The sequence below is a fragment of the Brasilonema angustatum genome, assembly GCF_059505445.1.
This window is the reverse complement of the sequence record NZ_JCACKO010000005.1, coordinates 1-57,671: the sequence shown is the minus strand read 5'-3', so window position 1 is coordinate 57,671 and position 57,671 is coordinate 1. Positions and strand designations below refer to the sequence as shown.

Here is a 57,671-nt window from a genome sequence, read left to right as displayed (position 1 = left end):
GCGATAAAAAAAATGGGGGTTTGATATTATGGCTATCTCCGAAATACTTGCTAAAGTCACCCAATATATTTCTGAAGCTGCAATGCGTATTTTTGCACCATCAGACGATGCATATCCCAATACTGGCGTACAACCATTTACAGGAGATCCTTATAACAAAAAGACAGCAGACATTTGGTGAATAAATGTGTGACATACTTCTATACTCACACTCCTTCTAAGGCATGAGGCATATTGCGGAAGGCACCAAGGCAAAAAAAAAGTTTTGAAAAAAAAAAGATCCCCGACTTCTGACTCGAAGTCGGGGATCTTTTTTCACGAATCATTTAGGAGTGCTATGGTTTCACCCAACCTCAACGTCCAAGCATCATCAAGAAGACGAGGCAAGGGATAAATTTCAACAACACCAATCTTACTCCTTTCGGTGCCCGTACTCCGTAGGAGAACTCGTAGGGTAGATTACCGTAAGGTTTGCACTGAGTTAGAAATAAAATAAGTAATATTACATGTAAAAAGAGGAGTAGCATCAGCCACAATATTTTTAAGTTTGGCAGCAAATGATCACTGAAGATTACCAGGGATTTTTCTATAACTGGAATTTAGACTAACTCATGACGAAATGACTCAGAGATACTGAGTCATTTAAGACCTTAAAAATGCCAAAATCCCCCACAACCACATCGGGTTAGGGGGCATAGTAGCTTTTAAGTTTGAATAGGTTTAAGCGTGTCTTTTACGGTTAATGCAGAAAGTAAGATACCTTTCTGCCGACGGGCAGTCGTAGCCGGCAATTGAATTAAGCATGTTAATCACATTTAAACTTAAACTAGCGTCTATAGCTATTTTGAACAAACGTTTAAGCTGCTCAGGTGTGGCTCTTGGCGTTTCGCGCCTTTCCTTAGCGTACACATTTTTGCTCCTAAAGTTTAATTATATCTGTTATCTCAAGTTTCTTGTGTCGCTTGTTGCTTTGACCCAATTGTCTGAGTTATCAAGAGTTGCGAATGATTACACCCTTATACACAAACGCTACACTCCGATGGAGTTGCAGGGGATGGTAGAGAACTAGTTTGCCGATCAGGAGAAAGAGGGGTGACGCAACGCTGACGCACCGCGTCAATATATTTCTGTAATCCTCACAACACGCATTGAAGCTTAACTATGTAATCAAAAACCAAACGGATAAATCGCAATGACTACTGCAATTCAGTGCCCAACATTCAAGCCAACCCTGAAAATTGGTAATAAAGGTCAAGATGTAAAAGAGATGCAACAACGTCTTAACCAACGGCTAGCATCCATTTATACACCAGCTTTAGAAATTACAGTTGACGGTGACTTTGGCTCAGGAACCGAAAATGCGATTAAATTCCTTCAATGCCTTGGTTATTTAAACGTGAATGGAGTTGTGGATGCATCTACCTGGAATTTTATCTGTGATGGAGCTGCCAGCTTGCCTACTTTGCGGATAAATAGCACTGGAAATATAGTTAAATCCGTTCAGCTTTCACTGAAGAATTGCGGTTTCTACACCGGTGCAATTGATGGTATCTTCAGCGATCGCACACAGAAAGCAGTCAAAGATTTTCAAGCACATTATTCTTTGGTTGCTGATGGTGTCATTGCAGCCAAGACTTGGGCTGTATTAATCAAGCTTGATAGTCACGTCAAAAATTGCCACTGCTAAAACTACGGTGGGTGCTAAAAACCACTTTTCTTCAATTGCTTGGATAAGTAGTTATTTCGCCTCTTATTCGGCAATAGGAGTGAATTTATGTCTGACTTTTAGTTTCTGCAAAGCCACTACGCGTATGCCTGCAGCCCGCTTTGCGCTTACGCGCAGGCACTTTCACACAAATAAAATATAATTGCGATAAATCTTAATAAACAATAAAAATTTATCCAAAAATCAAGATAGCGCTCACCAAGAACTCCCTTCATCCTGGGCGGATGGTATTGCATTTATAGAGGCTTTGTTATCCTTCAGCAGAATCAGCCTTAATTTTTCGTTTCACTGCGTAAATCCTTTTTTCAACCAAAGTCTCACAGTAGACATTCCCTAGTTTTGCTAGGGAACGAGAAATAAGGAATGTGAAACAATGTTTTGGAAATTCGTAATTAGTGCTTTACTATTACCCAGTTGTCTTGGATTAGAGGTAGCCACAGCATCTGTCCAAAAAGAAATTCAAACACAGCCAAACTATGAAAAATTAGGAACGCAAGTTGCTCAACAGGAAGATTGGGAGACTGATGCTGAACAACTAAAAAATCATAAACACCATCATTACAAGACTCGTCGATATTACCGTTATCATAGACCTTGCCCACAAAGCTACAGATCTTACTACCGTCGCGGACACCATCCCGAGTATATTGATTACCGCAGACGAGATGATTATTACAATAGGGATTACCAACACAGGCGCTACCATCCCCAGTACATTGAGTACCGTGGGCGAGATGATTATTACAACAGGTATCACCAACACAGGCGCTACCATCCCCAGCATATTTATGACCGCTCTATCTATCACAACCCGTACAGATATTACCGTCACGGGCGCTACGATTACTGATGATGTGTTGAGACTTCCCAGCTTTTAACAGTGAACAGTGAGTCCAGCGCTGCGGGAGGGTTTCCAACGCCAGATACCTACGGAGGGAAACCCTCCTTCAGTACTGGCTCCTCCGCAGGCGACTGGCGTTAGCGCAGCGGAACCGAAGGTTCTCCCCGATAGCCGTAAGGCGTGGCGTTAGCTATAGGGTGAACAGTTATCAGTTATCAGTTTGAAGAAGAATTCAGCAATTCTTGATTCAGAAGGAAGAAAAAAGAATTGCGACTTCTGGCTCCTCCTGACTCGTGACTCCCTGACTGTTAACTGTTCACTGTTAACTGTTCACTGGTTTAATTACCCATTTGCCATCAACTGGCTTAGAACATAAGCCAGTGCAGCACTACCTATAGGAACTGTCAAATTATCAATACCAAGAAACGAAACAACTTCTAAGCCAGTAGCGACTACAGCAACCGTTAAAGATATCAGCCAAGTTTGCCAAAGGTTCCCTTGTACACTCACTAAAATCAAACTACTGATGATAAAACTAACGACAGTCATTGTCAGGGAACCTTCCCAACTTTTTTGTCTGCCAAAGATATTGTATTTATTTTTACCAATTTTCTGTCCAACCAAAGCTGCCAGTCCATCTCCCCATGTCATCACTAAAATTCCGAGTACAGCATACTGAGGTTGTTTCAGTGTCCAGAACCAGGCGATGAGAACACCAATACTAACGGCATAGAAAAACGTCCCGAAACTTTTGCGTCCAATGCTATTAATTCCAGGGAGAATAGGAAATCGGTAGGACAATAAGGTAACTGCACTCGCTACAATCGAAGCCGTAATACCTACAATTGGGGGAATATCTAACCACCAAGCCAAGAGAATCACATTACCTGTGCCAATGTGAACTATTTTCCGTATAACTTCTGGATCTTTACCGGCGACGCGATTGACAATCCATGCCACAAAAAGCGTGAGTGACACCCAAATTGTCACGGCAGCAATTTGCAGCCACAGAGGAGGAATAGACTCTAAATCAAAAAATGAATTCAGCAACGATACAACAAAATGGATAACTATAACTGTTGTTACTACTTTATTAGATCTAGGTGACAGCAATGAAATTATTATTGATTTTGCTGATTCGCTTCTACCGAATGTTTATCTCGCCGCTGTTTCTTCCGACTTGTCGTTTTCAACCAACTTGTTCAATGTATGCTATCGAAGCAATTGAACGTTTTGGAGTCTGGCGCGGTAGTTGGTTGGCAATTCGGCGTATCTTGCGGTGTCATCCGTTTCATCCGGGTGGCTACGATCCAGTACCGGAAGCGTTAGGAACAGCAACAAAACAGTCGTCTTGCTGTCAACATCACGAATGAGACCTTATCATAAAATACCAATCATCGAGTGTGGTGAACTGTTAGTGGAGATTCCTTTGGAACTGTTCGCGGTGGAATCTCCACATCCTTATAAAAAATTGGGTGCGCCTTATGGTGAACACTCTCCTTATTTTCTCCGCCAAAGCGTTGTTGAAAGCCTAATAACTGCCCAAAATTACCTTCAACTGCTGCGTCCCCAATGGCGTCTGCAAATTTTTGATGGTTATCGTCCTGTGGCTGTGCAAAAGTTTATGGTGAGTTACGCTTTTGGCGAAGCTTTGGAAATGGCGGGACTTACTCTGGCTGAGTTATCACCAGACAAAAGCCAAGTTATCTGGGAGGAGGTTTATAAAATTTGGGCTGAACCCAGTTTGGATGAAAAAACTCCGCCTCCTCATAGTACGGGCGCTGCTGTGGATGTGACACTGGTAGATGATATGGGGGAAATTGTAGAGATGGGTTCGCCGATAGATGAAATGTCAGAGCGATCGCATCCAGACTACTTTGCCAATTCTTCTCATCCACTCGCACAGCAATATCATGACAATCGCCAGCTATTATGCCTAGTTATGGAAAAAGCCGGATTTCAACGCAATCCTAGAGAATGGTGGCATTTTTCCCTAGGAGATCAGATGTGGGCTTGGCTGAATAATGAAACCAACCCAAGTCATTCCGTGGTTGCGCGCTACGGACGCATTATATAAGTAACACACCTACGCATCTTTAGGATTAAGCTGGATTAATTCCTCGGTTGTGTAGGTTCCCACTGGACTCCAAGCCAAGTATGGCAGAAGTAGCAGCGCTGCAAATTTAGAAATCGGCAAAATAGAGAGTGTCAGCAGCACACCTAATATCACACCAACTGATCCAAGAATTTCCCCAACTTTGAGACTCCGCCATCTAAGCATTGCTGGAATGTATGAGACGGTAATGATTTCGAGTAGAACAAATGAACCCATCAGGAGCCAACTGATCAAGCTTCCGGGATTTTTTTGCCAAACAATATTGGCAGAAGCTGCACCGCAAACAAATACAACAGTCCAGATCAACGGAATCAGCGGCTCAAAAACCAACCACTTAGGGCGAGTTAACTGTGCAAACCACTTAACATCACCAGGCGTGATGAAAAAGGTACCAACTGCGATCGCAAAAGTCACAGCCCCAATTACCATCCAAGATTGAATCATAGTTAATGCACTTTTTGATATTTTTGTCAATCTATTTAAGGCAATTGTGACAATTTGGCATCTGGGTTTAATCAACCGTAGGTTGGAATGTTTAAATTAAGTAGTATCATCCTCGTGACCTTCTCCACTCACTTTAGACATCTTGAGGATTAAGTTGCATCATTGCCCAAGTGGTATATGTCCCTATTGGACTCCAAAGCAAGTAAGGAACCAGGAGTAGTGCTGCCCAACCAGAAATAGGTAAAACTGCAAGTGTTAATATAATGCCTACAATAAAACCCGCGCCGCCGAGAATCGTACCAGCTTTAAGACTGCGAAGCCTGAACATGACAGGGGTATACGCAATAGTCAGAATTTCCAGAAGTAGATACAATCCCATGCGCACCCAAGTTGGGGTGGTTCCTGGGTTCTGTTCCCAAACAATATAAGCAGACCAAGCACCGCAAATAAATATAATAGTCCAAATAACTGGAATCGCTGCTTCAAAAGTGAGCCATCTCGGTCGTTGCAGACGTTTGAACCATTTGCGATCGCCTGGAGTAATAATGTTAGCACCCAACGCTACTACAAAAGCGACTCCCCCAATCACCATCCACGATTTAATCATGACTGTTCATCCTTTGCATGGCTTTATTATCACGCCATATACTGCGATTCTGTCAGCTTAGAGGTAGATTGCCCATCATACCTGAGTGGGAACTAGTTCATAGTCATTACTCCTTTCTCGCCGGAAGATTACCGATTAAAAAAACCGCAGAGGCGCAGAGTACGCAGAGAGTATAGATAATTTAAGAGCGCCGAAGGGAGGTTCACTTTTTTCCATTTTACCAACTTTTGATGATTGGGCATTCAACAAGAAGGTATCCAGCGTAGACATGCGGCGAAACTCGACAGAATAAGGGTAGGTATTCCCGCTAGGGCAGCCAGAATGCAGTTTTACCAACAATCGGTTAAAAGTTGGGATTTACAAAATATTTTTAAGGGCGTTTATTTTAATTGCCATCATGATCATCATGATAGCGGGTTATTTTCGACAAGCGAGGTGCGCGAGCCGTCGAAAATAACCTGTTCAAGGGGTGTGTTCCACGAAATAGCCCTTTTGGATAACGATAGTTATATAAATTTATCCCACTAATAGAATTTGTGCTAAAAAGCTTAAGCATATTGAGAACTAAAAACCAGAAATTAAGCTTTTCAGATGCATTTTACTTAAACAAGTAGGTATTTTTAGAATAGTGGGATAGGTTCATGTAACGTGAATTTGCTGAATCCAAGTTAAATGACTGCGGTTATGAGTAGCTAAGTAATGTTTACCCTCATTTGTTCGCTCTCGCTGAAAGTCTATTGTCTTTCTAAACTCCACTGGGGATTAAAGTCAATCCACACCCTTACCATATGTCTTCGAGGCTGATCGACTTTTTCTTCATAGGCGGTGCGGTTATGCAAGCAGATATGATTATTGGTGTAAATAATTTCTCCAGGGCATAATTTTCTTTCAACTCGATAAATTGTTGGGTCGTTATCTATCACTTGATCGAGAGTATTAATGGCAATTTTCAACAGTGGTGATAGAGGAACATTTGCCTTCTTGTGACCACTTTCAATCCAGTAACGCATATAGCGACAGGTAAACTCATTAGTATAGGGATCGCGGCTGAAGATAGGAAAGCGATTATTCATCACGCGATAGTTTTGCACGCCCAGTGAAGAACTACGTCGCAGTTGCTCCCAAGTATCTCCAGAATCTTTACCTAAGCCTTTTTCAATTAGGTCGCGAATAATCGGTTGTTCCAATTCTTCAAAAATCGACTGGGGCAGAATCTGCTTGAGGCGGTAGTAAACATTGAGGGCGTTGACGTTTTGTAACACTCCTCCTTCTTTACCATCTTGTAAGCAGAGCAAGCCAACAATATCTGGGTTAAAGTTTTTATCGGTGCTGTCAGTATGCCAACCAGAGGCTTCTTTGGTGACGGAAAACAGTACATTATCATCGGCAACATTTAAACCGCGATCGCGCACATCAAAAAGACGACTCCTTCGTTCCGAAACAAGACCAATTTCGACGCTCATCATATAGTAGAGCAGTTTGGCTGTTGCTTCTCGCTCTTCGTAGCTATTGCCAAATTCCTCTAGGGGTAATCCTTGAATCAGAACAAAGCCAGTCGTGTCATAACAGCAGTCGCGCATTTTATGGGCAAAAGCTTGTAAGTGGGGTAATTCTCCTGCATCACCTATGTGATAATTTTCCCATGTAATATTATTTGCTTGGAGTTGTATGCGTGCTTGATAAAATTCTTCCAAAGCTTTTGAAGGAAATTGAAAGCAGTAATCCTCTTCACTGAAAATTCCCGACCAAAGAATATCTGGAATAATTGCTTTGTTGGATTGAGTTAACCGTTTTGGTGTTGGGAATTCAGGCTTTTCAATGCTAAATGCCATGTGGAGTGGCACATCTTCTAGGCTGCCAAAAAAGGAAGGATCTAGCTGAAGATGTGAGTCTGTCACCTTTAGCTCTTGTACTTGAGGCAAAGTTACAAAACCACTCTCGCGTAGGGCATCAAAGTAATCCTGCATGGTTTTGTGTCGGACTTGCACGGGTAGTTTCGTACCATCTCGACGGGATATTGTTCCTGGTAAGAGGCGATCGCGAGCTGAGAAGTAACCCAAGGACTTATTCTCACTTCCATTGAAAGCTGCGACATCGAAGTGGAAGGTGGCTTCAGGTTTACTCCAAAAAGCAAAGCTAGGATGGGGAATAGAAAAAATAAATCGCCCACCTGGTTTGAGCAACTGCTCAACTTGCGTCATACACTGCACCATTTCATGGAAGGTGAGGTAGTTAAACAAAAATACAGCCACAATCAGATCGAACCCTTCTGACTCCTCCACAACGCGGTGGTTTTTCAGTAATTGCCTTACATTGGTTGAATTCCCTGTAAGGTAGGTAATACCATTCGGTTCGCGCTGTTCTTCAGCTTGGGCTGCAGCGATTGAACTAACCGAGATATCCACTCCAATAACTTTACTTGCACCTCGGCGCATTAATTCCCGCGCACAGTATCCCTCACCGCAACCGAGATCGAGGATGACGGCATCTTTAACTGGTTCACATAACTCAAAAATTGCTGGACGAGCTGTAAAATCGGATAAACAAGAGGGTTCTTTTCGCACCCATTTTTGACTGTTGGTTTCGTACAATTGGTCTGGAGAGACAAATTTATTCTTGCTCTCTGGCATTTTCAAAGCCCGTTCTAGCAAAGCATCCCAAAATGAATTACGGGCTTCTAGCGCCATTGTCATTGCTTGAGAAAGTTGTTTTCGACTTTCTTCTGTATTTGCTAAATCTGCCGCGATCGCTTTTAAAGCTTGAGTATGTTCGTCATCCATTTGAGTATGGAGAGTAAAAAAGACATACTCACGCGGAGCAAGGGGCGTGTAGCGTTTTATCGCCTGAAGAATATAGGTATAGATTTGGCTGACTCCCAATTCTCCTGCTAATCCAATCGCACCAATCGCCGAGGCAACATTTTGCGAGCAAATCTCCTGGATCCGATTTCGGAATTGTAGGGCTTCGGGGCAAACTTGATCGAAATCTGCTTTAGTTACTCCCAAAGCCTTCTGAAACCTCTTGAACAACAGGGTATGAGGAATCTTGTCTACCCACTCTAAATCAATGCCTAAATCTGTTAACTGTTTTGGAGACCACTCGTCTAAATCACCGTTCTCTTCTTGAGAATTCTCCAGAATTAATTCTTGATGTTCTGGATTAGTGAGTTGAGAAATCGTTAAATCGAGATAAGTTTTGAAATTGTTACTGTATTGAGCGTACTGTACTGCAAAATCCTGTAATGCTCCCATGACATCAGGTAAATGACCTTCTGCCAATCGTTGAAGATAGGGATGATTAAAAGCTGTATGAGAATTTGCTTGTTGTTGAAGCTGCTCGACAATTTTCCAAGCTTGTTCTGGAATGTCGCGAACAAATTGGAAACCAATTAACTTAGGCGAAATCTCAAGGGTGTCAGAAGATACCACCTCCGCACTCTTGGCCATGATGACTTTAACAAACTCATCGTAATCTAATTGACCATTGCCATCATTATCGGCAATCCGAAACATTTCAATAATTTCTGATTCTGATAAATTTTTGTTCAGGATTGACATCGCTTCGCTACTGATTTCCTGAACATCGATATAGCCATCACCATTTTTGTCAAACTTTTGAAACACTTGCATCAAATCTTGCTCTTGACTTTGGGTGTCTCTAGAAATAATACTGAGCGAGGAAAATTCTTCAAAACTAATTTCACCATCACTATTTGTATCAATTTCGGCTATAATTTCCTGTAGTTGGATTTCTGTAATACTTTGTCCGAGTGCTTGTAGAACCTGCTTCAGTTCTTTGATACTTATCGCTCCACTGCCATCTCTATCAAACATTTCAAAGGTTCTTTTTAGCTTTATAATACTTGTATCCATATAGTTTTTCAATTTTTATATAAAAATAAGTTTGTCATAAGTATTGTAACTCCCGGTTCGCCCATTTTTTTCGGGAGGCGCGAAAAAAGTTTACTCAAGGATAAAAGATCGACCACCAAGTTGAGTGTAAATAGTAGTTGGAAAGCCAAGTAAAACAAGAATACGCCCTCTGTAACAGTAAAAGAGGAGTTAAATGGGCATAAACTTCGTTTTTCACCTCAATCAATACGCGATGTGATTTCCTTGAACGCAGCAAGAAGAAGTTCCGTAGTAGGACGTACAGTTTCTCGTTGCGGATTGCCAACAGAAATACCAGCAAGCTTTTCCTTGTTTAGCTTGAGGCTACGCTGCTGTAAGCATTTCACTTTTGAGCCATTTCGTTGAATGGGTAGCTGAAAGTATTCATTGCTCATGATTGTGAGTGGCGTAACCAACCTTGGTATTTCACCAACTTAGGGTCAATTGTTGGTATTTGAGTGACGACACTCATCTGTCACCGATGACAAATAATCTGTCACTGTACAAAAGTGCCCAATCAATTATTGAAGGGTAAGCATTTTTTTGGATCTCCTTCATCGGTTATTTGTAAACAAAAGTAAAGCTTTAAAAAACTAAGTTTCTCAAACTTAGCAATCAGCATATTTGGTTTCACTACTCAATCAAAATAAAATTGATTGTGTGCTTAACAAGTATTTACAAAATTGTCTAAAATCTGAAAAATAAGCGAACGTACAGCACAGGTAGACGTTGAGACGCAGAACAACACAAGCAAAAAGTCAAAACTCATGCAGCGCACAACAATACTACTTTTTGTTCAGGTATTATTTAAAACTATTAATCCTTAATCATCATCAACTTATAACTCAATATATTAAGTTTTTAATAACACTTGTGTCAGCCTCTACATTAAGACCGAAACTGACTACCACAATTGTGTATCCTGAAAACAGCTAAGCTTAATCTTCAATGGAGGTCTAATGACTCCCAAAGTTATGCGTCAGCTTTGGTCTGTAGTGGAAACTACACAAACGAAGACGCTATTGCAGCTCGATGATGCTAGCTTGGTACAATGGTTGGTCAAACAAATCAAAACCCAAGCTTTGCTAGATTGTCATGAAAGCGATTTTCTCAGTGACTACGTTAAATCTCGGCTAGCACTGATCCGTGATCTCGCTCAAGAACGTCAGTATTCGTAAAAGTTAAAAGTCATAACTGATAACTTATGACTTATGACTTTTGACTCGGCAAATAACCCTCTACCAAACAGTCAGAACCAACTACCCGTATCTCCACACGTTCCAAGGATAGCGCCTCAGTCATGGAGGTCAAACCTAAGTCACCCACAGGTGTAGGAGCATGAGCACCACCAACAATTTTAGGAGCAATAAAAGCAAAAACTTTTTGTACTGCTCCTTGGGCGATCGCACTAGCAGCTAAAAGACCACCGCACTCCCATAACACGCTGCAAAATCCTCGCTCGTATAAATACGCCATTACTTTATCTGGTGTGAGTGGTGTTAACTCCACCACTTCCACTCCCAGGTTCCGCAACAACTCTTGAAAATCGGGATTAGCTCCTTCTTGTGTGAAAACCAAAGTGGGAGCTTCTGCAGTTTGCCAGATATGAGCTTTTTGAGGTAAATCCAAACTGCGGCTCATCACCACCCGCAGGGGGTTATGTGCTCCTTCGCGATGGCTGGTCAAATAAGGATTATCCTTTCTAATTGTGTTTCCACCAACAATCACCGCATCGCAACCTGCTCGCAGTTGATGAACTTCGCCGCGAGCATCCTTATTTGTCACCCAAGCACTATGACCAGTCGTCGTCGCAATTTTGCCATCCAAGGTCATGGCATATTTTAAAATGCCAAAAGGTCGATGATGCAGAATGCGGTGAATAAAGCCTTCATTTAACTTTTTACAAGCTTGCTCTTCGACTCCCACCAAAACCTCTATCCCTGCAGCCCGTAGACGGGCGACACCACCACCAGCAACAAGCGGATTAGGGTCAACCGTCCCCACAACCACCTTAGCGACCCCAGCGGCTATCAATCCTTCTGAACAAGGGGGAGTACGTCCATAATGATTGCAAGGCTCCAAGCTCACGTAAATCGTTGCCCCACGAGCATTTTCACCTGCTGCTTTCAGGGCAAAAACTTCTGCATGCGGCTCACCAGCACACGGATGAAACCCTTCGCCAACAATCTCGCCATCTTTGACAATCACCGCCCCAACCATTGGGTTTGGGGAGGTGCGTCCTAAAGCGCGACGGGCGAGTTCTATACACCGCCGCATCATAGCGTGGTCAAAGTCACTTCCCAGTGTTTGTTTTGGATGTGAATCATCCTGAAATCCTGACCCTGCAATCAAAGCATCTGGTTGAGCGATCATTGGTAAATTATCCATAATTCTTAGCAAGAGAGTAATAATTTTGTAGCTACAAAAGATGAATTTACTCTAGCTTGAATTATTTTGTTATAAGGATGCGTATATTCCAGAAAAATTTAGGAGTGAGGAGTCAATTAATCTGACTCCTCACTCCTCACTCCTTTGTGGGTTTAAACCCAGGTTATCCACACTCCGCACTTGGTACTTTGTTAGAAGATTTCTGAATTGGTGAATTCTTCTTCACTGATTTATGACTGTTGTGCTAATTTTAGTTGCTGCCACCAGCGATTTAAGGGGAAATAAAGTACTGGTGCCCAGAGGCTACTGAGAATGGCAGAGGCAAGAGCGACTTTTTGGAAATATGCCCAGACATCCGCCGGATTGCGATCGCCCATTAAAATCAACTGCGATGCAAAAATTGTCTCTGACCATAGTGCCATACCAAAGACAATTAAGGCAATAGAAATAAAATCTTCTTGTATAAAACGCTGCTTCTGCAACAGACCAGTTAGACTTCCAACCACCGCCAAACTCAGAGCATGAGTTGGATCAGGTGATGTCATAGCATCTTGTAGTAAACCCAAAATAACACCTGCGAATGCGCCACTCAAAGCTGAGCGCTTGACACTCCAAGCTACTACCCAAATCACAGGCCAGTTTGGTCCTATTCCCAATAATTCCATACCAGGAATTCGGATTAACAGCATCAGTAAGCATAACATGACTGATCCAGTTATAATCGCCCAATCAGTGAACTGACGTAAGCGCGGGTGCCAACGAGAAAGGGCGACGATTTGAATCTTGGGTTTTCGTCTTGGCGGTTTTGGCTTATTTTTCCTAGTGCTTTGTAATTGAGGAGTCCTCATTGTTTCATTTAGATTTTTCTGACTTTTGATTGACAGAACCGACATTTTCTGGTTTCTGGGTTTTTGGTTTAGGATATACCGCCACCCAATCCAAAGAGCGTATTGACGGGAAAAGTTCCACTTTCCCCACTGATGCTGGAAGTTTCTTTAAATCTAGAGACTTCACTCGTCCGACAGCCAATCCCGAAGGAAACTTCTGACTATAGGTAGATGTAGTAACTACGTCTCCAGGTTTTACATTTGGGACTTTTTCATAAAATTCCAGCACTCCATCAGCAGAGGAATCTCCTCGCAAAACACCCTTTGCCCCTGTGCGGCTGACTGTTACACCAACTTGACTCTTGAGGTCACTAATTAACAGCACACGGCTAGTATTGGGAGTTACGCTTTCTACTAAACCCGCCAATCCACCATCAGCCTTAACGATATAACCTTCCTGAATACCTGCAAGGCTTCCACGATTGAGAGTTACTTGTTGCCACCAGTTGTCAGCACCACGTGTCATTACTCGCGCGACAATGGGGCGGGATGATGGAGGTTCTTTTTCTACGTAGCCTAATAACTGTTTTAACTTTTTATTTTGGTTTTTCAGTTCTGTAATCTGGGTTTGCAGTTCTAAAAACTGACCACCTTTGAAACGTTCTTCTTGAGCAGGTGGTGTCTGCAACATCTGAATTGGACGAGTTATCCCTTCATATATCTCAAACATTAGAGCACCTTGAGTTTGTCGAAGCACCCAAGCACCACCAACAACTATACCTAGCAACCCTATTTGTAATCCTCTGCGCTCCCACCACCGACGTGCCGTAAACATAAGAAACCTTTTTTAGCTGTAATATAAATTAAGATATTGGATTCCCGCAACGCTATCGAACCCAATATCTGATAGCGCTTGTGTTACATATTGCGAGAACGCCCGCTGAAAATTCTTTCCATCTGCTTGAAATTTTCCAACACACGACCTGTGCCCATAACAACACAGCTTAATGGATCAGTCGCGATGTGCGTTACTATTCCAGTCTCATGGCTGATTAAGGTATCCACTCCTTTGAGCAGCGCACCTCCACCAGCTAGCATAATTCCTCGGTCAATGATATCTGAAGCCAACTCTGGCGGGATGCGTTCCAAAGTCCGCTTCACCGCTTCGATAATCACCAACAAAGGTTCCGACATACTTTCACGTACTTCTGGTCCTTTAATTGTGACAGTTCGCGGTAAACCAGAAAGTAGGTGCAAGCCTCGAACTTCCATCATGGCATCATCATCATCATGAGTGGGATATGCTGAACCTATGCGAATTTTGATGTCTTCAGCAGTACGTTCCCCTATGACTAGGTTATGAACTTTCTTCAGATACTGCATGATGGCTTCAGTCAGTTCATCTCCAGCAATACGTACTGATTCAGAAAGCACTGTCCCTTGAAGGCTCAAAACGGCAACTTCTGTTGTCCCGCCACCAATATCGATAATCATATTGCCTGTTGCTTCAGTGACAGGTAGTCCTGCCCCAATTGCTGCAGCCACTGGTTCATCAATCAAGTAAACTTCTCTTGCCCCAGCTTGAGAAGCCGCATCCATGACAGCTCTTCTTTCTACCCCTGTTACCCCACTAGGAATACCAATGACAATTCTTGGTAATACTAGAGATTTGCCCTCGTTAACTCTTTGGATAAAGCTTTTTAGCATCACTTCTGCTGTATCGAAGTCAGCGATGACACCATCACGCAAGGGGCGCACCGCAATTACATTCGCGGGTGTGCGACCGAGCATTTTTTTTGCTTCTTCTCCAACTGCTATTGGAACCTTTTCGTTTTGGTCAATCGCCACCACAGAAGGTTCTTGCAGAACAATACCTTTACCTGATACATAAACAAGGGTGTTTGCGGTACCAAGGTCAATACCCATATCCCGCGATAAGGAAAATTTACTAAAAAGACCCACGCGTTTCTTGGCTCCCTAATTTTGATATTTTTTGAGTACTGCCACAAATGAGAATTGTGCAGGATCGTATTATGTTTTTTAACCTGAGTCCAGTAAAGTAGATTATCTTTTTATATATTTTTTGTAATCTTTGACCAGTCTCAAGCTTCCATTGTTCTATATTCCTAGGCTGCATAAGTCTATCCGTATTGTTTTAGAGTTTCCACAAAGTGTTCATATCATGTGTTTGGGAACTGTAATTATTTTTTATGGAACGCTTTGCTTACAACATAGCAATTCGCTACCATGGTATTCACAATACAAATACATTTGTACTGAAAATTGCACATGAGCATAAATATTGTTACCCTCATTGGTCGTGTAGGAACTGATCCGGATATGAAGTATTTCGAGTCAGGTAGTGTCAAGTGTAAATTGACACTGGCAGTCAATCGGCGTACAAGAGACAGCGAACATACTGATTGGTTTAATCTGGAATTATGGGGAAAAACAGCGCAGGTAGCAGGTGATTACGTGCGTAAAGGCAAACAAATTGCTGTTAAGGGTTCCTTAAAATTTGATAGTTGGAGCGATCGCGCCACCGGAGCAAATCGATCAACACCCGTTATCATCGTGGATCAACTGCAACTCCTAGGTTCTAAACGGGACACCGAAGATGCGGACGTAGATATGAACCCTGAGAATTTCTAATTTAGTCAAAAGTCAAGCGGAGGTGGCTAATAACTAATTTGTAATGTCACCGTAGCTTCCACCTGCTGCTCACCACCAACGATAGGGGTGGCAGCATCTTGTGCTGCTGCCTTACTATATTCGGCACGCAATACAGGTCTTGGTGGTGGAGGTGCGCTGGCCCCATTAACTTGAATGTTGACGACTTCTTTCGGCTGGAAACCCAAAGTACTCAAAACAGCTTGAGCTTGCTGTTGAGCATCTTGGGTGGCTTTTTTTAATGCTTGTTGTTGAGCAAGGGTTATCGCCTCATCGCTAGCAACAAAACTTATACCGTTAATTTGAGTCGCACCAGCAATGACCGCTTCATCTAACAGAGTACCCGCGCGTTCAGTGGGAATGCGAAAACTAACAACGTTAGAAGCAGCATACCCTGTAATGCGCTGCACTTTATTGTCGTAATTGTAAACTGGGTTAAGAGTAATACCTGTGGTTTGTAATTTTTGCACATTACGGCTTTTTAGTAAAGCAACCACAGCAGATGACCTGCGAGCAGCTTCTTGTTGTACCTGCTGTGCTGTTTTTCCCTGAACCTCCACTCCCAAACTGACTTGAGACAAAGTTGTAGGAATTGTCTCCATTCCACGACCATTAACACTCAAAGTACGCAACATTCTTTCTTTCTGCTGTGCTAAAGCAGGTTGGGTACAACTTATATATACAAGCAACGCTAAAAATAGAAATTTCCACCGGTTTCCAGCATTTAACTGAGAACCAAATACAGCATTTGTATTCACAAAACGTTCACTCCTCTAAAAATTATTCATCTATGAAGATCTAGTAAGTTGTGAAAAGTCCTGAGTGGTTAGGTTGAACCAACAACTAACCACTCATCGCTAACAATAAACAACACACAACTAACACTCCCTATCCATTTGGAGAAGACACAGGCGGCAGTGTGTCTATGTAGGAGGTATTTTTACTTTGACACGATTACTGTCTAAAGTCTAAGCAGTTACATTTTTAGTAACTGAAAAATAGCTAACTGTTAACTGTTAACAGTTAACAGTTAGCAGTTAACTGTTAACTGCTAACAATTGAAGGAGAATATTTATGCGATACTGACTGCTGAAAACAGAACCACCAAGAGTATTCCTACTGCGATTTAGAACGGGATAGCAATACAGTTTGGGATTAGTTAATAATTTTTTGGCTCTTAAGCTTCTGCGTACGATAGAAAGTGGCGATTTGATGAACCAGGATGGCGCAAGCGGGTTTCCCACGCCCAGGCGACTGGTGAGTCCAGGGAAAGCAGGAGAGCGTTTCCCGACCTAGGGAACTGGCGCTCTATGCCGCAGGCATAGGGTGAATCCGTAAGGGTGCTGATCTATCACACAGGTAAAGAGCGGCGAGTCATAGGTGTAGCCCAGGTCGTTACTCTTGCATTACCTGATCCACGCATTAGATAATGCCAAACGGGTGGTTGTCCAACTACAAGCTGTACAAAGAGTACCATTACCAGTCACCCTAACCCAAATAAAGCAGACCTCGGTTTCGACTTACTCCGCCTCTTGCAGACTATCTGTAGTCCTGGTATTAGAGTCTCATTGACAGCGCCTTCTCAAATTAACAGGGGCATGAATTGATTTATCAATGCTTTCTATACCCCCTCTATGAGTGTAGTGTTCAACGAACTTGTAAATTAAAGGGAAGCATTTTCCAAAATAACCGATGCAGTTAGATCTCATAACCTTCTCATTACCCTTATTGGCAACCGCGACAGAAACAGCAGATAGTTCACTGGTACTAGCAGCAGTGCTGCTAAGTATGGTCGTCATTTACCTTGCCAGTAAAGTTGGCGGAGAACTATCAAACCGCTTTGGGTTACCGCCAGTGTTGGGAGAACTAGTAGCTGGTGTCGTGGTAGGTATTTCTGTCCTCCATCTGTTAGTGTTTCCAGAAGGGGGGGCAGATAGTTCCAACTCTTTAATCATGACTTTCCTTCAAACCACTGGTGGTCTCAATCCAGCCGCTGCTGATGCTGTGTTTAAAACGCAGTCTGAGGTCATTTCCGTACTGTCAGAACTTGGTGTCATCATTCTGCTGTTTGAAATTGGTTTGGAATCAAACATCAAAGACTTGGTAGCTGTTGGTATCCAAGCGAGTGTAGTAGCAGTAGTAGGGGTGACAGTACCCTTTGCTGCAGGTACGCTAGGATTGATGACTTTGTTTGGCATTCCAGCAGTACCAGCAATTTTTGCAGGAGCAGCTTTGACTGCTACGAGTATTGGTATTACTTCCAAGGTATTGTCAGAACTTGGGCGTCTCAACTCTAAAGAAGGACAAATTATTTTAGGCGCTGCTGTTATTGATGATGTATTGGGAATTATCGTTTTAGCAGTGGTGGCTAGTCTTGCAAAAGAAGGTTCGGTGGATGTCGGTAAAGTTATTTATCTGATCATTAGTGCCAGTAGTTTCCTGGTGGGCGCAATTGTTCTAGGAAATCTTTTGAGTAATACCTTTGTAGCAATTGCGAGCAAGTTAAAAACTCGTGGTGGATTAGTGATACCAGCACTTGTCTTTGCTTTTGTGATGGCATACTTTGCTGCTGCCATTCAGTTAGAGGCAATTTTAGGTTCTTTTGCTGCTGGTTTGGTCTTAGACGAAACAGATGAGCGTGTGGAACTGCAAAAGCAAGTTCTCCCTATTGCTGATATACTGGTACCAATTTTCTTTGTGACTGTTGGCGCAAAAACTGATTTAGGAGTTTTAAACCCAGCAATTCCCAGTAACCAAGAAGGTTTAGCGATGGCAGTTTTTCTGATAATTGTTGCCATCCTAGGTAAAGTTGTCACTGGCTTAAGTGTATTTGGTCAACCTCAAATCAACCGTTTAGCAATTGGTGTGGGCATGATTCCCAGAGGTGAGGTAGGATTAGTCTTTCTTGGTATTGGCTCTTCCATTGGCATTCTCTCGAAACCTTTGGAGGCGGCTATTATTATGATGGTCATTCTGACAACATTTCTTGCGCCTCCTCTTTTGCGGTTCGTATTTCCAGAACCAACAACAGCTACAGCAATAGAGGAAGTGCTTTTAGATAATTCTTCCGGAAAATCGTTGGCTATAGAATCACCAGATTCTCAGGACGATAAGTAAAATTCTTGAGTACAGACGCATGATTTAGAGCGTCTGTACTTAGATAACGACTGAGTTGTAAATTTGTCTAAGTAATATCTTCTTCTTCCTAATTTAAGTTGAAGTTTATACCAGCAACAAAATTTCTGATATTTCCGGGCACATTCATCCAAGGTTCGTATTATTCCTCATAGGTGTACAACGCTTCAAAGGAGCGATACGCCAAGGGCGTCTGCGCTCCGCGCCGTCGCACCCCAAGTGGGTTAGTCAAAGCTCAAGGCGTTCTCCCCAATTTGATTGTTTTTTTCTTCAGGAGGCAAGCTCAGGAGTGCTTTGCTAGCTAGCATAATTAACGCTCCACTCTGTTATGATTCTTAAAAATCTTATCAGTCAGTTTTTTATCTACTATGAAAAAAAATCATCCGCACTGCTGTACGACAAGTTCATGATCTACAAAACTTCAAAATATGAATATTTTGTAATTTTGCTATTACTAATGGAAACTTTGATTCCAAAGTCTTCGTCTCCTTAAACTAAAAAAGGAGTTTATTCTAAATGCCAGCACTCATTAGACAAGATGAGACAAGAGTGCAAAAATAACTTTTGCACTTCTTGGGGAAAGGAAAAAGGTTAAAAGGGAAAGATTTTTATATTTCCCCCCCTATCTCTTACCCCCTTACCTACTTCTGAAAAAAGTCTATTAGGAATGTTACTTTTGTTTTATCTTCCTTCTTGCTCACTCATCCAAAATTAGGTATTTCTTTAGCAGTTAAACAGGTGCACCGAAAAGTCAAGTTCACATCAGAAAAGACTAATACTAAATCTCCATGAAGTGGCACTTAATATTTCGCAATGATCAGGTTTTACATCCTGGGGTTTTACCGTCATTTCTGATTAATTATATTAAGTGCAAGTTTATAGAGAAGTTGGTATAACATCCCAATTCTCTAAGTTCATTGTCATGCTGTGGGTAAGAGAGTTTGTGCAGGAGATACGCTGCACTTCGTTTACACACCCTGAATAAGCAGTAAAAGTCTACACAATGACAAGCGTATTTTTACATATATTGGGATGCTTCCTCTTAAAACAGTGGGAGTATTATCAGTTGGTGCATTGACGACTACCAAATCAGACAATATAAAAAATCTCTTTTTGATGGATGAAGTGTTTAGCTACCGACGGATAGTTTTATGGAAATTGCTAAGAAGTCGGGAAGTCGTCTGGAGGGTCTCAATCAAATATCTAACAACAAAAAATGCCATAACGGCATGAAAAACTATTGGCAGCGTGTTAGAATTTGACGCCAATCATTCAATTTAGTATCTGAGAAGGATTAATACAGAACAACAGCTACTCCTAATGGTAAAACCTTAATAGATATTAGGTAAATGACACGCTTTTCTATCACCAAAATTGGATTATATTCAAAAATAATCACTATAACTGTGTCTTAATGAGATCAGAAAATGATGCTTGTGCCACCAAAGCAATGGTGTGGGCGGTGATAGTCTGAGGATTTACCAAAACTTTGACCAGCAAAAAACTCACAAGTCAGTTATCAGTTATTAATTCACTGTACTGAATTCTGCGTTTTGTGTTCTGGGTGCTTCTCCACTCATGACGACTCTCATAAATACGAATCAGGAGAAAACACTGTGAAAACCCACTGGTTACTACCTGGTACTTTTGTAACGACTAGTCTGTTGATGCTATCGTCGCCTGCTCAAGCAGCACAAGGCGCGAAATTGCAATCTTGGCGCTTTGATGCCAATCAAAACCGATTAGAAATCAATACTCAAGGTCCAGTTCAACCCCAGGCGCAACTCGTATTTAACCCTACGCGGTTGGTTATTGATTTACCAGGAACTGATTTTGGACGTCCGCAGTTGACGGAGTCAGTAGGCGGTGCAATTCGCTCTGTTCGTGTTGGTCAATTTGACCCACAAACAACTCGTATAGTTGTTGAACTGAATCCTGGTTATACCCTCGACCCCAAGCAAGTAAAATTTGAAGGGAAAAGTGCCAGTCGCTGGACAGTACAATTACCAACACCACAAGCTGAGGGAGTTGCCTCCTCACCACCATCCCCAACCCCAAAAGCTCCACCAAGCCCAAAAAGTGAAGAAGTGGTCATCCCACAGCCAACAAATGTTTACAACAGTGTGCTGAGAGTAGATTCTGACGCTGATAAAAAACCTGAGTTTTCTAAGGCTGTTGTCGTTGCAGAAAGAACAATTCAAGTTGAGAGTCTGCAAGTTACAGGGGACGGTTTTTTTCTGCGCACCAGTGGTGGAAATCCTCAGACTCAGATCATTCGCAGCCGCGATCGCAAAACCATCTTTGTTGACATTCCTGGTGCTACTTTGTCACCTAATTTTGGCGCTCGCGATAGATCTATAAATAAGCATGGTGTCAAGCGAGTTGAAATGATTCAACTGCAAAAAACACCACCTGCTGTTCGCATGGCGTTGCGAGTAGATAAAGATACCCCTGATTGGCTCATAAGCACAAGCAGTTCTGACATTTCTAATGGTTTAGTCGTTCTACCGAATAATCGTTATGCGAGTGAGCCGCCCAGAAATTATTATTCCAGCACTCCATCAGATAATCCTCCCACTCCTGCTGTGGAGACACCAAAAAGCGATGCAATCTCCACAATTGAGGCTGTAGAACTGACTAGTAGTGGTACGCAACTGCTGATAAGAGCAGATCAACGTCTCTCATCTGCTAGTACTAGTTGGGATCAGTCATCTAATCAATTCCGCATCACCATTCCCAATGCTAAGTTGGCTTCTTCAGTCAAAGGTCCAAATTTCGATGCTAGTAGCCCTGTTCTGCGCGTACGCTTGCAACAACAAGACTCCCGTACTGTTGTTGTCTATGTCCAACCAGCATTGGGAGTGCGAATTGGGCAAGTCAACAAACTGAATGGTCAGGTTTTGTCTTTGGGATTAGAACGTAACGCTTCAATCAAACCGCCACTTGCTTTACCACCCATACCACGAACAAACCCACAACCTTCGGCATTAGCGATCCCAGCAAGCAAGCCTGTAGCCCAGAAGCCTCGTGGGAGCAAGCGAGTCGTCATCGTTGTTGATCCAGGACATGGCGGTCATGACTCTGGAGCATTGGGTATTGGGGGTATTCAAGAGAAAGATATTATTTTGCCAATAGGCAAAAGAGTGGCAGAAATTCTACAGCAAAATGGTTTACAGGCAATACTAACTCGTGACAAGGACTTTTTCGTGACTCTTCAAGGACGGGTAGACATAGCACAGCGAACCAATGCTGATGTCTTTGTCAGTGTCCATGCTAACTCTGCAGGTGATGATCGTCCTGAGGTGAGTGGTCTAGAAACATATTATTTTGACAGTGGTTTGAGCTTAGCTCAGATCGTTCATAAAAGCATTCTCCGAAGTGTCAATGTGAAAGATCGTGGTGTGCGCAAAGCCAGATTCTATGTCTTAAGAAAAAATTCTATGCCAGCAATTTTGGTGGAAACAGGGTATTTAACTGGTCGTGAGGACGCTGCTAAGTTGTCCAACCGACTGTATCAAAATCAAATGGCAAAGGCGATCGCTGATGGTGTTCTTCAGTACTTAAAGCAAAAGTAAAATACTTGAAATCGCAGAGTACCAATTGGTACTGCCTTAAAACAACTACTTAGGCAGTTGTCAGTGTCTGAAACCTTGATAACTGCCTAAGTAGTTAAAATATCATTAAGTAAACTATTTTACCGAAACATCAGTTTCGGTTTTTTTGTCACAAATCATACATTTAGTGTTATAAAATACTTTCTTGTGCTGAGATGTAAGAAATTATGTCTGGAGTCTGGTAATCGCTGACACCGGAACACCATCTGATCTAAAACTACTATTTTGTTTCAATATTAAATATAATTTTTGACAACATGAGTCTTATGTTAATGCCAAAGTCCAAGTCTACCCACTACCTTAAGTTTTGCAGAGAACTCCAATGTGGCGCGTAGCGTCTGGGCTACTTCAGAGGGCGATTCGCCTTAAGCCCTAGATTGTACTCTAGAGAGTGTGCTCTGTTTACCACATCAGTGAACACAGTCTAAGATATCTAGGAATCAGACAAATTAATATAAAGTTCTCACAAAGTTAAGAAAAAATGACCAAGATTGACTACTCTATTATTTTTAGATTGGTGTGATGACTATGCTTTGCAAACTGCATTTTCTGTGCCAAAAAAGCATACAAAAACTAAGAGGGCATGCCACAGTTGAGCGCTATTAAGATCTTTCTACGAGTTAATAACGTATTTGCAGCTAAGATTTGAGCGGTGCTAGTGTGAGGATTTCCCTAAACTTTGACATCTTGATAGATCTCAGAAGTACGAATCAGGAGAAAAGACTGTGAAAATGAACTGGTTATTACCTGTTACTGTTGCAACTACTACTGTCTTCATGCTACAATCGCACGCTCAAGCTGCGAAACTACAATTTTGGCGTTTTGATGCCAGTCAAAACCGATTAGAAATCAACACAGAAGGTGCTGTTCAACCCCAAGCGCAACTCCTGTTCAACCCCACGCGAGTGGTTATTGATTTGCCTGGAACCGACTTTGGACGTTCGCAGTTGATTCAGCAAGTGAATAGTACTGCAATTCGTAACGTTCGTGTCGGTCAGTTTGATGGACAAACAACTCGTATAGTCATTGAACTTAGTCCAGGTTATAGCCTTGATCCAAAGCAGGTGAAATTTGAAGGCAAAAGTTCTAATCGTTGGACAGTACAGTTACCAACTCCACAAGTTGAACAAGTTCCTTCATCTTCTGGCAACAGTTCTTTTAATGTCTATAGTGTGGTAAAGCCTGACAACTCCACAGCTAATAAAGACGTAATTGTCAATACTGATTCAACACCAAGTAAAGATTTAGTTGTTAATCCTACTGATAGGTCAACGCAAAAACAAACACTTATCAGCAATGCTCAAGGATTGACTCAAATTGAGAGTTTACGTGTTACAGGTGATGGTTTGTTTGTCCGCACAAATGGTCCAAATCCTCAAATCCAGACATTTCGCAGCAGTGACAAGAGTGCTTTTAATATCGATATACTTGGTGCATCTTTGTCACCACGTTTTTCACAGCAGAATATAGCAGTCAATAAGTTTGGTATAAAACGTATTGAATTCACTCAACTAAGAACAACAGCTACTGGTGTTCGTATGACGTTGTGGGTAGACAAAAATAGCCCTGACTGGCGAGCAAGCATGAGTAGCTTCGGCGGTTTGGTACTTCTGCCTAATGGTGATGCAAGCAAATTGTCCAGAGAGATTACGGGTAATAGTAGTAATCTTCCTAATTCAGACATAGCTGGGAATGTCACCCAGAGAAGCTCCAACCAAACCCCGCCAGCAAGTGACTCACTATCTACAATTGAGTCTGTAGAACTGACTGCTAGTGGTGGGCAACTCCTTATTAGAGGCGACCAACCTCTCTCATCTACTAACAGTGGTTGGGATAGAGCTTCTGGTCTATATCGGATCATCATTCCCAATGCTAAGTTGGCAGGTAGCGTTAGAGGACCAAGATTTGACGCCAGTAGTCCAGTTCTGCGCGTACGCCTGCAACAACAAGACCCCCGTAGTGTTGCCGTCTACATCCAACCAGCAGGAGGAGTGCGAATTGGACAACTCAATCAACTAAGTAGTCAGCTTTTGTCTTTAGAATTACAACGCTCGTTTTCTCCATTAACTCCCCGTTTTGGTTTACCTCCCTTACCACGATCAAACCCACAACCATTATCCTCAGGATCAATGACGAACAATCCGCTGCCGATGCCGCAGACGATACCGCAGCCAATGCCGCGTCCCCGCGTGCCTAATGGACGCGTTGTCATCGTTATTGATCCAGGACATGGCGGTCACGATTCTGGCGCTCCTGGTTTGGGTGGACTGTTGGAAAAAGATGTTGTTTTACCTATTGGCAGAAGAATAGCGAGCATCTTACAGCAAAATGGCATACAGGTTGCACTCACGCGTGATACTGACTACTTTGTTACCCTTCAGGGACGGGTGGACATAGCAGTTCAAGCAAATGCTGATTTATTTGTCAGCGTTCACGCTAATTCTGTTGATCGTCGCCCAGACGTGAATGGATTGGAAACTTACTATTTTGACAGTGGGCTAGATCTGGCTCGTGTTGTCCACAGTAATATTCTCCGAACTATCCCCACCATCAAAGATCGAGGAGTACGCAAAGCAAGATTCTATGTTCTCAGAAAAAATTCTATACCCTCGATTCTAGTAGAAACAGGTTACATGACTGGTCAGGAGGATAATCCTAGGCTGGGAAGCCCTGAATACCAAAATCGAATGGCAGAAGCAATTGCTAACGGTATATTACTGTACTTGCGGCAAAGGTAAGTAGATAGTGAGCCACTTGCGGTGGGTAGTCGCCGAGCGAGGTCTTGGTGATTTCCACGTTCATTGTGGAACCGTTGTGCATGGTTCCGCAGCATAAGCAAAGTGGCGTATCTCCTCTACCAGACGCTTCCCGATAAGCGTAAGGCGTGCACTTGCTTGCATACTCGATAGCTCTAAGGCGTGGCCGTTCCCACTAGGGTGGGTAGTGGGTAGTCGTGAGTGAAACAATTAACACACTAACAACCAAGCGTTGAGAACTACCAACTAACCATTAACGATTCATCACTAGTAGCTAACAACTAACCACTAACAACTATCAAATTAACGATATCCGCCTGTGTTTCCATCTTTTACCTTTGAAGGTAATCTTTATGATTTTTCTGAAGCACCGCAACGTGCCCCAATTGGTATTTTTGACAGTGGTGTAGGTGGTTTAACAGTTCTACACCAACTTTACCGTCAACTCCCAAATGAATCGATTATTTACTTTGGGGATACAGCTCGACTTCCATATGGGATTCGCTCGCAAACAGAAATTTTACAGTTTGCGCGTGAAATTCTCACCTGGATGCAACAACAGCATGTCAAAATGGTAGTTATGGCTTGTAACACGAGTTCAGCCCTAGCACTGGAGGCGGTACGTGAGGAATTCTCTGTGCCAATTCTCGGTCTGATCTTACCCGGAGCAAGAGCAGCAGTTAACAGTGGAAAGCGCATTGGTGTGATTGCCACTGCTGCAACAGCGAAAAGCAATGCCTATCGCCATGCTATCCTAGAGATAAACCCCGATGTACAAGTTTGGCAAGTGAGTTGCCCAGAGTTTGTACCGCTAATTGAACAAAACCGCATTTATGAACCCTACACAGTACAAGTGGTACGCTCATATCTAGAACCACTATTGCACCATGAAATCGACACATTAGTGTATGGTTGTACTCACTATCCTCTGTTGGCACCAGTTTTGCGATCGCTCCTCCCCTCCCACGTCAAGCTAGTTGATCCCGCACAATATGTCGTTGCTGCTTGTGCTCAGGATTTAGATATCTTGGGCTTGAGAAATACCTACCCACCTTTGCCAACTCGCTTTGCGGTCAGTGGTTGTCCACAACAATTTGCGCAGTCCTCTTTACAGTGGTTGGGTTATACTCCAGCTACTGAGGCAGTACAGTTGACAAATGTCACTTTTTCTAGCCTATGATATCTCGTTAATTAATCATTTAGTCAAGGGAAAAAACCTTGACTAAATGATTAATGAGTGATGAAGGTTAGTTGACACTACCCTATTGCGAATACGACACAACGAAATAGAAACACGCTTGTTGGTATTCTTCTAAATCCTACACCCAATTCTCAGGCAACATGGGTGATTTATTTAGGTCTTGGTTATATTTGTATACTCTGTGTTTATCGTTACTAATTATCCGGACTTGACATTATGCGCGCCCCGTTTGGAGTGCATCCCTAAAGAAACATTTGTGGCAGTAGTTTTTTTTCCGGTTCTCTTTGCTAGAGCTAATAGTAGATAAACTGCTAACAAATAACCAGAAGCTAATATAAAAACTATCATAGGCATTTTCCCGTAAACCATTTTTTACTAACACTTGTGTATAAGAAATATAAAATCCAATAAGATTTAGCAGAGTCACAACTACACAAACTTACTTTTGATAGCTGTTTTTGACACTGCAAAACTATAGGTAGAGAGCTATCTCTCTTTCCTAAATGTATTTTTATTCAATTTATGTTGCAAACTATACCGACAATAGTAGTTAAAAATTCCTAAAAAGCAATTTTTAACTACAACCTGAGCAGTCTACCTAGTCTGCATTTTTGCGCAAACACTTTATTTTGTTGTCCAAGGTATGCACTTTTGCTATACTAAGCAAGCACAGCATTATCCCTTTATGGGGAAGCGTACGGCTCTAACTGTATAGGCTTACGTACTGAGACTATAATCAATGAGATATATTCACTGAATGTAGCCTACAGTACTATATTCAAAATCACAGTACTTAATAAGTAAAAACACTTAACTGCATTTTTCTCTGGTAATGTGAATATCTCGAAAAATTTAAATCCCTTTATGTTAGCGTAACACAACGACCCTAAGTTTTTGGCTATTTTTTCTGCTAAATTTGAAATTTTCTACTGTAGGTTATACAAGATCTGGCTTATAATTTTTCCAAAAAGATAAATTTTGTATAATAAGTGATGAGTAAAAGATGTGGGACTTTTCCTGGCTCGTTTTCATCTTTACTTCAAGAATCTCCGGTCTAAGATAAAGTTTTGCTTAAGATACAGAAATTTTCTTAACTGGATCAGGGGTATTGTCTGATCAAGCGAAGTATGAAAAACATCATATAAATCAAAGAATATACTAGCATTTGCATACGTTTTTTTATAATTTTATACAAAAATAAAAGTTTCGTTGACCGGAACTAGGGGTGTAGGGCAGGGCTGTTTCATTCGATAAGTAGCGAGCATTTGTCAATAGGTAGCGCGATGATTTTTGGGGCACAAGTGATAGAAAATCTACATTTGAACCCAGAAAATTCAATTTTTCTCCAGGAAGTAAGGAGCTATTGCCAACATTAACCCTTGACGTGATGAGCCTTTGAGGGAATGAAACAGTCCTGGGGTGTAGGGGGGGGAAGGGGTTGCACGCTACAGGCGTTTCATCTCTCGTACTGAAAAACTGCAGTGCCCAACAGCAGAGCCCTATGGCGTCAGCCATAGAGCGCAGTTGCCATGAGAGCGCACTGCCTCACCAGTCGCCTCTGTCGGGAAACAAGGACTGCCCTGTGCTGGACTCACCTAATTACAAGTTAACGGCTAAGAAGTCCACGACCTTGACCGAAAAATCACAAAAATGTTAACTTATATACAAAAAATATCATCCATTGGGCAATTTTTCCTCTCCCTTGTGCAGATTTTTTGCTATTTTTACCCAACCACAGCCGTGCCACAAGTGAGTGATATACAAAGTAAGGGCGTTGGGGTTTCCTCGTTAAGTGCAAGTAGTGTATCAAGTTCTGGAGCAAAGCTGCCGTCAAATGACCTGCTTGTTGAAAAAGCGTCTGTACAACTGGCGCACGAGTGCATGCAGAAAACTAATGATTAATGACTCATGAAAACTTTCCGCTAAGACAGGGTTATCTTAGAATAAGTGTAGGATATGTAAACTTTCGTAACTAAAGCCAGAGTCTGCCCATCCATGACCCCAGCCACCTCCCTTTTTTCCCCAGTGGAAGCCGACCTGCAAATACTAGCAGACAACTTGAAACAGCTAGTTGGAAACGGTCACCCGATCCTTTGTGCAGCAGCCGAACATCTCTTTGGAGCTGGGGGAAAGCGCATAAGACCGGCGATCGTTCTGCTGATATCGCGGGCGACCATGCTCGAACAAGACATTACGCCTCGTCACCGACGCTTAGCTGAGATTACAGAAATGATTCACACAGCAAGCTTAGTACATGACGATGTGGTAGATGAATCCGAGATGCGACGTGGTGTTCCCACTGTTCACAGTTTATTTGGCAACAGAATAGCAATATTAGCAGGAGATTTTCTGTTTGCTCAATCTTCCTGGTATCTAGCCAATCTGGACAATTTGGAGGTAGTGAAACTGCTGTCGGAGGTAATTATGGATCTGGCCAGTGGCGAGATTCAGCAGGGATTGAATCGCTTCGATACAAATATATCGATTGACACTTACCTCAAAAAAACTTACTACAAAACAGCGTCATTAATTGCTAATAGTTCAAAATCAGCTGGATTACTTAGCAATGTTTCCCAAGAAACAGCCGAACATTTGTATAGCTACGGACGTCACCTTGGTTTAGCATTCCAGATAGTAGATGACATTTTAGATTTCACAAGTTCGACAGATACCTTGGGTAAGCCAGCAGGGTCGGATTTGAAAAGTGGTAATTTAACTGCGCCAGTTTTATTCGCATTGGAAGAAAAGCCGTATTTAGAAGTCCTGATAGACAGAGAGTTTGCCCAGAAAGGGGACTTAGAGCAAGCTATATCCTTGATACACGACAGTCAAGGTATTCAGCGCTCAAGAGACTTAGCTGAACATCATGCGAAGCTAGCTGTTGAGCATCTTGCGGATCTTCCATCCTCTGAATCTTGGCAAACCCTGATGAAGATAGCTGATTACGTATTGAGTAGGCTCTATTAGGGGAAACGAGGAACTTAAGTAGGAAGAATTCTATGTGTTTTTTCCTTATCTTCCTCGCCCTGCACTCCTGTTGTCAGGCAATATCTGGAGGAATTTGTTTTTTTACTCGGTTTTGCTGTAACTGTTGGTGAATTAAGTGTTGCACCTGGGCTCGTCGAACTTCGATTGAGTTGGTGGTGATGCCAGGGGTTTCAAAAAAAACTATACTATCTACGGGTTCCATTGCTACCAGTTGGAACAAAATGTGAGTGACAGGGATTGGTGCAGCTATCAATTGAGGGTCAAGCCCAGCAGATGATCCCAGTGGGACATCCTGTATTCTAGGGAAAGCATAAATAACGCGCTTTTCCAACTGTGGATTTGCGCGATCGCGGTAGGTAGTCAAAACCCAGCTTTGTTCCATGTTCTGAAGAATATAGTACTGGGAGTGGCGTAATTTCCGAGCGATCGCGCTGAGGACAGGAGCGATTGCTGTGACAAGTTGCGGAGTAACACCATCTTGGGGTGCATTGTCAATTAGCAATTGAATTTGTGCTTTTAAGTCCATAATGACCTGTAAACTGGTGAATGGGTAGTGGCAATAACATCTATCAAAAGCGAACAATCAAACAAAATTTGGCAAGATTAAATTCCGATTTATTCCATAACACACGATTTCGGCACGTTTGAGTTGTACGCAAAATCCTCAACCCAATACTCTCAGTCTTACAGGTGGTACATAACTATGTTAGGGTCTTTCTAAACACCAGACTATGAATTCAGCCGCAACCATAACAATTCAGGGAGTAAGTTCTATCGGCGTGGAGGCGATATTTCAACTCCTTTTCAAGGAGCTTCAGCAATCAACCAAAGCTTCGGAGCAAAATTGCCGCGATGTGGCAACACGAATTGCTGCCGAAGTTAATAGAATTTGCAGTGAAAGCAAGCGCATCCAAGCTGCTGGGACTGTAGAAAATTCTGCAATGACCCTTGCCCGACATCGCTTACAACAGTGTTTGAGGTACTACGAGTTGGGTTCCAATCGGGGCAGAGTAGAGTTACACAGTACTTTGAGTGCGATTATTTATCGCTACATCAATCCTCCCCAAAGACAATTGAGTTATCAAGGGCGGCTCGTCGTCATCGAAGATTTCTTGCAGAGTTTTTACCTAGAGGCATTAAACGCCTTCCGACGGGAGAATCAACTAGGCACTACCTACCGTCCTCAAACACTTTTGGAATTAGCAGAATACATGGCATTCACAGAACGCTATGCTAAGCGAAGGATTCCTTTACCAGGGCGTCAACAACAGTTGATTATTCTCCGAGCACAAACATTTTCTCAACAACAACCGCCGGAAACCTGCGTAGACATAGAACAAGCAGCAGAAGGTAGTGGCAACGAAGCTGATGGCTCTTGGGAAGATCCAGCAGTGCAGCAGTTGCGAAGTGCGATGGCGACACAACCAGAGCCAGAACCTCAAGAAGATACGTTACGCTCTGTCGTGATTACTGAACTCATGAATTATTTGGAAGAGCGGCAACAATCAGATTGTGCTGATTACTTTGCTTTGCGCCTCCAGGATTTATCAGCGCAGGAAATTGAGTCGATCTTGGGCTTAACTGCTCGCCAGCGGGATTATTTGCAGCAGCGCTTTAAATACCATTTAATCCGGTTTGCCTTATTGCATCGCTGGGAATTGGTTCACGAGTGGCTAGAAGCAGATTTACAGACAAATTTGGGCTTAACTCCTCAGCAATGGGAAGTGTATACGGCTCAACTGGACGAGAAACAACAGTCTTTACTAGAGTTGAAACAACAAGGTCATCCGGATGAAAAAATTGCCAAAACTTTAGGATTATCGATGGCACAAATGCAAAAACGGTGGTTTAAAATTCTTGAACAAGCTTGGGAAATTCGTAACTCTCTAATTTCCGGATCAGGTGCATCTACCCATGAATAGTGACTCAGAATCCTTACAAAACCAATTAATCGCTTGGTTGTTGGCAAAAAATGCCCAAACCAACGATCCAAAATTGGTCAATTGTGAGGAAAATGAAGGGGTAGAACATATTAATGAAACAGCCGCCGCCTTAAACGGTGGCGCTTTTGAGTTAAGGTGTCTACCCCGAACTATTCAACTGGGAGAAATTCCTACTGTGCAAGAACGTTTCCAAGCCGTCCTTAAACGTCGGTTACAAACTCAAATTCAAAATCATCCACCATTATTCCCTTGGGAAGCTCAGCTTATAGAGTATCCCGAATGTCTAGACAAGCCAGCGCTTGAGTTGGTTCCGGTTTGGGGCTGGGCAGTACAGCAATCTAAGCTGAATCTGCCGATTCAACTGCCGGAAAGAATTTTCCAGCAATTGCTGGAGAAGTGTCAGGCGATGATTGCCTCTTCTATACCGTTAGGGGCAAAACTCGTTGCGGCTGTGGAGAGCCTCTTTCCTGAAGAATATCAAACATTGAATGACTTAGCAGGAATAGTGCTAAGAACTCCCTCTCGTTCTGTGGATGCTCTAGAAAGTATGCCGAATTTAGAGAGTGATTACTCAGACTTACAGCCACAGCAACAGATGGCGCTTTCGTTGCTGGCTGCAAAACAGCTAATAGAAAATCTAACTCTGCCAGTTTCAGCTACCAACCCAGTAGTAGAAAGGCAATGGCTTACAAGTGCAGGTGTTTTGACCCTAAAGGTAGAATACCAAACTCAAGCTCAAGTGACGAAGCTAAGAGTTGAAACTGAATTGCCCTCTAAAGCGATTGTGAAGCTTCAAGGAGATGCTGCCCAAGCAACAGCTGAGTCATCGAGTCCGGGATGTCTAAGTGTAGAATTACACAACACCCAACCAAACCAGACTTATACCTTGGAAGTTGAGTTAAAAGAAATAGACCAACAACCGCTTGTATTTGTGATTGTTCCCACTTTATAAATAAGCTTGCCATCGCTAGCAATCCACGTTGATAAACGCGATTGATATAAAATGAATGTCCTGGTTTTGAAAAATTCCCCATTTTTACAAAAGCGATCATTAGGGCGTCTACAGAAAGCTGTTGTGAGGAAGACACTGGCGAGTTTCGTTTTACCGACTCGTTTTCTATCTGTGGCGTCCATATCATTGCTTGACTCATATACCCATAGACTGCTTTCTCATTAAGATGTTTAACAGATCTAGGAGCCAGGATGAAGTTAGCGTCTACCTGTAAGTCTTTTCTGGCGGCAAAATACGCAGGAGTCGCCGTTGATGCAAGTGGAAAGTTGATGACCTTGCAGGTGCTTGTGCTAGCGTTGGTAATTGTAGGTGTAAGAGTTGTGACGACTGATTGGGTACCGCTTTAAACGGTGGGCGCAATTTGGAGTTACTACCCTCGCCATAATCGTAATGTCTCGGTTAGGTTCTGTATCACCATAGAAATATTGGCAGCAGTGAGGGCTTTGTTTAGGCGATTTTTTGATAAGTTAAATGACAGGCGGCTGGGTTTTATGGAGTTATTCATTCAATTCCAAGTATTTCACAAGCTTTGATATACCTTGCTACAAAGACTTAGGATACTTTATTGTCCAATACAGTTGATATTGCTTGGTCGTGTCCATACACTGAGTCAAACTTTAGAATTAGCCCCAGTGCTGCTGTTATTTCTTGTAATTACCCTATTAACCCTAGTGCTGGATTACGGTTTACTACTCGGCTTGCAGACAGTGAAATCGTTTTCAGGCTGTGCCTGAAAACGAGATCAAAACAAAAACGATCTTCAAATTTTTTACCTACTGTAAACCGCCTTGATTCAATTGTGAGCCAAGGCGGTTTGATTTTCATCCGAACTACAACATCAAAGATTCAGGATTTGTCGAAATCAACTTCGCCAAATCTTTCAAGAACGCCGCAGCATCAGCACCATAGATAATGCGGTGATCACAGGTTATATTCACCTGCATCTGTTGCTTGACGCCAAATAAACCTTCAGGTGTTGCTACGATTTGCGGACGAGATGCGCCAATTGCCAAAATAGAACCTTGTCCGGGTGGTAGGATTGCATCAAATCTATCTACACCGAACATTCCTAGGTTCGATATTGTAAAGGTACCGCTGTTATACTCCTCTGGTTGGAGCTTTTTCGCTCTCGCGCGATCTACCAAAGACTTCCAATCGCGGGATAGAGAGTATATATCCGCCATATCTGCATTCTGTAATACTGGTGTAATCAATCCCCCGTCATCCATTGCCACCGCTACGGCAACATTTATACTAGAGTGGTACACAATTCCTTGTTCAGAATATTTAGCATTAAGGAGTGGGTGTTTTTGCAATGTCACCGCTACAGCTTTTGCCAGAAGGGTTGTCATAGTCACGCCTTTAGACTTAATTTGTTTATAAAGGTTGTCAAGCGCATCAGTGGTAATTGTGTAACCTATATGGATAACTGGTACGGATAAACTGGCTACCATGTTGCGTGCTACAGCATTTTGCAGAGTAGTAAAAGGTACTACTTGACCTGGTAGTGCAGCGATCGCCGGCGCAGGTGCTGGTGCAGGAGCAACTTTAGTGGGTGTAGGTGGAACAGGGGTTATGGTTGGCGTTGGTTGTGGAGGTGGGACAGGAGTCACTGTGGCGGCTTGTTTGCTAGACTTTCCTGCTGCTGCTTCTACATCCTGGGCGACAATACGACCGTGGGGGCCACTACCAGAGATGCCACTTAAATCAACTTTCAGTTCCTTAGCTAATTTACGGGCACGGGGTGAAACTACTAGCCGACCATTTGTATGGCTGGTAGTTCCGTTTTGAGAAGCAGGGGGTGTTGCGACTGTGGTTGTTTCTGCTATTTTTGGGCTCTTAATAGCTGCAGTTGCTTCATCAATAGCCGCAGTACTCCCAGAATTAGCTTGAGATGCAGTTTCGATTTCAGCTTCGGTTTCCGTCAACAAAGCGATCGCACTTCCAACGGAGGCTGTTTCACCAGCTTGCACGATGATGTGAGCAAGATATCCTTCATAAAAGGATTCCACATCCATATCTGCCTTATCTGACTCGACAACCACCACTGTTTCGCCTTTTTCCACTTTATCTCCAGGAGATTTTACCCACGAGACGATTTTACCTTCGGTCATGGTGGAACTTAGCGCCGGCATAAATACTTCGTAAATGCTCATATAAGTGGTTTGGTGAATCGATAATTAATGGACTTTTACAGTTTGTGTCAGATCGAATTGTATCTTGACCTCGCTACCCTAGGGGCGCAGTTTTGGGAAACATAGATCTTGGGTGTAGGACAGTCATTATTAAAATTTGACCAGGTAATAAATAACATTCTTATTTTTTTGATACCCTTACATTTTGATACCTCTAGTTGCTCAATAGTGGTGAGGAACTATATTAAGACCACAAGGTCTATTTATTTGTATTTCTCATCACGACTGTCAAAATCTAAATTCCACTCATAAGTAAGAAGAAGAACCATACCTTAATCTAAGATTCAAAATTAATATTTAACCTGATTTTAATTGGCTGTTAAATTTTATGTCGGCAAAGTTGAAGTTGTTTTTGATTGTGATATTCAGTATCTTTGCCACCGCTGCTACTGGTGTTTACATCATTCAGCGCCAGCCATCTGAAGCGGTTTCTAGTATGAACAATAGGCAAATACCTCAGTTTTCAGATGTCAACATAGCACAAGAAATTGTCAACTCGGAGCGGGCAAATTATCACACTGTGCCTCTGGAAAGTATTAACTCTCCTCTTCAAGGTAGTGATCCAGCAGATCTTGCGCTCAATGCCTTTGATAACATGGATTCAACCTTAGAAACTCGCAAGGTTGAGGTCTTTTATCCCTACCCCAATCAAGCGTTAGTAACAATTACGCAAATAGAGCCAGCAAAGAATTTTCTCAAAGCACTGAAATATCGAGTTGAACTGACAACCTTTGGGCGATCGCTTTTTGTGAGTTCCCCTCGTGTGTGGCAAATTATTTGGGCTGGCTCCCAGGTACAATGTATACCTGGAAGCAGCCCTCACAAACCACAGTCAACCCAAACCTGTCAATAGTTATTTGTTCTTAGTCTTAGTCACTCTATAACAACCAAGAACAAAGGACAAATTTAAATATCACCGCGAACTTCTTCTACAACACCATCACGTAGTACAACTTCTACCTGCAATTTGCCAATCAAGTTATCACCTGGTTCCACATGAAAAAAGCTTTCCATTTGAAATTGGTTAACTTCTTGATCCAACTCTAAAAACTGGACTTGCTGGAGATTTTGCAGACTTTGATTTTTTTGCTCCAAGAGTTCACTTTTCTTTTGATTAACTTGACCTTGAATATTCTCAATTTGTTGCAGGGTTTGGGGACCAGGTGGTTGCAGACTCTGCTTTTGAACTGCTGAAATCGCCCGCTGTCCTTCCATGTCGATTTGTTGCAGTTGCTGGTCAATTTGATTAATTTGCGTTTGCAGTTGCTGCTGCACTTCCTCTTTCCAAAGGGGAGTTACGATCGCTTTGACGTTAACAACGCGTTTTAGCAGCAGTTGAGATTTCGAGGCATCCATAAATGTTTCACGTTCACTCTATAATTTGCAGGTGGGATATAATCAGGCAAACATTGGGTTAATAATATCGTGATAGCGCTCCATCACGACCTGTCGCCTAATTTTCAGTGTTTGTGTCATCATGCCATTTTCTGGTGAAAACGGCTCTAGAATGAGCTTGAACGGACCAATGCGGTCATCCGGTCGATAGCCTGGACGGTTTTGCACTTCCCGAATCAATTCTTGCCGAAATAAATCCTGAATTATTTTACTCTCCAAGGTGACTTCCGTCTTACCTGCGGGATCTTCAGTACTTATTTGTTTGGCGGCTTCATCCGGCAGACGTAGATGCAGATTTTTAGTTTGAAGCCATTTTTCTAGGGCTAACAAATTGGGGACTATCAATGCACCGAGACTGCGTTGGTCTTGTCCAACAAGCATTATCTGATCTATGTAGGGCGATCGCAAACACGCATCTTCAATTGGCTGCGGCTCGATATTTTCCCCATTGGTTAATACAATCGTATCCTTTGCTCGTCCGGTCAGAACTAAGTCATTTTGTGGTGTCACCCAACCCAAATCACCGCTATCAAACCAACCCTCCTTGTCAATTGCTTTGGCTGTTGCTTCAGGATTTTGGTAATAGCCTTGCATAATTTGCGGTCCTCGCAGCATCACCAAACCTCGCTCCCCAACTGGCAAAAGTTTGCGAGTTTCCGGATCTAGTATTTTCGTTTCTGTACCTGGTACTGCTTCCCCAGATGAACCGCGCACATTATGCCAAGGACGACGCACATGGACGATGGGAGAAGTTTCCGTCAAGCCATAGCCCTGCAAAATCTCTACACCAATAGTTTCAAAAAAGTCATCTATGTGCTTGGGAAGTGCACCGCCACCGCTAATCATCTGCTTAATTTCTCCCCCCGTTGCTTCCCGTACCTTGGCATAAACAAGCCGTTCTCCCAAAGCGTGGAGAGGGAATAAAGCTGATGCTTGTATACTAGCTGCAAATCGCTCGATGATTGAGGGGTTTAAATTCTCTAAACTCAATCCTTGGGCGATTCGCCGCGCTTTGATATACTTCTGGCTAACGCCCATAAAGTAGTTAATCAGGCGTTGCTTGTTTGCGCTTTGCTCGCGGAACTGTTTTTGCACTCCTTCATAAATTGATTCCCATAGACGTGGTACACCTACCATGTAATTGGGTTTAAATTCTTTCAAATCCCCCTTCACAAACCGCAGGTTAGTGTAAATTTGGGTGCAACCTTGAGACAGTAAGAAATATTCACAAGTGCGTTCATAGCTGTGCCAGCTGGGGAGAATGCTGAGAACAACTTCTCCTGGTTCTGGTTGCAATACCGTCCCACATATTAGCAGTTGGTGCATCAAATTACCGTGAGAAAGCATCACCCCTTTGGGTTTCCCTGTAGTACCAGAAGTATATATAAGTGTTGCCAAAGTATCGTGATTTTGCTTAACTGGCGTTAAGCTATGGTTTGTCCCAATTTCAAGCAATTGAGTAAAGTTTACTATTTTCAGGGTTTCATCTGTTGGTGCTGCTTCATCACTCAGCAAGATGACCAATTGAATTGGCAAATCACCAAGACGCTGTTTAAGCTTGTTGAAAGTTTTTAAATCTTCCACCACCAGCGCTGTACTACCACTATTTCCCAAGATAAATACAAGTTCTTCTCGTTCTGCTTGGGAGCTACGAACTGCATCAACCGCTCCAGCAGTCATAATGCCCTGATCTGCAATGAACCAGCGCGGACTATTATCCGAAATCAGGGAGACACGTTCTGTTGGTTTCACCCCCAATGCTTGCAATCCTGCAGCAAAATATTGAATTTTTTGAAAGAGTTGCGTATATGTAATAACAACTTCTGGTTTAGCATGAGGATCGCGAAGAGCGACGGTATCACCACATCGCTTTGCTACCAACGGCCATATTTCTGGCAGTGAATTCAAGTTCGAGTAATCTGCCAAACGCTGTAAATTTCTGCGCTCTAGCTCAGAAAGGTTAGATATTATAGAAGAAATATCGTATGTTTTCGACATAACACATCTCCCAAATAGAAAGTTTATTATATCTCCAGCATATTCCGATCTGTGGTTCAAATAGTAAATTGAAAATGACACATTTTATTTTGTCTATAGCAATGCTCAAAATTTGATGAATCTATTGATTAACAAAACTTTATGTTATAGTGAATTTATCTGAGAGAGAAGCAAGGCCAAATTTTGCTTTTAACTTGTTACAGAAATATTGCTTTTGAATAAAAGCAACAAGCACCTCATTTGTAAAAGTAAAGTGACGACCTATGCCTTTGATAGACATTTTGCTGTTGACGGTAATAAATATTGTTGCATGTCTTGCATTTCCTAAACTCATATCTGTCATTCTGGCTACTTTAACTAGGCAGAATCAGTTATTGCAGAGTACCTTAACAAGGCAAAAAGAGGTAATTTCAATTACCAGTTTTCCGTATTGCACAAGTTACACCTTGACAAAAGAACCGTTTTGTAAATTCCGTCCCAGTTTTTGTGACAGGTGTTCTCCTGGTTAACAGGGTAAAGTTATCGGTTAACTTATGCGTAAATCTCTACATCAAAAGTGTATTATTTTTATAATTGTTATAAATCTTAACTGTTAACTGATAACATAAACCACATCTAATTTTCCAGAGTTAGCCTAGAACACCGATTCATTAATGCCAAAAACCCGGTTTATGTTGGTGGAAAGACTGATATTTCGTTATCTCAATGATAAAAAACCGGGTTTTTGATCACAATTGGTGAATACTGAATCAGTGAACTAACAAAGTCAGGACGCTTAACGCTTAACGCTTAAGAAGCAATAAATATGTACGAAGCTTCGCAAAAATCTGCGGAGGATTCCTATTTCTGAAATAATTATTCCCTCTATGGTTATCATCAAAAACTTTTATATTAAAAGTTACTTATAGACATAACAATCAATTCAAATTTGGCTTTGCGTAATTTTAACGAATTTTGTTTAACAATAAGAAAATATAAAGAACACCTTTATGAAGAAGGGAGTTATCTATGAATTTGATGGATGGTCTATTCCTAACTTTGATAAACGTTGTAGTCTGTCTTGCGTTTCCCAAGTTACTATCTGTGATTTTGAATTTTAAAAATAAACGCTTAGAAGCATCACAGGCTACTTTGTCCTCAACCAATGCGAAATCTGATGTGCCAAGTTTTTCTTAGAGGATGTCTGGAAAGTTTTGGAAAAGTAATTTTAATCACGCAACCTACTTAAATATTAAACGAATCATCGCAGCATAAATAGTAGCAGGCGATTCCTACGGAGAGCTACGCTTAACGCCCGTATATTGCCAACCCTAGAACAGCGATTCAGTATTGATAATTGTGACTAAAAAACCCGGTTTCTGTTACTGGGAAGACCGAAATTTCGTTGACTCAATAAGAATAAACCGGGTTTTTGGGATTAGTGAATCGATGTTCTAGTAATATTTACGGGCGATATGGGGCTCTGCGCTCCTTTGCAGATCGCACTGTTTGGTTATTGTGATAAACCCAGCATCAAGTAAGCGAGCGATACTCCGGCTTGTAGACGTGGCTACGGATGAAGGCTTCTACGTCAGCTGGTCGCTCGACACGAGCCAGGTTAGTGTCAAAAACCACCTTTGCCACCCGTGCAGCGGTCTTGATCTCGGTTTCGAGGATGCTTGATTGTGGCGGGAAAAGGAGTCCCTGCTTGAGTTGGTCGGGCGTTACCTGGTCTGAGACGGCTCGGGCTGCCTCGGTAAACATTTCATCAGTGACTCGCTTGGCTTGAGTCGCGTAAATTGCCATCCCAACTGCCGGGAAGATGTACGAGTTGTTTGCTTGACCTGGCAAAAAAATCTGTCCACCATAGTGGACTGGTGGGAACTGCACACCTGCTGCATAAAGCGCCTTGCCCTTCGACCAATTGTAAGCTTGCTCAGCCGAACACTCTGCATGATCTGTCGGGTTGGAAAGCGCGAAGATAATCGGACGATCGTTGATTTGGGACATAACCTCGACTACTTGCTGAGTAAAGGCTTTGCCCACCGTGCTCACCCCGATAATGACAGTCGGCTTGAGCGATTTGATCGCCTCTACAAAATCTTTGGTGGGTTCATGAGGATGGGCGTATGGCTGTTGAAACTCGAACAAGTCCTTGCGGCTTGGTTCGAGCAACCCGTTGACATCAAACATGGAAATCTGTCCCTGCGCTGCTTGAGTCGAGAGTCCTTCTTGAGTGATGGCGCTAGCAATCAAGTTGGCGATGCCAATGGCAGCGGAACCTGCTCCTAAAAATAGAATGCGCTGGTCTTTGAGTTTGCCGCCTGTAACCTTTAAAGCGCTGATAATGCCCGACAGTGCGATTCCGGCAGTCCCCTGGATATCATCGTTGTAGCAGCTGACTTGATCGCGATATCGGGCGAGTAAATTAACAGCATCACTACCCGTCCAGTCCTCAAAATGAATGCAGCACAGCGGGAACACGTCTTGAACTGCGTCAACAAACTCGTCCACAAAAGCGTAAAGCTCTTCGGTCGCAGGTCGTGACTTGCGCAGTCCGAGGTAAAGCGGATCGTTGAGCAGCGACTCGTTGTTCGTTCCTGCGTCGAGATACAAGGGCAGAAGACCTTGGGGAGGCACACCCGCCGCCGCCGTGTAAAGCTGGAGTTTGCCGATTGGGATACCGATGCCGTTCGCGCCCAAGTCACCCAGTCCCAGAATCCGACCGCCATCTGTGACGCAGATGACGCGCACATCCTCAACGGGCCAATTGCGGAGGATGTCCTTCACACGCCCTTTGCGGGCAATTGACAGATACATACCGCGAGGACGGCGGAAAATATGACCGAACTTAAGGCAAGCTTCGGCGATGGTGGGGTCATAGACAATCGGCAGGAACCGTACTGGGTCGGACATCAGAACTCGGTAGAACAGCGTCTCGTCATTATCGAGCAAGTTGACGAGGTAAATGTAGCGATCAAGGTCGCTACTCTTGTGCCCAAGCTGCTGCATCACCCGGCGCAATTGCAAATCTTCTGACTCGGTAACATCAGGAACCAACCCCACGAGTCCAAGTTTTTCCCGCTCCTCATCGGTGAAGGCGGTAGACTTGTTGATGGTCGAATCATGGAGGATATCAATTCCGCGCTTATTGTTGAACGATTTGTCTGACATAAAATTTTTATTTAACTTGAGTGTTATTATTCGTTGTTTAGCTCTTAGTATCGCTGGGTTGAACCATCTTTTTCGGATCGACAATTTGGTCGTATTCTTCAGCGCTAACAAATTCCAACTTCAGCGCTGCTTCTCGAAGAGTTAGATCGTGGTTAAGGGCATAGTGCGCGACTTGCGACGCCTTGTCGTAACCGATAACCGGACTGAGTGCCGTTACCAGCATGAGCGATCGCTGCAAGAAGTTATCCATCTGCTTGTGGTTGGGTTGGGTTCCTTCAATCAGAAAAACCCGGAAGTTATGGCAACTGTCGTGTAACAGCCGGATGGATTTCAGGATATTGAAAATAATCAGCGGCTTGTAAACGTTCATCTCCAGATAACCACCGCCACCACCGAAGGTTACAGCCATATCGTTTGCCATGACTTGCACTGCCACCATCGCCAGCGCTTCACACTGAGTTGGGTTCACCTTACCCGGCATAATCGATGAACCTGGCTCATTTTCTGGAATGTGGAGTTCAGCAAACCCGCAGCGTGGTCCACAACTAAGCAGTCGAATGTCGTTGGCAATCTTATAAAGCGAAGTGGCAAGCGTCTTGAGAGTACCGCTAAGCTGAACCAGGGCATCGTGGGAGCCTTGAACTGTAAACTTGTTCGCAGCCGTGACAAACGGTAGACCAGTCAAATTGGCGATCTCCTGAGCAACTTCTTTGTCAAACCCAAGCGTGGTGTTGATGCCTGTGCCCACAGCTGTACCGCCTAACGCCAATCGATAAACACCCTGTAAGCTCTGCTCTAGACGCTCCAAGTTATCGTCCAACATCCCCACGTAGCCAGAGAACTCCTGACCAAGCGTGAGTGGTGTAGCATCCTGCATGTGGGTACGACCGATTTTGACAATGTCCTGCCATTCCTGCGCTTTTTTGGCGATCGCATCTCGCAACTGCTGTACCACTGGCAGTAAACGCTGCTTCGTCCCTTGTGCAGCAGCGATACACATTGCTGAGGGGAACGAGTCATTCGACGACTGCGACATATTGACGTGATCGTTCGGATGGACGGGTTTTTTACTTCCTAGCGACGTTCCAGCAAGTTGGCAGCAGCGGTTAGAAATCACTTCGTTCACGTTCATGTTGAACTGTGTGCCACTCCCCGTCATCCAGACATGCAGGGGAAACTCCTCGTGATGCTGTCCGCCAAGAATCTCGTCGCAAACCTGAACAATTAAATCCTTTTGCTGGTTTTCCAGGTGTCCACCCCGCTGATTGACCAGGGCGGCGGCTTTTTTGAGTACTGCATAGGAAAGAATCATTTCGCGGGGCATCAAATCATCCCCAATGCTGAAATGTTCTAGCGATCGCTGGGTTTGTGCTCCCCAAAGCTTGTCAGCAGGCACCTGCACTTTACCGAGACTATCGGTTTCAACACGGAAATCAGTCATAAGATAGCAACGACCTCAAGCTCAATAGTTTCTTTTGTATTTGGTATGTTAACCATGTTTAGCGCATCTACTTATCAACAAAACTTCAAAACCCAAAAACCTGATTTATATCTGTTAACTCTTAAGAAACACATTTTCAAACCCTTATCTAGCAAGAATTTTGAGACATTGTGTTTCTTCCATATGTAACGGGAGCGATTGCCGCGCCCGTAAGAGGCTGACATCTTGCACCAAAAACAGTTGATAACATTTCATCACTCAGTCTCACACTTAAAGCCCTTAGTTTAGAGGAAAAAATCTAAATAAAAAACGATCCCAAACTCAATCATTTTTCAACAAAACTTCAAAAGCGAAACAAACCGATTTCCATTTGAGCAGTGGTCATTATTCAAAGCAACTTTTCCTGCGTTTTTCTACGCCTGAGTCTACTGTGGAATTTTGATAATTTCAAGACACAACTTGTTATCATTCTGATGCTTGATGGTTATTAATAGAAAGAAGAGATAACAATGGACCTGCAACAGCTGCGCTACTTTCAAGCCGTCGCTCGACTGGAACATATGAGAAAGGCAGCCGAGGAACTCTCTATCGCGCAACCCGCTCTTAGTAAAGCGATCGCACGCCTAGAAAAAGAACTTGGAGTTCCCCTATTCAACCGTGTAGGACGACATATCCAACTCAATCAGTTCGGCCGTGCTTATCTGCACCGGGTGCAGCGAATCTTTGATGAGTTGGAGAAGGGACAGCGCGAGATCGACGACATGGCAGGACCAGAACAGGGACAAATCGGGTTGGCCGTTTTGCATACTATTGGTGCGCAATTGCTCCCGGAACTCATCAGTGTCTATCGACGGAAGCATCCTGCCGTCAAATTCCGTCTCTTCCAGAACGGCTCTCTGACGATGCTAAACCAACTCACAAGAAGTGATATCGACCTGTGTATCACGTCTTTTTTGCCTAAGCATGAGGGAATTGGATGGATCTCGTTAATGACAGAAGAAATCTTTCTGGCAGTTCCCCCCGGACATCATTTGGCGGGACTTGCTGATGTTTGCTTGAGCGAAGTGGCGCAGGAAGACTTTGTTAGTTTGAAATCAGGTTATAGCTTACGGGAACAGATTGATCAACTCTGTCGCCAAGCAGGATTTGAACCAACAGTCACTTTTGAAGGTGACGAGTTAACGATCGTCCGTGGTTTAGTGGCAAAGGGACTCGGCGTTGGATTGATTCCAGCACTTGCGTGGCGTTGTATTGACGAACTAATCCCAGTCAAGTTGCGCATTACAAATCCGCTTTGTCAGCGAACAATTGGTGTTGCATGGCGAGAAGAACATTACTTATCATCGGCAGCGCGACTATTTCGCCAGTTTTTGATTGATTACTTTGCTCAACTTGAACAAGAACAGGCATCTGATGGATGCTGAGTAAGTCCGCACATTAACGATTCAAAATTCGCTGCCTACGGCACGCTACGCTAACATTCAAAATTCAAAATTGAAGACAGTTTAAAATGGGGATTTCAAACCCGACTGAAACTGGAGCTTCGTATAGAACCCATTTGGGATCTTGGGAAAAGAGTATAATCAGGGAAAAATGCCATCGCCGTACCGCTGTTGTTCATAATCTTCATGTCCTTGCAAAATTTTTGACTAACACTACTGAGGTTGCCTCTGCTTCTGTCTGATTACTGAATCGGTGTTCTAACTTTAGCCTCTAATCATTGCAAATCGCCAAAAGTACTATCGCGCTTTACTGGCAATGACTACCTGCTGCTCAGTAGGTGGAAGTGAATGAAGTTGGCAATGGGAAAAACCTGCATTGTTAAACATACGTTCGTATTCTGCAAAAGTATAGGCATCACCACTTGGTGTTGTCGCTAACATTGTTAAAGCGAAAGCAGCAACTGATGGTGGTGTAATGCGGTCAGGGTTAGGAATAAATTCAAACACGATGGTTCTTCCATCAACACTCAAGCTCCGATGAATTTTTCTTAAAAGCTTCTCACACGTCTCCATATCAAAGTGATGCAAGAAATTTGGGAGTAAAACTAGGTCGTAATCATTACCGTAATCTACGTCAAATGCACTGCCAGGAATTATATGGTAGCGATCACTAACACCTTGCACCTGTGCGTTTTCTTTAGCTACTTCTAAAACAGGTGCCCAATCTACCGCATAAATTTCAGCATTAGGATTGTGCTGAGCAAAAGCGATACCAAATAAACCATGACTTGCGGAAATATCCAGCACTTTCATACGCTCTTGAGAATCCCCATTCACCATTTGAGCGATTAATCGTGCTGGCGTTGCCGTCATCGGTGACATGGCTTTAGCAAATTTTACCCATACTAGATTTTCGGGCGATAAAGTTCCTTCGGAGGATACTACGGTTCCACCCTGGCGAACAGCGGCAGCAAGGTCATTGAATCCATTAGTTATGAAGCCAGACAATAAAAACTCAATTCCATCCCCTATGTAAGCTTTGCTATGTCGATCCAAGAACATGGCTGTATCAGGCGTGAGTCTGTAGCCTTGGGCTTCCTTAGCTAAAAAGCCAATGATAACTAAATAATCGCATAAAATCCGCATCCCTCGCTCGGAGGTTTGGCATTTTTGTGCCAGTGATTGAACGGACTCAATTCCTTCACTAATGGTAGTAAAAATTTGAAGTTCAATTGCGGCTCTAATTGCCGCCGTACGCTGATAAGCGTTGACTGTATTTAAAAATAGTGCAGGTGATGGTGTTTGAGAGTAGTTGGACATAGAAAACCTTAATTATCAATTGTCGTAATCGCACATCATATCATCCCCTTTTTTGACGACATGGCTGATGGCGGCGGCCGTGACTGTGATGCGGTTCTCGCCTGAGGACGGCACTGGCTCTGCGAAATCCCCATAGACGGGCGTTTGCCCGATTTCCCGAACGATTGCTGCTTTCATGACGGTTTTCTTTTCGGCTCCCAATTAATTGATTACTTTGCTTACCTTGAACAAGAACAGGCATCTGATGGATGCTGAGTGGTTGGCACAATAAAACATAATTATCTATGTTGTGACAATGAAGCGGTCATGGAAAAACAAAAATCGTTTAAACCACTTAACTTATTTGAATACGAACAGCTAGCGACCAAATCTCTGTCTAAAATGGCTTTGGACTACTATGCTAGTGGTGCGTGGGATGAGGTAACACTGCGGGATAACCGCGCTGCTTTTGAAAAATTTAAACTTCGTCCGCGATCGCTTGTAGATGTCAGTCAGCGCAACCTAGCAACTGAGGTTTTAGCTCAACCGCTTCAAATACCTTTGTTGATTGCTCCGATGGCGTTTCAATGTCTTGCCAATCCACAAGGAGAAGTTGCAACAGCAACAGCCGCTGCATCTGCTGGTGTTGGCATGGTGTTGAGTACTCTTTCTACCAAAAGCATAGAAGAAGTAGCAGCAGTGTGTCACGACACAAATCTTCAAACTCCCCAATGGTTCCAGCTTTACATCCACAAAGACAGAGGGCTAACTCGTGCCTTGGTTGAAAGGGCTTATGCTGCGGGTTATAAAGCACTTTGTATAACTGTAGACGCTCCTGTTTTGGGACGGCGAGAACGAGACAAGCGCAATGAGTTTGCTCTACCACCAGATATGCAATTGGCTAATCTCACAAATTTATCAGGGTTGAACATTCCTCAAAAACAAGGGGAATCTGGATTGTTTACTTATTTTGCTCAGCAACTTGACCCTGCAGTTACGTGGCAAGATTTAGAATGGTTTGAGTCTTTATGTCCGCTCCCCTTGGTGGTGAAAGGAATTTTACGGGCAGATGATGCTGTTCGTGCTGTCGAGTCTGGAGCAAAGGCAGTTGTTGTGTCTAATCACGGTGGGCGTCAATTAGATGGAGCCGTCGCATCTATTGATGCTTTGGCTGAGGTGGTAGATGCTGTGGGCGATCGCGCTGAAGTATTATTAGATGGTGGTATCCGTAGAGGTACTGATATCCTTAGAGCACTAGCACTGGGAGCAAAAGCAGTGCTTGTGGGACGTCCTGTGTTGTGGGGATTAGCCGTAGCAGGAGAAGCTGGTGTTGCTCATGTCATTGATATTCTCCGAGATGAATTAGATGTGGCTATGGCGCTCAGTGGTTGTGCAAGTTTGGAAAAGATTGACTCTAGTTTGTTATTTTGCGAAAAGCACCGCTCTAGATAACAGATGAAATACTTTTGCTTTTGCTACCGGGTAAGTTTACTGCAGTTTTTGATGGCACCTCTGAACCTTGCAAAGTCCCAGCGGGTAGGAAGCCGCTACGAGTGTAGAAAGAGAAATAGTTACTTAGTAGTTTTCATATTCAGTATATTGTTATTGATAATGGATATTTCCGCGAACGCACCCCTTTTTTAAGGTAACTAAATCTCTTTTTTTAGTACCTATGTATTATTTATTGATTTTTTACCAAAGGTACAATCACCCCAGACACAAAAAACAAAGCCCTCCAAGGCGATTCTAAAGGGGCTTTTTTTGGGCACTTTATGATGTAAGCTTCTGATGGCAGCGAAGTTGCAAAAGCTTAAATCATGATCAACAAACAAAGTAAGAGACAGGCTAAAAACCCAGTCGATAGCCCGATCGCGTCAACAGCCTATGAATTAACAAACCAAGAACTACGACAAATAAATGGCGGTAATGTCGTCTGGGGAGGAGCCGGGAATCCTCCTCCTCCACCTCCGCAAAAATCCGATGAGATTAAGGCATTTCCACTCGAATATGATGGCTAGGAGTTCAAATGCTCTACAGGTAATGCTCAAAGGTACATTATCGCAATATGTCCGGGCTTGAAAAACGCCCATCTCGTCGGGCGCTGTGTTGGTATTTCTGAGTGCGTAAGAATCTTGGCTCAACCGAGCCAATTCGTTTTTCATTGGCATACTGTTCACCCTGTATCACAGCGTACACCTTGATTGTCCTTGCGTCTTTGTCAAGATTTTGAGATATTAAATTGAAAAATTAATTCCGATAAATACTTATGGCAACCGAGCAAGAGCTGAAATCTCTTTTTAATAGTTTAGATACCGATCAAGATGGCAAAGTCTCCCTTAATGAGCTTTTTTCCAGTCCTGGCTTAAGTGCGGTTATCTTGGCAGAAACAGGTGCGAGTAGCCCTCAAGAGTTACTAGCACAGTATAATTCCGCCGGTGGTATTACCTTTGAAGAATTAAAGGAAGCAGTTAAAAAAGCAAGTAATTTTAACTAGCAGCTAGACTCTAATACTGTTTTACATTACCAATATGACTTCAACCTGTCCCCAGTGGCGGGTTTTATTGTTCCAATATCAAAAATGTTCTAAATAGTGCGATAAGGCATATTTGCGCACTCATGAGGAGTTTAAAAACCCTAGTGTTAGACAACGTAAAATATGATAATGGCTCTTTTCGCTAACGCACCCCTTTTTTAAGGTAAGTGAACTACCTACACCTTGTCTGTCTCAGACAGGTGTAGGTAGTTCACCAATTTTAAACTGACTGGTGGACAGGCAATGGAAGTACCTGCCAGTCCATTCAAGGTGTTTTGATAGTCGAATGTTTGGCACACAAGTGCGGATGTCTCTAAATAAGTCTGTTGTTTGGGAGACATTTTTTCAGTAAATAGAGATACAACAGGACTCAAAGCAGTGTCTTGAAAAATATTACTATTTAACAGCTTTGTTTGCCACTGTTCATAGCTGATGAAGCGGACAGAATAACCGAGATCGTTGATACTCCTCACTAGCTGGCGCATAGGCAACGGTTGAGGATTTCCTATATGAAAAACTTTCCCAACAGACCCTTTTTGTCTTGACAAGTAGGCGATCGCCCTACTCACATAATCTACAGGAGTCAAGTTGAGGGTTAAATCCAAATCAGGAGCAATCTTAAGATCGATAAAGCTTTTGAGCATTCTGGATATCAGATCATTGGTTGGAGAAGCACCTGTTTGACTATGCCCTACAATCGTGCCTAATCTGTAGATACACACAGGAATGCCGCGTTCCTTTGCTGTCATCACCAACTTCTCCGCCACCCATTTACTTTGGGCGTAGCCATTAGAGAGTCCTTCACAATCAGCGAGTTCGTCTGACTCCAAAATCACCTTCATTTCCTGATAGGCGGGTGATTGGAAAACATCCAAGGTAGAGATGAAATGTACAGGTTTGACTTTGAAAAGACTTGCTAATCTAAGAATTTCTTGGGTTCCCAGAACATTAACTGCTCGTAGTGCAGCATAAGGATAAATTAAATTAACAAACGCCCCATTGTGATAAATAACATCAATTTCCCTTGTCAATTCGCCAAACTGTTGTTCATTTAACCCGAAAAGTGGTTGTGATAAATCCCCAACAACTGGAATAATCCGGGAGTTTAATTCGTTATTCCAGAGTAAATAGCGCTCTAGGTTTTGGCGAATTTTCTGCTTGCCGACATAAGCACTAGTCGCACGAACCAAACAATAAATCTTGGCTTGAGGGAACTCTCGCAGTAATTCGCACAATAAAAAAGCTCCGATGAAACCTGTTGCCCCAGTTAAGAAAAGCCGTTGGGGTTCAGTTACAGGACGAATTGCCTGATCTAAAACGGCTTCAGCATATAAATCTGTAGAATCCCCTCGCCCTTCTATAGCTTCAGCTAGTCCAGCAATAGTAGGTGCTTGGAACAGACTCAACACAGGTAACTCCAGTTGGAAAGTTTCTCGCACCCTAGCCAGCATCTGCACTAGTAGTAAAGAATGTCCTCCCAACTCAAAGAAGTTGTCATGTATTCCTATTGAGTTAATGCTCAGAACCTGAGTCCAAATTTGAGCGAGTTGTCTCTCGACTTTGGTACGGGGTGCAACGAATGCGTCGTTTAAAACAGGTGTATCTTGATTGGGTGGTTGGAGCGTAGACGCGTAGCCGCTTCTCGATAGCGTAGACGCGAAGCGGCTTCTCGATAGAGATCGCCTATCTACTTTACCATTGGGCGTAAGTGGCAAAGAGTTTATCAAGACAAAAACAGACGGAATCATGTATTTGGGCAACTTCTCTTGTAGAAAAGAGCGCAAGTTCCTCAGACATAATCTCTGGGTGCTAGGTTCTCTCACCAGATAAGCAACCAGGCGTTTGTCTGGTGGATTGTCTTCTGTTGCTACAACCACAACTTCCCTCACGCCTGAGTACTGGCTAAGGGCTGCCTCAATATCTCCCAACTCAATACGGAAACCGCGAATTTTTACTTGATCATCAATCCGTCCGATGAACAAAATCTTGCCATCTGGCAAATAGCGAGCCAAGTCTCCAGTTCTATAAAGACGTTCTCCTGGCTTGTCGCTAAAAGGATTGGGAATAAATTTTTCGCTGTTTAATTCTGGTCGGTTGCGATATCCCCTAGCCAAACCAGCACCACCAATCAATAACTCTCCCGCAGTACCAATAGGCACAGGTTTTAATGGATCTAACTTACCGTGTAGCTGAGGTTCCACCAAATAAACTTGCGTGTTGTCAATAGGTCTGCCGATTGGTACTTGGATGTTCCCAGGCTCTACCTTGTAAACAGCGGACCAAATGGTGGTTTCCGTCGGTCCGTACATATTCCACAGGGAGTGAACCAATTCTTGCAGCTGATTTGCCAGTCCTGGAGTTAATGCCTCGCCACCACAAAGAATTTTGAGCTGTTTATTTCCCTGCCACCCTGCTGCTAAAAGCAGTCGCCAAGTCGCTGGAGTTGCCTGCATAACTGTAGCGCCAGATTTTGCGAGAAGCTTGCTTAGTTGTTCTCCAGAACTCGCAACTTCACGGCTTGCTAATACAATCCGAGCGCCTACAATCAATGGTAAGTAAAGTTCGAGTCCAGCAATATCAAAGCAGATAGTTGTCACCGCCAGGAGTACATCTTCCTGTGTCAGTCCTGGCTCTTTACGCATCGAATTTAAGAAATTGACAACACAGCGATGCTCAATTTGCACGCCTTTGGGTTTACCAGTAGAGCCAGAAGTATACAGTATGTAAGCCAAATTTTCAGGAGTGACTTGTGTTTTAGGGTTTTCCTCGCTTGCTACCGCAATTATTTCTTCGTCAGTGTCAATGCAAACGACTTGCGCTTGATGTTTTGGCAGCCGCTCAAGTAGATTCTGTTGGGTTAATAGCACCTTGATCTGTGAATCTTCTAAAATCCATTCCAAGCGCTCTTGGGGATATGCAGGATCTAATGGCACATACGCTCCACCAGCTTTGAGAATACCTAAAAGCCCAATCAAAAGATTTAGCGTTAGCGTAGCTCCTCCGTAGGAGGCTCGCTCTAAGCAAATTCCCACCAAAACTTCCGGTTCTACATTCAAACTCCGCAAATAATCAGCTAGCTGATTTGCGCGGCGGTTCAGTTCCCTGTAAGTCAGCTGTTCGTCTTCAAAAATGACTGCGACTTTATCAGGAGTCACCTTTACTTGTAATTCAATCCACTGATGAATACATAAATTCTTTGGGAAATCTGCTTGAGTTTGATTCCACTCTTTAAGCAACAAATGCGATTCTGGTGTGGTCAGAACTGACAAGTCTAAAGGTTGCTGTACTAGATTGCTAACTAAACTAGTCATGATAAATCCTCCTTTATTTTGTGTGACTCATATCAAATATTGGCTGTACAAAGATATGAAAATCTTGCCCTAACACGCTAGGAGTGTTGGGCAAAGATTAAACAGGTTATGACTCACGCAAATCGCTTCCATTCAAAATTCATAATTCAAAATAATTAATGGTTTTTGAATTTTAAATCTATTACCAAGAAGTCATTACGTAATTCATCAAGCACTATCAACTGATATTCCAACCGTTATCCAACCGAGAAAACTAATATCGCAATCCAATTTGAGTTGTAAGTTTTTTTTAAATGGTAGATGCGTTAAATGTAGATGCGTCAAATGTAGGGTGTCGCTTTGTGACGAGCCGGGCTTACCGCAGGCTACCACAAAGGAAATGTAGGGAAGACACAAAAAGATATTCTTATGAATTATTTAGGACTGCTATGGCTGATAACTCAAAGTTATAACCCTAGTGGGAACGGCCACGCCTTACGGCTATCGGGGAGAACCTCCGGTTCCGCTGCGCTTTAGATCTCTGGGCGTGCGCTTTGCGCATACGCAGTCGCTGTGAGAGCGGGAGACCCTCCAAAGAGCGCTGGCTCACTGATAACTATTAAACTTGCTGTTTGATTATTGTGAGTGCTGCCTTTTCTTCGGGAGCCTGAGCAACTAAGTGATTTCTGCTGTAAAACAAGAAGTACAGAATTGCTATGACTATGAAGGTAGCAACACCCCAAGCACCAGGCTGGTATGCGGGTACACACAAACAAGCAAGCAAGGCAACGATTGCCAGTAAAGCACCAACAGCCGCACCCCAAATCCCTAGTGGACTTTGATACGGTCTTCGTAAATTGGAATGAGTACTCTTGAGCTTGATATAGCTCAATAGCACCAAAATATAGATGATTAATGCCCCAAAAACTGCCATATTTAACATGACATCTTTGACTGAACCCCCTAAAACATCAATAGTAACTGCACAAATCAATCCAACTACCGTACCCAAAAGTAATGACCTGTAAGGGGTATAACTTTTGCCAGTAACCGCTAGCCAGCGCGGGATGTATCCAGCACGGGCAAGAGAGAAGAATGTTCGTCCATAGGCGTAGATCGTAAAATGGAAGCTAGCGAGCAAGCCACAAGACATTAAGACTGCTGTGGAAAAGGTAGTAACCGGACCTTTACCAAAGTAAGCTTCTAACCCATATCCCAATGGAGCGCTTGATTGACCAACAGCAACAGCACCATTGCCTACGCCAGAATTTAATACCAAGGTAAATACTGAAAGGACAACCAGAGTGAACATGGCTGCTATCAGAGAACGAGGAATCTGCTCAGAGGCGTGACGGCTTTCCTCAGCAGCTAGTGGAAGTTGCTCAATTGCCAGGTAAAACCAGATAGCATAAGGAATCGCGGCGAAAATCCCTGACACACCTTTGGGCAACCACGTTGCCAATTGCCCTGTATTAGCAGGAACATTGAAAAGAAGGTTCATTTTGAAAATGCCCAATGCCAGTATTAATACATAGAATACTGTTAAGATTATCAGCGCAATGAGCGTGATCACATAACCCAGATTGAAAGTCTGTTCCATCCCCCAGATATTAATCGCTGTGAAAATAGCGTAGATCACCACCCACACAAGATAGGTCGGTACACCAGGAATTAACGGTTTTAAGTAACTGGTGACAGCAATCACAGCTACAACTGGAGCAAGTACGTTCTCAATAATCATGGCTACACCGCATATATAGCCCCAAAACGGACCAAAGGCAGTGCGCGTAAAGGAGTAAAGCCCTCCCGTATACGGGAGCATCGCTGACATTTCAGACAGACTGTAGGTTAGGCATATATACATGATTGCCATTAGCAGGGTAGCAATTGCCATCCCCCAAAAGCCGCCTGCTATCAAACCAGAGTTCCACCCAGTGAAATTACCTGATATGACAACGCCGACTCCATAGCTCCATAACAGCCAAAAACCCGTATTTCCTCTGAGTTGCCTTTGCCTAAGATAACTCTCGTTGACACTTTCATAATCAGCAAAACCCGTAAATATTTGGTTGAACATATCCTGTTACTTACTTGATTATACGCAATTGTACCCAGCTTTTATAAATGCTTGGGCAAAAAAAACGTAAAGATTATTATAAAGACAAGAATTAAGTCTACGGGTTTATACTGATATACTAAAAAAATAACACGCATATTATTTTTGACTTTCCCGTCGCCATTTTCCTCTTACCAAGCGAATTTCATCAAAACTATAGTTATCACCTAGATATTCTTTAATGGGTGTTAGGGAAATATCACCAAGAATTTCTAAGACTTGCAAAATTTTTTGCTGCTTTTCTATAGGAACTAACAAATTAAAATCTACTGACTGATTCTTCTCTATTAAATCGGAAAGATGACGAATAATTGTTGTCGGGCGAAGATTACGTTTTACAGCAATTTCTGTCACACTAAGACCTTGTTGGTGTAACTGTAAAGTCAATAATTCAGTTTCGGAAGGTAAGCCTAAAAAAGGAGTAGAATTATCTTGTTGCTCTGGCAAACCTTGCTCTTGGCGGTAGGTGCGAATTTCCGCAATAAATTTTTCACCATAATTGGAAACTTTCTGGCTACCTACGCCAGAAAGTTTATTGAATTCTTTTAAGGTTTGGGGTTGCACCTGCGCCATTAATTTTAGAGTAGAATCAGCAAAGATGACGTAAGGTGGAACGGACTGCGCATCAGCAATTTGTTTGCGTAAAGCACGCAACCTTTGCAACAGTATTTCCACCTCTGTTGCTTTTTCATTTCCTTCGTCCCAAGTTATCTTTTGTACTACAGGAACTGCAATAGAAACTGTTCGCTGTCGCCGCATCACTTCCCAACTTAAAGCGTTGAGTTTCAACACAGCATAACCGTCAGCAGTTTGTTCTAGTAACCCTTGATGCAACAGAGAACGCCCCAGCATTCGCCACTCATCTGTAGTTTTATCTTTACCAATACTGTAGGTGGAAAGTTTGTCGTGATCGTATTGAGTGATTTTCTGGGTTTTTGCTCCTCGCAAAACATCTATAATATGACCCATGCCAAATCTTTCTTTACATCGAGCCACACAAGATAAAAACTTCATGGCTTCAATTGTCCAATCTTCTACTGGTTTGGGATAACGACAGTTGTCACAGTTCCCACAAGAACCTGCAAAACGTTCCCCAAAATAACCTAACTGAATTGTCCGTCGGCAATCTGTTCCTTCCGTGTAGTCTATCATCTGCCGCAGTTGATGTTTGGAAATCAACTGTTCTTGAGGGTCTGGTTTTTGGTTAATCAGAAATTCAATAGTTTTGACATCACCGTAACTGTAGAAGAGTGTACAGCGAGATAGTTCTCCATCTCTGCCAGCTCTACCTGATTCCTGATAGTAACTTTCCAAATTACGGGAGATATCAAAGTGAATGACTAGCCGGACATCTGGTTTGTTAATTCCCATGCCAAAGGCAATTGTTGCCACCATAACACGCACATCATCTCGAATAAATCGAGTTTGATTTTTGGTGCGTTCTTCATCAGTTAATCCAGCATGATAAGGCAAGACTGAAATCTTATCGTGTTGCAGCTTCAAAGTCAGTTCATCAACTTTTTTGCGTGTCAAGCAATAGACAATTGCTGAACCTTCTGTTTCCCGAATGAGTTCCAATAATTGGGCGTAGGCATACTTCGTTTTAGAACGGACTTCGTAGTAAAGGTTTGTGCGGTTGAAGCTAGCGAGATGGATACTTGGTTGCTTTAACCCAAGTTGTTGGATAATATCAGCACGGACACGCTCAGTTGCTGTCGCAGTCAACGCAAGGACGGGAATATCTGGGTAGCGTTTTCGTACTGATTTCAATTGGCGATATTCTGGACGAAAGTCGTGTCCCCACTCAGAAACGCAGTGTGCTTCGTCAATCGCAAAGGCTGAAATGCCAACTTGGTGATGTACTAAATCAAGAAAGGGGAGAAATCTTTCACTCAGCAGGCGTTCTGGGGCGACGTAGAGGAGTTTTACTTTACCAGTGAGGATGTATTCTTCGCGCGATCGCACTTTATGAGCGTTAAGACTGCTATTAAGAAATGTTGCGGCAATTCCATTATCTCGCAGTGCTTCCACTTGGTCTTGCATCAAGGCGATCAGCGGCGACACCACCACGGTTAAACCTTTTTTTAACAATGCTGGTAGTTGAAAACACAGCGACTTTCCACCACCAGTCGGCATGACAATCATTAAATCCCGATTTTGTAGCGCTTGCTCAATGATTTGTCGCTGTTCGAGGCGAAAGCTATCGTAGCCAAAGTAATATTTTAGCGCTTGTTCTAAATTGGGATTTTGTGACATAAGTGACTGTGTTGCAAAGGAGGCATTGTGCCTGCTTTACATGATAGTCAATCTTAAGCAAGAGGGCGAATAGCACTTTGCTTTGTCTGTAGAACAGGTTGTGATTGATGCTGAACTTACAGTACTCAATTAGCTTGAGTATCATATAGACTAGCATATCCAGCTTTTTCCAGCAGTTGTTGACCCTCGGCAGTCAGTAGCAAATTTGCATAAGCTTCCCCGACTTGTTGCTTTGTCGGCTCGTCCTGCTTGATAATGACATACAACTTACGCTTAATAGGGTAGCTCCCACTGCGAAGTTCCTGGGTATTAACCTTAACCTTGCTTTGAAAACGATGGCATTGCTTAGGCGGAAGATAAGGCGGTATGTACGGAGGAATAAATTTTTCTGCTGTCAGTCCTAAAGGCAAGGGCTTAATTTCACATTGTCCTACAATTTCTGGTGATGAGGCATAATATACACCGCCTAAGTGACTCACTACTTCGCGTATACCCCTAGTTGTATCCTCAACAAAGTCAGCTTGCAATTGCCCAACCTCAATCTTTAAGACTTCTTTCAAAAAGAAATCTACCGTACCTCCATCTTTCGGATCGCGAGTGTAGGGTTTAATTATCTCGTCTGGACCATCAAGTTGTTTCCAGTTAGTAATTTTAGCTGTATATATGCTTTTTAATTCATCTATTGTCAAACCTTGTTTTTGCAGTACCAACTTTGGATTAACTGCAATTGCAATGCTATCAATAGCCACCTCCTTTTCCATCAAACCTTGCTTTTTTTCATTCTCTGTAAGTGGATGAGAAGAAACAGCAAAATCAAGCTGATTCTCCAACAGCATTCTAATTCCTGTATAAGAGCCAGGTGTTTCTTTTGGGGGCGGATCAATATAGGTTAACCTGAAATTATTTGATAGCGCAGATTTAATTTCTGGATCAACTTCTTTCCGAATCTGTGCCCAGGTTGTGCTACCACCATATTTGAATTCTCCTTGGGGAATATTCGGCACATCTATAAACCTTTGAAATTGATTACTGACAGTTGCTCCTGGTGATAGTATATTTGCGACCCACAAAACGAAGGGAGTCACCAAGAATATGATTATGTAAGGATTTTTTTTCATAAACACTTATCTTTTTTTTAGTAATAACATCAACTACAAGTTTCATCTGAATACTCTAGGAATTATACTTAATTTTTTTAAGTATACAGATACTTTATTGTTTGCCAGACAGGACTTGTGATTTAGCGCTTATTCAAAAATAAAATAGGAGTTTTATATCATTAGGAACGACAAATTAGCTGATAAATTCTTGGGTATATTTTCATGAGATAGAATCCAAGTAAAATAGCTAAAACAGTTAATAACAAACAAACTATTCCACCGCTTTGTATTGTCCATGTTCGCAATGCAGGAACAAAAATAAAAAAGATTAACGTAGGAATTACAGAAATAATAACCAAATAAATAAGTTGCTCAGTTCTACGTCCTTTCAAGAATTTGAAGTATTAGCTTATTATGATGAAATTCACGGGCAATTCCAAAATCAATCAATACAGCTTCCTGTGTACCTTCTCGAATCATAACATTACCAGGTTTTACATCTCTGTGTACCAAATTATTTGTATGAACGACCTTTAGAGCTTCACCGATTTGATGGATGTAATGTAAAGCTTCCTCTTCTTTCAAAACGCCTCGCTCTAGTCGTCGAGCAAGAGTTTCACCAGCAATATAATCCATGACTATGCACGGCAGCTGATCCTCATCAAACCAATCGTAAATTACTACTATGTTAGAATGACGACATTGGCTTAACCGTTCCGCCTCTTTTTTGAAATCTTCTTTCAATTTCTCAAAATTTGGTTCACATTGTATTCTTTCGTTGAGAGTTTTAATAACAACGTCTCGTTTGAGTTTTTGATCACTAGCAAGGTAAGCAACACCAAAGCCCCCTTGTCCTAAAATTTGCTTTATAATAAATCGACCATTTTTCAACTGATGACCTGGCTGCCAGCAATTCATTATCTTCTCCCGGTCTTGCGCTTGTCTCTCTAATCTGTGTTGTATTTCCTCTTCTGCAATTTTGTTTGTCGGGTCACTTGACTTACCATTGTTATTGAAGCTAGGATGCTCTCGATCCATAATGCCTATCCCAAATTTGATTGATTAGAAGCCAGCAGCTTTACGCTTGCGATCGCTCATACCACATGAGGGGGTAAATCTATTTATAAGGGATAGGCTAATGATCCCGTGAGATTGTTTTATCTGGGTTAGGAAGCACTATATCCTTGCCATTGCTTCGTCCTATGGTAAAGCGCTCCTGTTCTAGCTTAATAGTATACTTATTAGACCTCTTGCAAAAGTCAGAGATAATAAAGTGGGAGAGTTTTTACAGGCGA

At 42.8% G+C, this 57,671-nt stretch carries 45 protein-coding genes and 1 pseudogene; 21 read left to right on the top strand and 25 right to left on the bottom strand.

The features are described 5' to 3' along the window. The first annotated feature begins 28 nt into the window (after positions 1–28). The 4 genes from AC5JM2_RS01030 (at position 29) to AC5JM2_RS01015 (ending at position 2,757) form a co-directional block, all read left to right on the top strand. Positions 29–181, top strand: coding sequence for a hypothetical protein (locus AC5JM2_RS01030; protein WP_169266116.1), 153 nt, complete (start codon positions 29–31; stop codon positions 179–181). A 1,011-nt stretch (positions 182–1,192) separates the two neighbouring features. Then, positions 1,193–1,687 carry a peptidoglycan-binding domain-containing protein gene (locus AC5JM2_RS01025; RefSeq protein WP_495833055.1) on the top strand — a complete coding sequence of 165 codons (495 nt, stop codon included), beginning with the start codon at positions 1,193–1,195 and terminating at the stop codon, positions 1,685–1,687. Between the two features lie 412 nt (positions 1,688–2,099). Beyond that, positions 2,100–2,576, top strand: coding sequence for a hypothetical protein (locus tag AC5JM2_RS01020; protein WP_495833054.1), 477 nt, complete (start codon positions 2,100–2,102; stop codon positions 2,574–2,576). Positions 2,577–2,613: 37 nt separating this feature from the next. Further along, positions 2,614–2,757: a hypothetical protein gene (locus AC5JM2_RS01015; protein ID WP_495833053.1), complete on the top strand. Its 144-nt coding sequence runs from the start codon at positions 2,614–2,616 to the stop codon at positions 2,755–2,757. A 152-nt stretch (positions 2,758–2,909) separates the two neighbouring features. Here the strand turns inward: AC5JM2_RS01015 and AC5JM2_RS01010 are convergent, their stop codons facing one another. Next, positions 2,910–3,617 carry a diacylglycerol/polyprenol kinase family protein gene (locus tag AC5JM2_RS01010; protein ID WP_495833052.1) on the bottom strand — a complete coding sequence of 236 codons (708 nt, stop codon included), beginning with the start codon at positions 3,615–3,617 and terminating at the stop codon, positions 2,910–2,912. Between the two features lie 62 nt (positions 3,618–3,679). Between AC5JM2_RS01010 and yidD the strand changes: the two genes are divergently transcribed. Beyond that, positions 3,680–3,940 (top strand): membrane protein insertion efficiency factor YidD, encoded by a 261-nt coding sequence (yidD, locus tag AC5JM2_RS01005; protein WP_210620842.1) that lies wholly within the window; start codon positions 3,680–3,682, stop codon positions 3,938–3,940. Continuing rightward, positions 3,937–4,644 carry a M15 family metallopeptidase gene (locus tag AC5JM2_RS01000; RefSeq protein WP_495833051.1) on the top strand — a complete coding sequence of 236 codons (708 nt, stop codon included), beginning with the start codon at positions 3,937–3,939 and terminating at the stop codon, positions 4,642–4,644. Before yidD ends, AC5JM2_RS01000 begins: the two co-directional genes overlap by 4 nt. Positions 4,645–4,653: 9 nt before the next feature. Here AC5JM2_RS01000 and AC5JM2_RS00995 read toward each other — a convergent pair whose 3' ends face one another. From AC5JM2_RS00995 to AC5JM2_RS00980, 4 genes and pseudogenes are all read right to left on the bottom strand, one after another. After that, entirely contained in the window at positions 4,654–5,127 is a 474-nt protein-coding gene (locus AC5JM2_RS00995) for a TspO/MBR family protein (RefSeq protein WP_495833050.1), read from the bottom strand. Between the two features lie 133 nt (positions 5,128–5,260). Then, positions 5,261–5,734 (bottom strand): TspO/MBR family protein, encoded by a 474-nt coding sequence (locus tag AC5JM2_RS00990; RefSeq protein WP_495833049.1) that lies wholly within the window; start codon positions 5,732–5,734, stop codon positions 5,261–5,263. Between the two features lie 734 nt (positions 5,735–6,468). Then, positions 6,469–9,606 (bottom strand): EF-hand domain-containing protein, encoded by a 3,138-nt coding sequence (locus AC5JM2_RS00985; RefSeq protein WP_495833048.1) that lies wholly within the window; start codon positions 9,604–9,606, stop codon positions 6,469–6,471. 90 nt (positions 9,607–9,696) lie between these two features. Continuing rightward, positions 9,697–9,956 (bottom strand): annotated as a pseudogene (locus AC5JM2_RS00980) (IS1634 family transposase); the annotation flags it as partial. A 627-nt stretch (positions 9,957–10,583) separates the two neighbouring features. On the opposite strand from AC5JM2_RS00980, the gene AC5JM2_RS00975 reads away from it, so the two are divergent. After that, positions 10,584–10,802: a hypothetical protein gene (locus tag AC5JM2_RS00975; RefSeq protein WP_318561688.1), complete on the top strand. Its 219-nt coding sequence runs from the start codon at positions 10,584–10,586 to the stop codon at positions 10,800–10,802. Positions 10,803–10,833: 31 nt separating this feature from the next. On the opposite strand, the gene ribD is transcribed toward AC5JM2_RS00975, so the two are convergent. From ribD to AC5JM2_RS00955, 4 genes are all read right to left on the bottom strand, one after another. Continuing rightward, on the bottom strand, positions 10,834–12,012 hold the full coding sequence (gene ribD / locus AC5JM2_RS00970) for a bifunctional diaminohydroxyphosphoribosylaminopyrimidine deaminase/5-amino-6-(5-phosphoribosylamino)uracil reductase RibD (protein ID WP_495833047.1): 1,179 nt from the start codon (positions 12,010–12,012) through the stop codon (positions 10,834–10,836). Between the two features lie 230 nt (positions 12,013–12,242). Then, a complete protein-coding gene (mreD, locus tag AC5JM2_RS00965; RefSeq protein ID WP_495833046.1) occupies positions 12,243–12,860 on the bottom strand; it encodes a rod shape-determining protein MreD in 618 nt (205 codons plus the stop codon). Between the two features lie 4 nt (positions 12,861–12,864). After that, positions 12,865–13,674, bottom strand: a complete 810-nt coding sequence (gene mreC, locus AC5JM2_RS00960) for a rod shape-determining protein MreC (RefSeq protein ID WP_495833045.1) — start codon at positions 13,672–13,674, stop codon at positions 12,865–12,867. Between the two features lie 83 nt (positions 13,675–13,757). Then, the gene (locus tag AC5JM2_RS00955; protein ID WP_495833082.1) at positions 13,758–14,765 is read right to left on the bottom strand and encodes a rod shape-determining protein; all 1,008 of its coding nucleotides are present in this window, start codon (positions 14,763–14,765) and stop codon (positions 13,758–13,760) included. A 363-nt stretch (positions 14,766–15,128) separates the two neighbouring features. Between AC5JM2_RS00955 and AC5JM2_RS00950 the strand changes: the two genes are divergently transcribed. Further along, on the top strand, positions 15,129–15,491 hold the full coding sequence (locus AC5JM2_RS00950; protein ID WP_495833044.1) for a single-stranded DNA-binding protein: 363 nt from the start codon (positions 15,129–15,131) through the stop codon (positions 15,489–15,491). A 26-nt stretch (positions 15,492–15,517) separates the two neighbouring features. Here the strand turns inward: AC5JM2_RS00950 and AC5JM2_RS00945 are convergent, their stop codons facing one another. Further along, the gene (locus AC5JM2_RS00945) at positions 15,518–16,267 is read right to left on the bottom strand and encodes an SIMPL domain-containing protein (protein WP_495833043.1); all 750 of its coding nucleotides are present in this window, start codon (positions 16,265–16,267) and stop codon (positions 15,518–15,520) included. Between the two features lie 593 nt (positions 16,268–16,860). Further along, positions 16,861–16,986 (bottom strand): hypothetical protein, encoded by a 126-nt coding sequence (locus AC5JM2_RS00940; RefSeq protein ID WP_495833042.1) that lies wholly within the window; start codon positions 16,984–16,986, stop codon positions 16,861–16,863. Between the two features lie 215 nt (positions 16,987–17,201). Between AC5JM2_RS00940 and AC5JM2_RS00935 the strand changes: the two genes are divergently transcribed. The 5 genes from AC5JM2_RS00935 (at position 17,202) to sds (ending at position 29,182) form a co-directional block, all read left to right on the top strand. Further along, a complete protein-coding gene (locus AC5JM2_RS00935; protein ID WP_495833041.1) occupies positions 17,202–18,626 on the top strand; it encodes a cation:proton antiporter in 1,425 nt (474 codons plus the stop codon). Between the two features lie 1,634 nt (positions 18,627–20,260). Then, a complete protein-coding gene (locus tag AC5JM2_RS00930; RefSeq protein WP_495833040.1) occupies positions 20,261–22,219 on the top strand; it encodes an N-acetylmuramoyl-L-alanine amidase in 1,959 nt (652 codons plus the stop codon). A gap of 770 nt (positions 22,220–22,989) precedes the next feature. Then, positions 22,990–24,996 carry an N-acetylmuramoyl-L-alanine amidase gene (locus tag AC5JM2_RS00925; RefSeq protein WP_495833081.1) on the top strand — a complete coding sequence of 669 codons (2,007 nt, stop codon included), beginning with the start codon at positions 22,990–22,992 and terminating at the stop codon, positions 24,994–24,996. 337 nt (positions 24,997–25,333) lie between these two features. Beyond that, complete coding sequence (murI, locus tag AC5JM2_RS00920; protein WP_495833039.1) at positions 25,334–26,194, top strand: glutamate racemase; 861 nt, start codon at positions 25,334–25,336, stop codon at positions 26,192–26,194. Between the two features lie 2,016 nt (positions 26,195–28,210). Then, positions 28,211–29,182: a solanesyl diphosphate synthase gene (gene sds / locus AC5JM2_RS00915; RefSeq protein ID WP_495833038.1), complete on the top strand. Its 972-nt coding sequence runs from the start codon at positions 28,211–28,213 to the stop codon at positions 29,180–29,182. A gap of 73 nt (positions 29,183–29,255) precedes the next feature. Here sds and AC5JM2_RS00910 read toward each other — a convergent pair whose 3' ends face one another. Continuing rightward, positions 29,256–29,729, bottom strand: coding sequence for a hypothetical protein (locus AC5JM2_RS00910; RefSeq protein ID WP_495833037.1), 474 nt, complete (start codon positions 29,727–29,729; stop codon positions 29,256–29,258). Between the two features lie 205 nt (positions 29,730–29,934). Here AC5JM2_RS00910 and hetZ point away from each other — a divergent pair, with 205 nt between their 5' ends. The 3 genes from hetZ (at position 29,935) to AC5JM2_RS00895 (ending at position 32,505) form a co-directional block, all read left to right on the top strand. Next, entirely contained in the window at positions 29,935–31,125 is a 1,191-nt protein-coding gene (gene hetZ / locus AC5JM2_RS00905; RefSeq protein WP_495833036.1) for a heterocyst differentiation protein HetZ, read from the top strand. Further along, the gene (locus tag AC5JM2_RS00900; protein WP_495833035.1) at positions 31,118–32,098 is read left to right on the top strand and encodes a PatU; all 981 of its coding nucleotides are present in this window, start codon (positions 31,118–31,120) and stop codon (positions 32,096–32,098) included. The genes hetZ and AC5JM2_RS00900 overlap by 8 nt, the downstream gene beginning before the upstream one ends. Positions 32,099–32,349: 251 nt before the next feature. After that, complete coding sequence (locus tag AC5JM2_RS00895) at positions 32,350–32,505, top strand: hypothetical protein (protein WP_495833034.1); 156 nt, start codon at positions 32,350–32,352, stop codon at positions 32,503–32,505. 483 nt (positions 32,506–32,988) lie between these two features. Here AC5JM2_RS00895 and AC5JM2_RS00890 read toward each other — a convergent pair whose 3' ends face one another. Next, on the bottom strand, positions 32,989–34,314 hold the full coding sequence (locus tag AC5JM2_RS00890) for a dihydrolipoamide acetyltransferase family protein (RefSeq protein ID WP_495833033.1): 1,326 nt from the start codon (positions 34,312–34,314) through the stop codon (positions 32,989–32,991). A gap of 367 nt (positions 34,315–34,681) precedes the next feature. Between AC5JM2_RS00890 and AC5JM2_RS00885 the strand changes: the two genes are divergently transcribed. Next, positions 34,682–35,206, top strand: a complete 525-nt coding sequence (locus AC5JM2_RS00885; protein ID WP_495833032.1) for a hypothetical protein — start codon at positions 34,682–34,684, stop codon at positions 35,204–35,206. Positions 35,207–35,259: 53 nt separating this feature from the next. Here the strand turns inward: AC5JM2_RS00885 and AC5JM2_RS00880 are convergent, their stop codons facing one another. From AC5JM2_RS00880 to fumC, 5 genes are all read right to left on the bottom strand, one after another. Continuing rightward, positions 35,260–35,709, bottom strand: coding sequence for a YlqD family protein (locus AC5JM2_RS00880; RefSeq protein WP_495833031.1), 450 nt, complete (start codon positions 35,707–35,709; stop codon positions 35,260–35,262). A 42-nt stretch (positions 35,710–35,751) separates the two neighbouring features. Further along, complete coding sequence (locus tag AC5JM2_RS00875; RefSeq protein WP_495833030.1) at positions 35,752–37,746, bottom strand: AMP-dependent synthetase/ligase; 1,995 nt, start codon at positions 37,744–37,746, stop codon at positions 35,752–35,754. 139 nt (positions 37,747–37,885) lie between these two features. After that, entirely contained in the window at positions 37,886–38,089 is a 204-nt protein-coding gene (locus tag AC5JM2_RS00870) for a hypothetical protein (RefSeq protein ID WP_495833029.1), read from the bottom strand. 1,169 nt (positions 38,090–39,258) lie between these two features. Continuing rightward, positions 39,259–40,899, bottom strand: coding sequence for an NAD-dependent malic enzyme (locus AC5JM2_RS00865; RefSeq protein WP_495833028.1), 1,641 nt, complete (start codon positions 40,897–40,899; stop codon positions 39,259–39,261). 37 nt (positions 40,900–40,936) lie between these two features. Further along, entirely contained in the window at positions 40,937–42,340 is a 1,404-nt protein-coding gene (gene fumC / locus AC5JM2_RS00860) for a class II fumarate hydratase (protein ID WP_495833027.1), read from the bottom strand. Between the two features lie 509 nt (positions 42,341–42,849). Between fumC and AC5JM2_RS00855 the strand changes: the two genes are divergently transcribed. After that, a complete protein-coding gene (locus AC5JM2_RS00855; protein WP_495833026.1) occupies positions 42,850–43,764 on the top strand; it encodes a LysR family transcriptional regulator in 915 nt (304 codons plus the stop codon). Between the two features lie 315 nt (positions 43,765–44,079). Here the strand turns inward: AC5JM2_RS00855 and AC5JM2_RS00850 are convergent, their stop codons facing one another. After that, positions 44,080–45,102 (bottom strand): methyltransferase, encoded by a 1,023-nt coding sequence (locus tag AC5JM2_RS00850; protein ID WP_495833025.1) that lies wholly within the window; start codon positions 45,100–45,102, stop codon positions 44,080–44,082. A 15-nt stretch (positions 45,103–45,117) separates the two neighbouring features. Then, complete coding sequence (locus tag AC5JM2_RS00845) at positions 45,118–45,279, bottom strand: hypothetical protein (protein WP_495833024.1); 162 nt, start codon at positions 45,277–45,279, stop codon at positions 45,118–45,120. A gap of 129 nt (positions 45,280–45,408) precedes the next feature. Between AC5JM2_RS00845 and AC5JM2_RS00840 the strand changes: the two genes are divergently transcribed. The 3 genes from AC5JM2_RS00840 (at position 45,409) to AC5JM2_RS00830 (ending at position 47,575) form a co-directional block, all read left to right on the top strand. Further along, positions 45,409–46,533, top strand: a complete 1,125-nt coding sequence (locus AC5JM2_RS00840) for an alpha-hydroxy acid oxidase (RefSeq protein ID WP_495833023.1) — start codon at positions 45,409–45,411, stop codon at positions 46,531–46,533. Positions 46,534–46,898: 365 nt separating this feature from the next. After that, positions 46,899–47,099: a hypothetical protein gene (locus AC5JM2_RS00835; RefSeq protein ID WP_495833022.1), complete on the top strand. Its 201-nt coding sequence runs from the start codon at positions 46,899–46,901 to the stop codon at positions 47,097–47,099. Positions 47,100–47,347: 248 nt separating this feature from the next. After that, entirely contained in the window at positions 47,348–47,575 is a 228-nt protein-coding gene (locus AC5JM2_RS00830; protein WP_495833021.1) for an EF-hand domain-containing protein, read from the top strand. Between the two features lie 215 nt (positions 47,576–47,790). Here AC5JM2_RS00830 and AC5JM2_RS00825 read toward each other — a convergent pair whose 3' ends face one another. The 5 genes from AC5JM2_RS00825 to AC5JM2_RS00805 form a co-directional block, all read right to left on the bottom strand. Continuing rightward, the gene (locus tag AC5JM2_RS00825) at positions 47,791–50,925 is read right to left on the bottom strand and encodes a non-ribosomal peptide synthetase family protein (RefSeq protein WP_495833020.1); all 3,135 of its coding nucleotides are present in this window, start codon (positions 50,923–50,925) and stop codon (positions 47,791–47,793) included. Between the two features lie 598 nt (positions 50,926–51,523). Beyond that, complete coding sequence (locus AC5JM2_RS00820; RefSeq protein WP_495833019.1) at positions 51,524–52,981, bottom strand: amino acid permease; 1,458 nt, start codon at positions 52,979–52,981, stop codon at positions 51,524–51,526. Positions 52,982–53,119: 138 nt separating this feature from the next. Further along, positions 53,120–55,276 (bottom strand): DNA helicase RecQ, encoded by a 2,157-nt coding sequence (gene recQ, locus AC5JM2_RS00815; protein WP_495833018.1) that lies wholly within the window; start codon positions 55,274–55,276, stop codon positions 53,120–53,122. Positions 55,277–55,401: 125 nt separating this feature from the next. Beyond that, positions 55,402–56,394 (bottom strand): substrate-binding domain-containing protein, encoded by a 993-nt coding sequence (locus AC5JM2_RS00810; protein ID WP_495833017.1) that lies wholly within the window; start codon positions 56,392–56,394, stop codon positions 55,402–55,404. Between the two features lie 360 nt (positions 56,395–56,754). Beyond that, positions 56,755–57,414 (bottom strand): serine/threonine protein kinase, encoded by a 660-nt coding sequence (locus tag AC5JM2_RS00805; protein WP_495833016.1) that lies wholly within the window; start codon positions 57,412–57,414, stop codon positions 56,755–56,757. Positions 57,415–57,671 lie beyond the last annotated feature (257 nt).

Coding starts and splice junctions, on each gene's coding strand:
- AC5JM2_RS01025 (WP_495833055.1), top strand. CDS start 1,193: ATGACTACTGCAATTCAGTGCCCAACATTCAAGCCAACCCTGAAAATT.
- AC5JM2_RS00890 (WP_495833033.1), bottom strand. CDS start 34,314: ATGAGCATTTACGAAGTATTTATGCCGGCGCTAAGTTCCACCATGACC.
- AC5JM2_RS00940 (WP_495833042.1), bottom strand. CDS start 16,986: ATGGTACTCTTTGTACAGCTTGTAGTTGGACAACCACCCGTTTGGCAT.
- AC5JM2_RS00875 (WP_495833030.1), bottom strand. CDS start 37,746: ATGTCGAAAACATACGATATTTCTTCTATAATATCTAACCTTTCTGAG.
- sds (WP_495833038.1), top strand. CDS start 28,211: ATGACCCCAGCCACCTCCCTTTTTTCCCCAGTGGAAGCCGACCTGCAA.
- AC5JM2_RS00850 (WP_495833025.1), bottom strand. CDS start 45,102: ATGTCCAACTACTCTCAAACACCATCACCTGCACTATTTTTAAATACA.
- AC5JM2_RS00870 (WP_495833029.1), bottom strand. CDS start 38,089: ATGACAGATATGAGTTTAGGAAATGCAAGACATGCAACAATATTTATT.
- ribD (WP_495833047.1), bottom strand. CDS start 12,012: ATGGATAATTTACCAATGATCGCTCAACCAGATGCTTTGATTGCAGGG.
- yidD (WP_210620842.1), top strand. CDS start 3,680: ATGAAATTATTATTGATTTTGCTGATTCGCTTCTACCGAATGTTTATC.
- AC5JM2_RS00935 (WP_495833041.1), top strand. CDS start 17,202: ATGCAGTTAGATCTCATAACCTTCTCATTACCCTTATTGGCAACCGCG.
- AC5JM2_RS00845 (WP_495833024.1), bottom strand. CDS start 45,279: ATGAAAGCAGCAATCGTTCGGGAAATCGGGCAAACGCCCGTCTATGGG.
- AC5JM2_RS00810 (WP_495833017.1), bottom strand. CDS start 56,394: ATGAAAAAAAATCCTTACATAATCATATTCTTGGTGACTCCCTTCGTT.
- mreD (WP_495833046.1), bottom strand. CDS start 12,860: ATGAGGACTCCTCAATTACAAAGCACTAGGAAAAATAAGCCAAAACCG.
- AC5JM2_RS00990 (WP_495833049.1), bottom strand. CDS start 5,734: ATGATTAAATCGTGGATGGTGATTGGGGGAGTCGCTTTTGTAGTAGCG.
- hetZ (WP_495833036.1), top strand. CDS start 29,935: ATGAATTCAGCCGCAACCATAACAATTCAGGGAGTAAGTTCTATCGGC.
- fumC (WP_495833027.1), bottom strand. CDS start 42,340: ATGACTGATTTCCGTGTTGAAACCGATAGTCTCGGTAAAGTGCAGGTG.
- AC5JM2_RS00830 (WP_495833021.1), top strand. CDS start 47,348: ATGGCAACCGAGCAAGAGCTGAAATCTCTTTTTAATAGTTTAGATACC.
- AC5JM2_RS00825 (WP_495833020.1), bottom strand. CDS start 50,925: ATGACTAGTTTAGTTAGCAATCTAGTACAGCAACCTTTAGACTTGTCA.
- AC5JM2_RS00985 (WP_495833048.1), bottom strand. CDS start 9,606: ATGGATACAAGTATTATAAAGCTAAAAAGAACCTTTGAAATGTTTGAT.
- AC5JM2_RS00840 (WP_495833023.1), top strand. CDS start 45,409: ATGGAAAAACAAAAATCGTTTAAACCACTTAACTTATTTGAATACGAA.
- AC5JM2_RS00805 (WP_495833016.1), bottom strand. CDS start 57,414: ATGGATCGAGAGCATCCTAGCTTCAATAACAATGGTAAGTCAAGTGAC.
- recQ (WP_495833018.1), bottom strand. CDS start 55,276: ATGTCACAAAATCCCAATTTAGAACAAGCGCTAAAATATTACTTTGGC.
- AC5JM2_RS00895 (WP_495833034.1), top strand. CDS start 32,350: ATGAAGTTAGCGTCTACCTGTAAGTCTTTTCTGGCGGCAAAATACGCA.
- mreC (WP_495833045.1), bottom strand. CDS start 13,674: ATGTTTACGGCACGTCGGTGGTGGGAGCGCAGAGGATTACAAATAGGG.
- AC5JM2_RS01000 (WP_495833051.1), top strand. CDS start 3,937: ATGAGACCTTATCATAAAATACCAATCATCGAGTGTGGTGAACTGTTA.
- AC5JM2_RS00885 (WP_495833032.1), top strand. CDS start 34,682: ATGTCGGCAAAGTTGAAGTTGTTTTTGATTGTGATATTCAGTATCTTT.
- AC5JM2_RS00820 (WP_495833019.1), bottom strand. CDS start 52,981: ATGTTCAACCAAATATTTACGGGTTTTGCTGATTATGAAAGTGTCAAC.
- AC5JM2_RS00835 (WP_495833022.1), top strand. CDS start 46,899: ATGATCAACAAACAAAGTAAGAGACAGGCTAAAAACCCAGTCGATAGC.
- AC5JM2_RS00955 (WP_495833082.1), bottom strand. CDS start 14,765: ATGGGTATTGACCTTGGTACCGCAAACACCCTTGTTTATGTATCAGGT.
- AC5JM2_RS00995 (WP_495833050.1), bottom strand. CDS start 5,127: ATGATTCAATCTTGGATGGTAATTGGGGCTGTGACTTTTGCGATCGCA.
- AC5JM2_RS00950 (WP_495833044.1), top strand. CDS start 15,129: ATGAGCATAAATATTGTTACCCTCATTGGTCGTGTAGGAACTGATCCG.
- AC5JM2_RS00865 (WP_495833028.1), bottom strand. CDS start 40,899: ATGTCAGACAAATCGTTCAACAATAAGCGCGGAATTGATATCCTCCAT.
- AC5JM2_RS01030 (WP_169266116.1), top strand. CDS start 29: ATGGCTATCTCCGAAATACTTGCTAAAGTCACCCAATATATTTCTGAA.
- AC5JM2_RS00880 (WP_495833031.1), bottom strand. CDS start 35,709: ATGGATGCCTCGAAATCTCAACTGCTGCTAAAACGCGTTGTTAACGTC.
- AC5JM2_RS01020 (WP_495833054.1), top strand. CDS start 2,100: ATGTTTTGGAAATTCGTAATTAGTGCTTTACTATTACCCAGTTGTCTT.
- AC5JM2_RS00855 (WP_495833026.1), top strand. CDS start 42,850: ATGGACCTGCAACAGCTGCGCTACTTTCAAGCCGTCGCTCGACTGGAA.
- AC5JM2_RS00925 (WP_495833081.1), top strand. CDS start 22,990: ATGAACTGGTTATTACCTGTTACTGTTGCAACTACTACTGTCTTCATG.
- AC5JM2_RS00910 (WP_495833037.1), bottom strand. CDS start 29,729: ATGGACTTAAAAGCACAAATTCAATTGCTAATTGACAATGCACCCCAA.
- AC5JM2_RS00900 (WP_495833035.1), top strand. CDS start 31,118: ATGAATAGTGACTCAGAATCCTTACAAAACCAATTAATCGCTTGGTTG.
- AC5JM2_RS00975 (WP_318561688.1), top strand. CDS start 10,584: ATGACTCCCAAAGTTATGCGTCAGCTTTGGTCTGTAGTGGAAACTACA.